This window comes from Kitasatospora sp. NPDC001095 (genome assembly GCF_053598615.1).
Genome location: NZ_JBSFKQ010000023.1, coordinates 55,453 through 105,346, shown reverse-complemented (window position 1 = coordinate 105,346; position 49,894 = coordinate 55,453). Strand labels below are relative to the sequence as shown.

Below are 49,894 nucleotides of genomic sequence, written 5' to 3'. Positions count from 1 at the left end.
CGACGCATCCAGAAACGACTCGGCTGGCTCAGCCCCGACGAATACGAGGCGAAGTACTACGCCGACCAGGCGACGGCCGAACCGGTGGCCGTCGACTGACCAGGTGATCAACGCCTCCCGCGCAGCGGGGGAAGCTCACCGCCCGAGTTCGAGAAGTGAAAGTGGAGTAGCAACCTGCCCGCCGGTTGCTTTCCTCGGGCTGGGGAGTCGTGTGGTCTTCAAGGCCGTCGTGGTCCGTGGTCAGCCCAGGTCGTAGTTGAAGGTGTAAGGGAAGGGCGACTCGCCGGGCTTGTAGGTGAAGCTGCCGGTTCCGTGCAGTCCGGTCAGCTCTCCGGTGCCTGTTCCCGGCACCACCTCGAAGGTGCAGTGCACGGTGCCGTCGGCGTCGAACGAGCCGCGTTCCTCGACGACGAAGGTGCCTTCGCGTCCGTCCAGGCGCCCGGCCAACACCTCCATGCCCGTGAACGTACCGGTCTTCTCAGTGACGTAGACGATGACGTACTCGCAGATCGTGCGGGCGGCCTCGATGCCGCCGGAGAAGGTGTTGGTGACGGAGGCATGGGCGAGTTTCGGGCTTGCTTCGCTCGAACCGACCGTACGTTCCTCCCAGTTGGCGTACGTGATGTTGCCGGTGGTCTGCACGGGCATGGATGTCCTCTCGATCGGCGCACGTCTCGTGCGCACGGTGTATGCCCAGCCTGGCTGCCGTACCTGACACCTCCTGTCAGGTACGCGGGACAATTGCCTCCATGCGTGCCGACCGCCTTCTCTCCCTGCTCTTGCTGCTCCAGAACCGTGGGCGGATGACCGCTACCGAGCTTGCCGCGGAGCTTGAAGTGTCGGTCCGTACGGTCTACCGGGACATCGAGGCACTCAACACTTCAGGTGTACCGGTCTGCGCCGACCGCGGGCCCGTCGGCGGATACCGCCTCATGGACGGATACCGCACGCGGCTGACCGGCCTCACCGCCGCCGAGGCCGGCGCGCTCTTCCTCGCCGGAGTACCCGGCCCGGCGCGGGATCTGGGCTTCGGGGCGGTGCTAGCGACCGCTCAGCTGAAGTTGCAGGCCGCCCTCCCGGTGGAACTGGCAGAGCGCACTCGGTGCATCCAGGACCGGTTCCACCTCGATGCACCGGCCTGGTTCCGGGACGCCGATCCGGTTCCGAATCTGATGCCGGTCGCGCAGGCGGTGTGGGAACAGCGAGTGCTGGTCGCGCACTACCGGCGTTGGCGCGGTGAGGTCCACCGGGAACTGCACCCCCTCGGCATCGTCCTCAAAAGTGGCATCTGGTATCTGGTGGCGCTTGCCGACGAGGCCGTGCGGACCTACCGGATATCACGGCTCCTGGCCGTGGACATCACGGACGAAGTCTTCGAACGACCAGCCGTATTCGATCTGGCCGCCTACTGGGAGGAGTCCTCTCGGCAGCTGGAGGACGCGCTTCACCAGGAAACCGCGCGACTGCGGATCTCTCCCCGGGCACAGCGCCTGCTGCCCATACAGTTCGGCGCGGTGGGCACGCGAGCCCTTGACAGCGCCGGGCCACCAGACCACGAAGGCTGGGTGCAGGTGGAGATGCCGGTTGAGGCACAGGCCGTTGCGGTCAGTGACCTGCTCAGACTCGGCACAGAGGCAGAGGTACTCGGCCCACCCGAACTGAGACAAGCCATCGCCAAGGCCGTAACCGTGCTCGCACACCGCTACGCGACAGCACCCTGAACTCCTCCAGCGCCGTCTCAATTGCTCTTCTCCCTGACAGGCACAACGGAGCGGTGATACGACTCCCCGCACAATGCAGCATGGGTCACGAAGTCAGACTGGAGTACTAGTGGCATGCGACTAGTTCGATTGACGCGGTCAGTCGCAAGTTCACGCGCGCGTTGCGGACTCACCGGACATCGGGAACCACCCCGGCCCAGAGGGCAGGGAAGGTACCGCAGAGCACTACTTCGCGGTGATCTCGACCTTGCTGTTGATGTGCGAATTGAGCGAGCTCTTGATGACCGCCCCGGAGTCGGTCCTGATCTCGATACCGATCGACTTGGTGGGTGGCTCTGGAGGGTAGGTACCGCAGGTCACCCCGAACTCGACCACTTGGGCTCCGGCGCCTTCCGCAGCCTGGAAGCCTGCGGATCGACCCAATCCGGAGCGTTCGCAAATACCGGGGTCAGCCCAGTAGCACCATCCACTTTCCCCGTCCCGGTGGAGCTCCGACTCGGTGACGTAGTCAATGAGCTTCGTACGCTCGATCAACACAGCGGAATCAACCGTGATCTCCTTGTTGTTTCCGTCGCGGGCCTGGACCGACACCACCACTCCGATCGGGTGACTCACTTCGATCTCCCCCTCCGACTTGCCGCTGCAAGTCACGATCGTGAGCTTCGATACGGACGTCCACGTCATAGCTGTCTCCTTGGTCGCGGGATTCACACGTGGTAGATCTTGGGCGGGCGCGACATTTTGGCGAATGCCAGGAGCTGCCTGTCGTGGCTGCTGTGGCAGAACGCCCAAACGAACGCGGTGTTGGGACGAGTCAGGATCCGCCTCAGTTTGTGATCCGTCATTTCGGCGCTGCCGAGGTCGTAGACCTTTACGCGAAGAGACGGCCCCTGATAGTGCGTCTTCACGAACTCGTCCTGTTCGAAAATGTCTCGGTCAAAGTGCTCGGCCGTTCTGATCCCATCCGGACTGCCATGGGTGCCGGACAGGACGACGACGTTCTTGCGTTCTTCCACCGCTGTTCCGACAACGTTCCTCACACCCACGGGCCCCACCGGGTCGGGGCTGGACCACACTGTGCGCCCGTTGCCGTAACGCGTGGCTTCGAAGCGGGACGGTGCGGCGTCGGGGGCGTTGGCCTCTCGCGACATCCCCGAGCCCCGCATGGGGCCCTCCGAGGCAACCACACCACGCCCGGTGTCCACTGACGAGGCCGTGCCACGTGCGGCTTCCACCGAGGAGACCGTGCCTCGTACACCAGCCTCGGCGATCTCGGGGGTGCGCCTGGCCAGTCGGGAGACGGCCCGGGCCGCGCCCGCGCCCGCTTCCCCGAGGCCGGTGCCGAGCGAGACCCATCCCAGGATCGAGGATGCCTTCGGCGAGGCTTCTTCGAGAGCACCACTGGTGATCGCGGTCACATCGGAGACGACGCCAGCGGCACCGACGACCAATGCCGTGGTCGATGTCGCACTGACCGCCGCCATGACACCGCCGGCTGCCGCGATCGACGCGCCGGCCGTCACGACCGTCAGCGCCAGCGCCGCGACGCCGAGGCCGATGCCCAGCCAGGCCTGCCAGCTCAGGTGTCCGGTCGGATCGGTGCGGTTGATCGGGTCGCCCAGGCAGTACGCGTAGGGGTTGACGCCGCCTGCGCCGAAGGGGCTCGCGCTGTCGGGCGTGGTGAAGCGCATCAGCGCGGGGTCGTACGCCCGGTAGCCGTCGCCCAGGTGCAACCAGCCCAACGCCGGATCGGCCCACTGCCCGTCATAGCCGAGGACACTGCTCGCTGCGCCTACCGGGCGGTAACCGTAGGCAGTGTAGGCGTACTCCTCGTGCTGCTGGGCCGTGGCCGCCGCCAGCACGGTCTGCTTGCCGTCGACCACGAGCAAACGGGTCTCAGGCGTGCCCCCTTCGCGGTGCTGGGCTACACAAGTCTGGCCCAGCCCGAGGAGGCGGGTGCGTTGTCCGCCCTCGGTGACGGAGGCGAGTGTCTGCTTCCGGTAGGTCAGCCGCCGGGTGGTCCCTTCGGCTTGCTGAGTAAGTAGCCGGTCCAGCGGGTCGTACCCGTAGCCGCTGCCCGGCTCGGCGGCGGTCAGGCGGCCCAGTGCGTCATAACCGAGTTTGCTTCCGGCCGCATCGACGACGAGCCTGCCGGACGCGTCGTACTGGAGTGTTCGGGCGGGATAGACCGAGTCCTGGTAGTCGATGCCGGTGAGTTGGCATGGGTCGTCCTTGGCGAAGCGGTAGTTCGCGGTGACGCTGGAGCCGGCGAGCAAGGTGCTCCGGCAGGTGGTGACGTTGCCGTACGAGTCGTAGGTGAACACCTGCTGGGTGATCGCGTTGCCGTGCTCGTCCCGCGGCAACGCGATGCCGCCACAGGTGTACTCGGCGAGCTGGTTGCGGCTGCTGTACGCGAACGTCTCCTCGCGCAGTTTCGCGCCGTCCCGGGTGAGGGTCCGCTGCTTGAGGAGGCCGTTGCCGAGCCAGGCCTGGGTGAGCGTCCAGACCACCTTCCGACTGTCGGTGACGGTACGCCGGACCTCCCGGCCGAAGTCGTCCAGAGCCAGCGTCGTGACCAGGGTGTGCCCCTGGCCATCGTCCGCCGTCCAACCGGCAATGCGGCCGGCACCGTCGTAGTCGACCGCGACCCTCATGGCCGGATCGGTGACCGTCTTGATACGGCCCCACGTGTCGCGCTCGATCGTCTGGGTGGCCTTCGGGTCGACCCAGGTGTAGCTCTGCTCCAGGCCGCCGACGGTGTAGGTCCACTGCATCGTGACCTTGTCCTGCCCCGAGGTCTGGCCGGTGTCCCTGGTCAGCCGTCCCACGGAGGAGTAGCTGCGGGCGATGGCGGCGGCCCCCTCTTGGGCACCCGTCAGCCAGCCCGTGGTCTTGTGTCGGGTGAACTGCTGGGTGGCTTCGCCCGCCGGGCCGTGAGCCTTGACCTCCGTGAGAGCGTTGCCGAGCTCGGGAACGTACTGGTAGCCGAGATCCTGCCCGTCGGGGCCCGTGGCCGAGGACGGGTGGGGGTCCCCGGGTCTGTTGTAGCCGTACGACCAGGTGCGTCCGCCGGAGGTGGCGGTGGTAAGCCGTCCCAGGCCGTCGAAGGACTGTGTGCCGTAGACGACCTTCTCGACGCCGATCTGTGTGATCAGCATGTCGGGCGAGGACGGCTCGTAGGTACGCGAGATTTGCGTGTGGTCCGGGTCCGGCAATGTGGTGAGGGTCAGCCGTCCCCGTGCGTCATATTCGTAGCTCGTCGCGCGCCCGAGCTCATCGGTCTCCTTGCGCAGCCTCCCCCAGCCATCGCGTTCGAGTGTGCGACGGCCGGCGGAGTTGCCTTGCAGGTCGAAGCGCTCCACGCGCACGGCCTCGCCCCGGAGGTTGTGGGTGGTCACTTCGGTTCCTGTCACCGGGGTGCTGCCTCCCAGCAACTGGGTTGTGGTCGTCAGTCGGACCGGGTCGGCCCGGGTCACCTCGATCGCGCCGCTGTTGTAGGAGGTCTTCTCCAGCTGGCCCCAGTCGTCGTAGGAGAGGGTCCGGGTCAGCTCGATCGGGCCGCTTTTCGCCTGGTCCAGGACCGAGACCTTCGAGGTGCGCCCCTGCTCGTCATAGGCGGTCTCCTGGACCGTGTGCCAGACTCCGTCGCCGTCCGCGTCCTTGCGTTCGCGCTTGATCGGCCGCCCGGCACCGTCGAGGGTCTCGCGGACCTGATTGCGCATCGCGTCGGTGGACGTCACGGTGAACGGGACGTCACCACTGCCGGCCGTGTACTCCCAGGAGTCTGTCGCCTCGTATTCGGTGCCCGGGTTCGCGGTGCGGCTCACCACGCGGCCCAGCTTGTCGTAGGCCATGGTCACGGTCGTGTCCTGGGCGTCGGTGGACGACCACAGGCGTCCGGTGAACCGGGAGCGCCGTTGTGTTCGGGTCACTGAGAGGTTGTCGTGGGACGTCAGCGTGTGCTTCTGGACCAGGGCCCCTGAGGAATCGACCGAGAACGCGAAGGTGTGGGTGGACGGCGAGCCACCATTGCTGTCACCCGGGTTCTCGGTGACGACCTGCTTGACGAGCCGACCGAACTCCGCAATGGCGGTGTCGTAGTTGTAGGTCTCCCGCTTGAGGAGCTTGCCATCGGCGGCCTGTGTCTCCTGCGTCTTCAGCATCGCGGTGCCCACCCGCGGATCCGCCGTGGGCGAGTACGCCTTGTACTCATACGCCGTGGTCAAGGTGGGCGCTTCGAACCCGGTGTCCGGCGCCGGCCGGCGGGTGACGGTCGTGAGCAGGCGGAAGAATCCGTCTCCGCCCTGCGGCTCGTACGCCCAGTCGGTGACAGCGCGGTCGGGCTCGGTGCGCGATGTCGGGTTGGCCCAGTCGTCGAACTCGGTCGTCGTGACCTCGGGGGGCCGGGTTCCCCCAGGGCCGGTCCAGGTGACCGTCCGCTTCCTCGGAAGCTGGAACTGGGCCGGCTGCTTGTCGAATTTCTGGCCTGTTTGCGCGTAGTACTCGGTCACCACCCGATGGGAGAAACCGTTCCGTTCCGTCTTCTCCTCGGTCAGCAGGTGGTATTGAGTGTAGGTACGGGTGATCGTCGTGACCTGGTTGTCGCAACTGCGGGACTCCGTCGACCCGTACGTGTAGTCGCTCAGGAAGTCGTCGAAGAGGTTGTCCCGATCCGGATCCCAGCTCACTTGGGAGTTCCCGCCGACGAAGTTCTTGTCGGTGTAGTCGTACTTCACCGTGATCTGCGGCTGCCCGCCCTTCGGATCCTGAACGAGCTGCGTCACGTACGGCAGCGCCGGCAGGTGGGCGGACTCCGGGAACTGGTGGCCGGTTCCGTCGTTGCGGTAGGTGGCGGTCTCGGTCATCCCGCCGGGGCAGGTCACCTTGGTGATCCACGATCCCCACTCCCCCTGCTGCCCCATGGGCTCGGTCTCGAACGTCCACACCAGTGCTTCGTCCTGGCCCGTCCCGAAGTGATGCACGCTGTCGAGTAGGCCGTTCATGAACTCCAGCTCGACCTTGTAACCCTCGGCCGGATCATCGGGCAGGAATGTCAGCGTGGTCACGGAGTCGGTGTACTCCACGGTCAGCAATGTGTCGTGGTACTCGTCCTCGATCTTCTGCAGGCGCGGTTGCGGGACGCTCAGGTCCCACGTCAGGTCCAGGCGGTGGCCGGCCGGCGTCAGGAGAGCGGTCGGCACCTTGAGGTCGGGTCCGATCCCAGGCCCCGTCAAAATCTCCACGTCACGGGACTTGTGAACGATCCGGTACCAGCCCTTGTCCTTGTCCTTGGTGACGCGGAGCGTATCGAGCTTCTTCTGCCGCAGGAAGACGTCCGTGCCGGTCTCAGGGTCGTCCACCTTGTACTGCTCACCCGTCGACAAGGTCAGCAGTCGCTCGGAGCTGTCGTAGGCGGTCAGCCCCAGCGAGACGCCCCGCCCGAACCCCACGTCGGTCCGGGTCAACGGCGAGTAGCTCAGGCTCAACGGCAGCGACGGGCCGAGGTTGCGGTTTCCGACGATATTACCCAGAGCGATCTGAATATTGAATAGGCCCGTCCGGGGATCGACGCCACCGGAGACCGCACTGGTGAAATTGGCAGCCTGCGTGAGAGGCGGAGAAATAATATCCATACCAGAGACTCCCTAGCGACACTTATTACGGCCGAGCGTGATTATTGATCCGAAACTCAAAGGCTTCTTGTCGGGCCGCTGACCTGCGGCGACGTGCCGCACGGCCGGAACCCGGAGCGTTTCGGGTCAATAGCATTTCGCCGCCGCGGCGCCGACCCACCAACAGCACCATTCGACAACGGGATGACGAGGCCGCCCCCACCCGTACGAGCCGGTCCGGCCAATTGACTCAAAACCCCAGAATCGCGCCCCTCAACGAGAGCCTCACCTCCCAGACGCCGCCCGCACCAATGTCCGGGGCGCAGCGCGGGGACACCCGTTTGCGTTCGGGAGCTCCCGCGCCGCACCTCACCGGCGCCTCGGCTACTGCGGCTTCTTCAGGATGCGCAGCTTGCTCTCGTCGTCGGGGCCGCTCATCCAGAACGCCCACCCGTTGAAGCCCGAGGGGTGGTCACCGTCGCCGTGACTCGTGGCGTTGAGGTAGCCGTTCCCTCGGACTTCATTCTTGAGGTAGATGATCGTGTCCTCCTCGACGAAGTCCCCGTGCTTTCCAGCGATCCTTCCATCCTTGGTGAAGGAGAAGACCGCCGACCCGTTTCTGATCACGAGGTTTCCGTCCGCGTCCTGACTGAGAAGCCAGTTCCCGATCTTGATGTCTTCTGACATTTCCCGTCACCCTTTCCCTTGGGGTTCGACAGCGCTTTCGGCCACACCGGCCAGCGCCCTGGGGACCACCTTATTGACATTTGTTCGAGTGCAGAGCATTTGGTCTGCGACACACGTGGAATTACTCCGACCGGCCTCGGGGACGGCTTCGTGGCCCGGGCCGCCAGGTACGGCGAGCCATCCGCCGACAAGGGCCACAGGAGGGACGATCCCCGCCGGATGTTCCTCGTCCATGAACCGACCTCGGCGGCGGGCGACGAGACAGGGCTGTCACGGCGTCACCGTGCATGTGTCGACGACATGCAACGCGGCACAAACCCATTGCCGGTTCCTGCGGGCACAGCGGAGCCGTCACGGCCTCATGCTGAGGAGGCAACCACTGGGCGGGCATCCCGACCGGGAGGCCCTGCAGACCACGAGCGCGCGGGGGGACAACCCTGGACGGCGCTGCCCGCACCCACCCAGCGCCGAGACGGGCCCATCCTTCGGCCAACGCGATCACCCCGCTCATACCTGCGCCAAAATGACGCTCAGCCAGGCAGTGCCGCGGTAGAGAGTGAAGGTACGGTTCCATGACCCGCTACAGCATCGACCCCGCACGACACGAGCTGATCGGCACCTGGGGAACGGGCGAAGGCGACCTCGCCACCCGCATCGCCGCCCTCCCCGCCGAGGTCGGCACCTCCGCGCTTCTGGGCCTGGCCCGAGCGCTCACCCAGCTGTCCGACGCCTTGTGGCGCACCTACACCCACCCGGCCAGCGCCGCCGGCTCCCTGGAGCCCAACACTGAGGGCTGGCGCCGCGAGCAAGAACGCCAAGCCTTCGGCGAGGTCGCGGGCGCGATCGCCGAGCCGAACCTCCCCAGCGGCGGCACGATGGTCGTCTCCTACAGCCGCCTGATCGAGTCCGCGAACCGCGTCGGCCGGGCCCTCCACGAACTCGACGACCCCGACCTCACCAAGGCCGTCCTCGCCGAGACCGCGACCGAGCTCGCCGCCGTGGAGAGCGCCGAACTCGGCGACCTGACCGAGCGAGCCCAGCAGGCCGTCCTCCTGTACCGTGTGGATGCCTCGCCCGTCCAGGTCGCCGCCGCAGACCGCCTCCTGGAGCAGGACCCGTTCGGTCCGGCCGAGCTCTCCTCCGCCGTCGACCCCACCGCCGCCGCCGTCGCCGCGGCCGAGGTCACAGCTGACGCCTCCGGATACGACCCCATCCAGGTCGTCCTGGAGGCCGACAACATCGAAGCCCTCCCCCACGAGACCCCAACCCTCGTGTCGAGGTCGTCGTCGATCATCTTCGGGCCCTTGCTCTGGACGTACGTGCTGTTGAGGCCGCTGCCATGGCCTTCCCGAGGTGCCCGTGCCGAGTACCGCGACCGCGGGCCTTCCCGACCCGGACGACGGGGTCCGGTTCGCTCCGCTCATCGTCACACCTCCATGCGCTCGACGGGCCGCACCCCGAGACGGCCTGCGCGCGGCCCCACGGTATCTGCGCGCGACACGGGGTGGGCGTCAAGGCAGCGGCCCTGCAGTTCTCCCTCGCTCACCCTGTCTCTGCCGCTGCCATCCCCGGCGCCACCAAACCGAGCCGGGTCGCGGAGGACCTCGCCGCTCTCGACGAGCAGATCCCGGCCGAATTCTGGCGCGACCTACGGGAAAACGGCATGGTCAGCCCGCAGGCGCCCCCCAGGGCGGCGTCGTTCAGAGGATCTGTCCGGGTTGATGCCGGTTCAGATGGCTGGGGTGGCTCATGAGCCAACCCCGTCGCTCGAACAGAGGCCACCCAGGGAAGCTATTGAACGCGTTCAAATATCCTGCGAGGATGATGCTCCTGTTGGAGCTGCCGAAGGGGTGGAGCGGCCATGGGTGCCGTGCTGAGAACCGAGAGCGCCCTGGCGTGGTTCATGCGGGCCGCCGTCCGCTATCTGTTCGCCCTCGGCTGTGTATGGAGTGCTGCGGCCGGTGGTTGCGCGCTCTGGCTGGCACATACCGGTGAGCTCTCCGGACCGGAGTTCCTGACCGGCTTCATCGACCTGGGGCTGTTCCTGTTCGGGTGGTTCGGCGTGCCGTCGCTGCTGCTGCTCCTCCTCTCCGCGCCGAAGAGGGAGAGCGAACTCCATCAGCCCGTCGTCACCGTCCTGTGGTGCGGACCGCCGATGTTCGTGCTGCTCGTCAGCGGGTGGGCGCTGATCGGCATTCTGTTCCAGATCGGCTGCGCCGCCTTCTTGCTGCCCTCACCGCGCCTGCGGATCGTCCACCGACCGGTCCGCTCCTGATGAGGAGCCCACGCCCGCCGACGGCCGAGGCAGCGCCAAACAGTGTCCTCGAGCCCCGTCGGGTTTCCGGTCGGGGTCAGGCATGCGCTGCCGAGGTGGGCGATCTTCGCTTCACTGTTCGCGGGATCAGGCTGAACGGAGGCACGATCACCCAGTCGGGGGCCTTCGCCCCTGGCCCGGCAGGGTGCCGTTGGCGATCAGGGCGAGGATGATGACGCTGACGCCCGTGGTCTTCTGCGCGTCGTTGGTGCCGGGGGCGAGCGACACCATGGAGGCCGAGCCGATCTGGCCCGTTCGGAAGCCGCGCCCGCGCGGGCGCGGACGGCTCCCCCTCAGGAGCGCCGAAGATCGCCGGCATCCGCTGAGCCGAAGTCAGGTCAGCGCGCTCCAGGGCTGTTTCGGCGGCGATCGGATGCTCCGACTCGAACTGCCGGCGGTACTCCTCCACCAGCGCGTTCTTCGTCGGGAAGTGGACGTAGGAGGTCCGGGGCGCCTGGCCGGCTCTGAAGCGCGTCCTCAGGGCTGCCGCTCCTCAGTGTTCTTCGGGGACGAGCGTCGTGATGGCTTCGACCTCTTCGGCGTCAAGCTGGATGTGTCCGGCGTCGGTGTTCTCCTGCAGGTGCCGGATGCTGGTGGTGCCGGGGATGGACAGTGTCCTGGGTCCGCGGTGCAGTTGCCAGGCGAGGGCGATCTGGCGCGGGGTGGCGTGGTGGGCGGCGGCGATCGGGGCGATCACCGCGTGGAAGAGGTCGCCTTCGCCTTCCCCGGGAAGCCCGCCCGGGTGCCAGGGCGAGAACACGATCCCGGCCTCTTCCGCCGACCGCCGTACGGCCGCGTTCTCCCGCACCGCCACGTTGTACTGCACGGTGACGGCCGCGATGTCGGTGACGGCCAGGGCCGTGCGGAGTTGGCCGGCGCTGACGTTGGACAGGCCGATGTGGCGGATGAGGCCGCTGCGCCGCATGTCCGCGAGGGTAGCGACGATGTCCTCGAAGGGGACGTCGGTCATGGCCGGCGTGTGGAGGTAGTAGAGGTCGATGTGGTCCTGGCCGAGCCTCCGTGCGCTCATGTGGGCGGCCTGCCGCAGGTAGTTGCGGTTGCCGACCGCGCCCAGGTCGGCGTAGTCGGGTCCGCCGCGCACGAAGCCGCCCTTGGTGGCGATCACCAGGTCGTCCGGGTAGGGGTGGAGGGCCTCCCGGATCAGTTCCTCGTTGGTGTGGGGTCCGTAGACGTCGGCGGTGTCGATGAGGTTCACGCCCCGCTCGACGGCGGCGCGCAGGACGCCCACGGCGCGGGCGCGGTCGGGGTAGTCGCCCCAGACCCTCGGGCCGGTCAGCCGCATCGCGCCGTAGCCGATGCGACGGACGGTGAGGTCCCCGCCGATCGTGACGGTCCCGGACCCTTGTGTCGCGGGTTCCCGTGTCGCGGTGGTCATCTCGTTCTCCTTCGGTCGCTGCGGGTGCTGGGGTCGGTTGCCCGGTCGGCGGGCGGGAGCAGCGGGCTGCTGGGGCCGGGGTCCGCCCGCCGCTGGGGAGGGAGGGAGGGAGGGAGCGTGCGGCTACGGGACGGTGTAGCCGCCGTCGACCGGGACGACCGCGCCGGTGACGAAGCTCGATCGCGTGGAGCTGAGCCAGAGGACGGCGTCGGCGATCTCCTCGGCGCGGGCGATGCGGCCCATGGGGTGCGCGGCGACGATCGACTTCATGGGCTCGGTGTCCGGGTCCATGGCCGCGATCATCGGGGTCTCGACCAGGCCGGGAGCGACGGCGTTGACGCGGATGCCGTGCGGCGCGGCCTCCAGCGCGGTGCTCCTGGTCATGGAGATCACGGCCGCCTTGGTGGCGGTGTAGCCGGAGAAGCCGGCGACGCCGACGAGACCGGCGCCGGAGGCCATGTTCACGATGACGCCGGAGCCCTGCTCGACCATGCGCTTCAGCTCGTGCTTCATCGACAGGAACGCGCCGCGTGTGTTGGTGGCGAGCATCCGGTCGAGCATGTCGGCGTCGTACTCCCAGGTGTGCTGGAACCCGCCGTCGTAGCCGGCGTTGTTGAGCGCGATGTCGAGCCGGCCGGTGCCCTCGGCCGCCGCCGCGACCGCCTGCTCCACGCTGTCCTCCCGGGTGACGTCGGCCAGGACGTACCGGGCGGTGCCGCCGATGGCCTCGGCGAGGCGCACGGTCTCCTTCAGGGCCTCCTCGGTGCGGCCTGCGACGGTCACCATCGCGCCTTCGGCCGCGAACGCCAGGGCACCGGCCCGGCCGATCCCGCTGCCTCCTCCCGTGATCAGTACGGTCTTCCCCACGAACTGCTGTGTCACGGTCCTGTGTCCCTTCCTGCGTGCCGGTATGGCGGTGGGTGGTGGGGCTCAGCCCTGGAGCGAGGCAGTGGAGCGGGCGACGAGCTCGTTGACGTCGACGCCGTCGGGCTGGTCGACCGCGTAGCTGATGGCGTCCGCGATGGCCGAGGCGTCGAGCCCGACCCCGTCGAGCGCGTCGCGGATGGCGTCCTGGTACCGGTCCGTGCCTCCGGAGTGGGTGAGCTCGGTGCGGGTGAGACCGGGGCAGACGACGGTGACGCGGATGTCCGGGGTCTCCTGGCGCAGCCCTTCGGAGACGGCGCGCACGGCGTACTTCGTCGCGGAGTACACGACGCCGGTGGGGTCGACCCGGTGGGCGGCGGTGGAGGCGACGTTGACGATCTGTCCGCGGCGGCGCTCGCGCATCGACGGCAGGACGGCCGCGATGCCGTGCAGCACACCGCGCAGGTTCACGTCGATCATCGCGTTCCACTCGTCGACGCGGAGTTCCTCGACCAGGGACAGCGGCATGACGCCGGCGTTGTTGACCAGGACGTCGAGTCGGCCGTGCCGGGCGAGGACGTCGTCGACGACGCCGCGCACGCTGTCGAGGTCGGTGACGTCCAGCTCCGCGTACTCCGCTTCGTGCCCGGCCTCCTTCAGCTCGGCCGTCAGCCGGGCGAGGCGTTCCACCCGGCGGGCGCCGAGGACGACGTGGTGGCCGGACGCGGCCAGTCGGCGGGCGGTGGCCTCGCCGATGCCGCTGGAGGCTCCGGTGATCAGGACGATCTTGGAGGTGCTCATGGCTCGTTCCCTTCGGGAGTCCGGGAGGGGTTGGTGTCTGTTGCGACACATCCAGATCACCACCCCCGCGAAGCCCGCGGCAGACGGGAACCGAACCCCCGGCACGGCGTACGGGGGGTACGGCTTACCCCCCTCAGGGCGCCCGGGGCGAAGACGCGCGGCCTGCCCCCGCCGGCCGGGCCGGTCCGCTAGTCTCGCCAGCCATGACCGACAGTGACCTGCGGAACTTCCTGCGCTCCCGCCGCGCCCGCGTCACCCCCGAGGCCGCGGGCCTGCCCCGCCCTCCCGGGGTCCGCCGCGTCCCCGGACTGCGCCGCGAGGAGGTCGCCCAGCTCGCCGGAGTGAGCGTCGACTACTACGTACGCCTCGAACGCGGCCGCAACCCGCACGCCTCCGCCGCCGTCCTGGACGCCGTGGCCCGCGCCCTGAAACTTGATCCCACCGAACGCGACCACCTCTTCGCCCTCGCCAAACCCGCTCGGCCGCGGCCCCGCCGAGCGCCCGAGGCGGTACGCCCCGGCCTGCTCCACGTCCTGGGCAACATCACCACCATCCCCGCGCTGGTCCTCGACCACCGCCTCGACGTCCTGGCCATGAACCGGCTGGCCCGCGCCTTCTACCCGACCTTCGACGAACTCCCGCCGGGCGAACGGAACATGGCCCGCTACATGTTCCTCGACCCCGCCGCCCGCGAGCTGTACGCCGACTGGGCCGAGACCGCCCGCGAGAACGTCGGCATGCTGCGCCTCCACGTCGGCCGCAACCCGCGGGACGAGCACCTCGCCCGCCTCGTCGACGACCTGACCGCCGACCCCGATTTCCACCGCCTCTGGAACGACCAGGACGTGTACCGGCCAACCTACGGCACCAAACGCTACCGCCACCCCGTCGCCGGCGAACTCACCCTCGGCTTCGAGGCGTTCACACCCGCCGGCGCCCCGCACCAGACCCTCGGCCTGTACCCCGTCGAGCCCGGATCACCCTCCGAAGTCGCACTGCGCATGCTCTGACGCGCCGTTCCGTTGCGACCACCGGATGCACGGTGCCCGAGACCCCGACCGCGGACCGGCCCACCATCCGCTCGGGGTTCGGGCACGGACCGGTCCGTTCGCTGATCGTTTCGGAATGGCTTGAGCCGTAGGGGACTTCGCCGTCCGGACGGCCACCACCCGCCTGACCGAACTCGGCTGGCCATCCACCCGCTGGTCCATCCGCAAACTGCCGGCCCACCTCCGCCGGGTCCACGGCCGGGTGGTCCGCATCAGCCGCGAGACCCTGCGCTGTCCACTCGCGCTCGGGTGACGGGGGGATGCCGGCCTCCACCACCGATCACGGGACAGAGCCTAATTCGTGATAGACCCCGAACGACGAGCGGCCGGCCGTCCCGGGGGGCGGCCGGCCGCGCGGGTACCGGCGGCCGGCGCCGCGCCGGTTACTGGGTGACCGTGCGGAAGAGCCAGTGGAGCCTGGCGGTCGCGGCTCCAGGGCGGGTGATGGTGACCGTGTCGACCAGGGTGCTGCGGGTCAGGTCGAGGTGGTCGTCGGGGCTGGCGAAGTTGGACAGTAGTGTCCCGTTCGGGCCGTCGTTGGTCTTGCACCACAGGTAGCCGTCGTCGTCGGGGCGGTAGTCGCCCATGGTGACGTAGTCGCCGTTCTGCGGGGCCCGGGGGTAGGCCGCCGTGGAGTTGACGTACTGGCGGCCGTAGACGAGGTAGACGCAGTTGTCGCCGCCGTCCGGTCCCGCGGAGATGGCGCTGAACCGCTGGTATGACCCGTGCGATTCCGGGGCCAGGAAAACCGGGTAGGGCGTGGTTTCCAGGTCGTCGACCGAGAGCGCCGGGGCCGGGCCGCCGGAGTCCGTCGCGACGATCTCGGTGAGCTGCGTGCTCTCCTGGGGGTCCTGGAGGAACCAGCGCTGGTTGGCCGTGCCGTCTTGGTCACGGGCCACGATGCCGAGGCCCGGGCCGAGGTCCGTGAGGAACTGGCGTGTGAGGTAGTTCTGCAGGGTCCAGGTGCCGTCGCCGTGGTGGACCGGTTGCCAGAGCTGGTCGAGCGCCGCGTTGGGCCACAGCACCGTCCGGGCGTCGCGGGCTCCGCCCTCCTGGCCGAGGTAGCGGCCGGCGTAGGGCGCGTTGGCGTGGAAGAGGCGGTAGTAGCCGCTGTACTCCGGGTCGGGCGACAGGTTGAACACCTGCCCCTGGATGGTCGCCCGGTTGATCGGCTGGTCACTGACTGCATGGGTGCTGCTGCCGGGGGCGGCCACGTTGGTGGTGGCGGCGTTGCGCAGCACGGAGGGGCCCGCCACCGGCACCGTCACCGCCCCGGACCGCGGCGGGTTCGGCAGGTTGCCGACCTCCATCACGACGGGGTAGTGGTCCGACAGCAGCACGTTGCCGGCCCGGTTCATTCCCAGGACGCTGGGATTCGTGTTGCCGACGGGAACGGCCGCGTAGTCGAGGACGCGGTCCGGGGTGTTCGAGTTCAGCCGCCGGACGGTCGGATGGGTCGGCACCGCGGGGGCGTGCACCGTGAACTCGCCGGCGACCGCGGTGGCCAGCGACCTGTCCGTCTCGTTCGGGTCGGCGGGGGGCAGCGGCGCTCGGTTGTAGTCGCCGAGGGCGATCCAGGGCAGCGGGCTCTGGTTGGGACCCGCGGTGGCCATCCGCTGCCGGATGTTGCGCAGCAGCCCGGGGTCGTCGTTGCCGCTGCCCGACAGGCCGTGGACCGTGAAGTACACGACGCCGTCGACGCTGATGCCGAGGGCGGGCCGGCCGGTGAAGCCGTTGTCCCGCCCCGCCTCGATGACGTACACGTCCTCCCGCTGGACCTGGTAGCGGCTCAGGATGGCCAGGTTGACCCGGCCCGTGTCGGTGTTGGGGTCGCTGTCCGTGTGCAGCCAGTACAGGTAGCCCTGCGGCCTGGCGCCCGTTCCCCCGTACCGGTACTCGCGGACCGGGGGCGTGCGGCCGGCCCAGTCGAAGAAGACCGGCGGGTTCTGCGGGATGTCCTGCTCGAACGCGGCGCCGCTGGGCGGGGCGCCGGCCTCCTGGAGGGCGATGATGTCGGCCTGGTTCTGCCGGGCCAGCTGGCTCACTCCCAGCGTGTACTTGCTCTCGTAGGCGGAGGAGTCCTCACCCGTCCCGCCGCCGGTGCCCGCGCCCTGCATGTTCCAGGTGGCGATCGTGCGGCGGTTGCCCGCCCGGGGGTCGAGGTCGCCGCCGGTGTCCCGCAGGAACAGCGAGGGCCGCTTGCCGACGTCGGTGGGCACGACGCCCTGGCCGGTGAAGTCGAGGGTCTCCCGGCCGGTCCAGTCCGGGATCGCCTGGCCGCCCTGGCTCAGCGGCTGGAACCTGCTCGGGGAGCCGTTGGCGGAGCCGAACTGGAAGGCGGTGCCGGACTGGGTGCCGTACGGCGCGTAGGGCTCGTACGGTCCGCCGGGTGTCGCCTGCTTGACCATCGTGTTGTTGTAGAAGACGTTCTGCGGGCCCGAGGAGCCGGACCACTTGACCGCCTTGGGACCGGCCGCCCACCAGATCGGGTACCACGTCCCCTCGTCGAGCTCGCCGCCCTCACCGCCGCAGTTGGTCGTGCAGTTGCCCGAGCGGTGCTCGTACGGGACCCTCAGCGTGTTCTGCTCGAAGAGGTTGTCGTGCTCCCAACCGCCGTGCAGGTTGAGGTCGGAGTCGAGGTCGTTGCGGAAGGCGACGTTGCCGCTGGCCGACCACTGGAAGGTGAAGTGGCGCAGGTTTCGGCTGAGGTTGTAGGCGTACAGGGAGTCCCAGACCCGGCTGCCGCGCAGGTAGCCGTTGCCGCCCTTGCCCTTGTTCCAGGCGCCGTCGAAGCTGTTTCGCTCGATCTGGAGGTTGCGGGCGTCCTCGGTGACGATCGGGTGCGAGCCGGTCATCTCGGCCTTCAGTCCGCGGGCCCAGTCGTTGGCGGCCCACTTGAAGACGATGCCGTGCATCGCGTACTCGGGCGCCATGTTGCCGTAGTTGTGCACGGCCTGGGCGGGGGTCAGGTCGTAGGTGCCGCCGCCGAGCTTGGGCAGGCCGTTCATGTCCTGGGTGAAGGCGAAGTCCTCGAAGCCGACGCCCTCGACCACCTTCAGCGGGGTGACCTTGCTGGCGTACGGCTTGTCGGCCAGCGCGGGGGAGCCGTCGGAGGTGGAGTCGACCGGCAGGTCCCACTCCAGCGGGCGGTCTAGGGTGACCGTCTTCGCGGCGGCGTCGATCGCGTTGACCCGGAACATCTGCTGCCGCATGTGGAGGTTGTCCATCTGGCTGCGGTCGGAGACGCCCTGCTGCTCGTAGAACTTGACGCTGTTGGCCGCGCCCACCCAGACGTAGCCGCCCAGGGAGAACTTCTTCATGTCGGCCTTGGGGTCCAACTGCACGACGTCCTGGCCCTGGCGGGCCGCCCAACCGGGATCGGAGGCCTGGGCCGCAACTTTGATGCCGGAGGCCCAGTGCTGGTTGACGCTGCCCTCGAAGATGTCCTTGCGGTTCGCCGGGGCGGCGGCCCAGTCGTCCTGGTAGCGGTCGGCGATGTCCCGGGTCTGGACCCGGAACAAGCCGCGGCCCGGCCAGATCCAGCCGCCGGTGCCGACGTCGTTGCCGCTGCCGGCCTTCATGCTGTCCTGGTCCCAGCGGCCGTTGACCAGAGTGTCGTAGCGGGTGTTGACGTCGGGCCGGAACACCAGGCGGGTGCCGCCGTCGCCGGAGCCCTGGCCGCGCAGGACGAGGTAGTCGGCGTCCACGTAGATCTGCCGGGAGACGTCGATCCGGCCGGCGGGCAGGGAGATCAGCGAGAGGCTGTTGAAGTTGGCGTTCGGCGAGCAGTTGGCCTTGACGTCGTCGATGGCCTTCTGCAGGCCGGTGGTGTCGTCGGTGCCGTCGTCTGCCCGTACGCCGTACTTGGCGGCGAGCACGTCGGGGGTGATCCGGCAGGCGGCGTTCGTGGTCAGGTCGCCGTCGCCGGGCAGGGGCCGGCCGCCGCGGAAGCCGACGCGGGACCAGTCGGGCATGCCGGCTGGCGGGCCGGTGCGGTTGGCGGAGCTCAGGTCCGGGCCCTCGGCGCCGGGGCCGGCCGTGACGGTGCCGACCGCGGCCGGGGCCGCGGTGGCCGGCGCCGCGACGGCGAGCGCCGGCAGAGCGAGGGAGAGCAGCAGGCCGGACAACAGCGCGGCCGTTGGTCGTAGACGTTTCACGGGACCTCATTCCGGGGGGTCACAGAAATGCCCCCGGCTCCTTCGACGAGACGGGGGCGGTGTGGTGAACGGTCCGGTCCGCCGGCAGTGGCGCCCACGGACCGGCCGCGGCTGCTAGTAGCAGCCGAACCGCAGGCTGGAGATTCGGTCGTTCTTGTAGTAGTCGGGGCCGCCTGCGTCGTAGTCGGCCTTCTTGCCCCAGCTCCAGGCCGGCGCGTAGTCGACCTGGGAGGGGTGGAGCTCGCCGTAGGGGTCGTCCCAGAACTCGACCGAGCACTGCGAGTTGTTGATCCAGGAGGACACCTGGTTGTCGGCCAGGGTCCCGTTCAGGAAGTGGACCTGCGTCAGCCGGACGATCAAGCTTCCGCTGCCGGCGGGTGGTGGGATCACGATCGCCTTCGAACCCGTGCCGCCGCTGTTCTGGTAGAGGCAGAGCGCCCAGTCCGGGCAGCCGTCGTACGGGGGGTTGGCGGCGGAGGCCGGCGTCGCCGAGAGGAACATCACCGCCCCGGTGATCGCACCCGCGACGGCGGTGGTCGCCAGCTTGAAGGATTTGAGGGCCACGGTGGAACTCGCTTTCCGGGTCTGCCTGCGGCTGCGACGCAGGCGGGTGACAGTGGTCGTGTGCGGCGGGCCCCGGGTCGGGCTCTTCGCACCACGAGGCTCCCGGCGAGGGGGAGTCGGTGGCAACGGTCAAATGACTCCGGGCCGCCACGCCCCCGGCGCAGGGAGAACACGCCCTCCTCGCGGATCTGCTCCGCGGCGCCCTCGATGATGCGCCGCCTGGTCGCGACGCCCTTGCGGGTCAACGGCACGTTCCCTCCTGGTGCGAGCTGTCGGCTCCCGATTCGGGTCCCGCTGAAGTGCGGACGCGAGGACATCGGGTCGGCCCGGTCACGGTAGGAGCAGCAGCTTGCCGGTGGTGCGCCGGGACTCGACGTCCGCGTGGGCCCGGGACGCCTCGGCGAGCGGGTAGCGGCCGGTGATCCGCGGGGTCAGTCGCCCCTGCAGGACCAGGTCGAATACCTCGCCGGCGCGCAGCATCTGCATTCCTTCCTCCTCACGCGCCCCGGCCGGCCCGCTCGTGCTCGGGGCCGGCCGGGGCGTACCCGAGTGTCGCGGGTGCTCAGACGGCCACGGCCTCGATGGTGACGGGGATGTTGCCGCGGGTCGCCTTCGAGTACGGGCAGATCAGGTGGGCGGCCTCGGCAAGTTCCTCGGCAGTGCGCTGGTCGACGCCGCCGAGGCGAGGGGACAGCGTTGCCAGGAGCGAGAACTCGCCGTCGTCGCCGTGGCGGAGGGTGACCTCGGCGGTGACCTCGGTGCTGGTCAGCCTGATCGTGCGCTGGGCGGCGGCGTGGCGCAGGGCTCCCAGGAAGCAGGCGGCCCAGCCCGCGGCGAGGAGCTGTTCCGGATTGGTTGCGTCGCCGGCTCCGCCCCACTCCTTGGGGATGGACAGGCGGTGGTCGAGCAGCCCGTCGGTGGAGCGGACGGTGCCGCCGTTGCGGCCCTCGCCGGTGACTTCGATCGTGGCGGTGTAGCTGACGGACATGGCGGGTCTTCCTTTCTCGGACTTTCTCGGAGTGACGCAACTGCCCACGAGGCATCAGTACGTGCGGGGCTGCTCCCAGTAGACGGCGCCCTGCTTGGGGGTGGCGAAGAGGAAGACCGTCGCGGCGTACGCGATCAGAGCGGGTGCGTACCGGGCGAGGAAACCGTCGCCTTCGAGGTTCCACCCCTGGAGCCAGCCCCCGTGGGAGTGGACCGATGTCAGCTGGATCCGCGTGGTCCCCTGCTCGCGAACAGCCACCTGCCCCCACCCGGTGCTCGCCATCGCGGATGGTCGGCTGACCATGGGTCAGCATGTTGGGCAGTCAAGGCATTTCCTCTCGTTGAATTCCTGCGGTTCAACAGTCGTGCACGGCTGCGGCCCGGAGCATCGGTCACTTGACCGAAGTCGTGATCCGCGTTCCGCGGCCGATTGTTTTCCCGGAACCCCAGTCATGTGACTGACGACCCGCACGCGGTCCGCGGGCCAGGGGGCACTGGCCGCCCCGGCCCGGGTACGGGCCAGGGTTCGACACGGGCTCGAAGGGCCCGCGTTCCCGGGATCGTGGTCGGCGGTCGGCGAATGCGGGAAGGGGCCGGGGCATGACTGGGTCGCAGCGGTGGGGTGTCACCACGAGGATGGTGGGCCGCGAGGAGGAGCGGGCGCAGCTCGCGGCGTTCCTCGGGTCCGTCACGGGCCGGGCGCTCGTCCTGCGGGGGGAGGCGGGGGTCGGCAAGAGTTCGCTGCTGGGCCACGCCGTCGCGCTGGCGGAGCAGGAGGGCCACGTGGTGGTCCGGGCCGCCGGCGTCGAGGCGGAGTCCGAGCTGCCCTATGCCGGGCTGCACCAGTTCCTCCATCCGCTGCTGGCCGACGTCGAGCCGCTGGACGACGGGACCCGGGCGGTCTTCGATGCCGTGTTCGGCGGGGCGCAGGGCGATCGGCCTTCGGTCATGACGCTCGGCATCGCCGCTCTCAACCTGCTGTCGCTCGCCGCCGCACAGCGGCCGCTGCTGCTGGTCCTCGACGACGGGCAGTGGCTGGACGACGCCAGCGCCGACGTCTGCGGCTTCGTGGGCCGACGCCTGGCCGGCGGCCCGGTGAAGCTCCTCGTCGCGGTCCGCACCGACCTCACCTCGCGCTTCGACACCGCCGCACTGCCCGAGCTGCCGGTCGACGCCCTCCCCGACGAGGAGGCGGCACTTCTGCTGGACCACCGGTATCCGGACCTGGGCCGACAGGCCCGCCGGATCGTCCTGGACCAGGCCCAGGGCAACCCGCTGGCCCTGGTGGAGCTGCCCGCCCACTTCGCGGGCCGGTCGAGCGACGCCCCGCTCGAAGACCTCATCGGTCCGCGCGGCGTGCCGCTGCCCCGGCAGCTGCAACGGCTGTTCGGCGCCCGCATCGCGGCCCTCGACGAGCAGGTCCGGGCCGAACTCCTGACGGGCGCGCTCGACGGAGCCGGAACCTCGGGCGGCACCGACGCCGTCCCCGGCACCCGCTACGCCATGCGCGACGCCGACACGGCCGTGGCCACCGGTCTGCTGGACATCGACGCGGTCACCGGTGATCTCGTCTTCCGCCACCCGCTCGTACGTTCTGCCGTCGTGCGGATGGCCACTCCCAACCAGCGCCGCGCCGCGCACCTGGCGCTGGCGCAGCTTCACCGGGAGAACCTCGAACGCCGGGCGACGCACCTGGCGGCGGCGACGGTCGATCCGGACGAGGAGGTCGCCGACGTCCTGGAGGCGGCAGCCGCGTCGGCGACCCGGCGCGGCGGCACGCTGGCGGCCGTGAGCTGGCTGACCCGGGCCGCCGAGCTCAGCGAGAACCACACCGACCGGTCCCGGCGCCTGACCGACGCGGCATTCGTCGCCGGTCACGCCGCCCGCCTCGGCCAGGCGCACCGGCTGGTCCAGGCGGACCTCGCGCCCGGCTCGACGGAGTCGCCGGCCTCGGTGCTGGCGGCCGCCTACCGGGCGCTCTACCAGGACGGGGACGTCCGCTCCACGCACCGCCAGGTCTCGGCCGCGATCGAGAAGCTCCGGGACCGCGGGACAGCCGCTGCGCCGTCTGTCGGCAGCACCACTGCGTCGACCGCCGGCAAAACCGAACCCGACGAGGTCCTCACCCGGCTGGTGGTCCTCCTCCTGGCGATCAGTCAGTTCGGCGGGGATCGCGCGGTCTGGGAGAGCACGCGCGAACTCCTGGCCTCCATGGGCGACCTCGTCACCGAACACTCGCGCCTCTTCAGCGACACCTGGAGCGATGTGACCAGGCACGGGGCAGGCTGGGCCGGGCCGGTGCGACAGGCCGCCGCCAACCTGTCGAATCTGGAGCCCTGGGACGTCACTCGGTTCGGCGCGGCCGCGTACCACCTCGACCTCCTGAGCCACTACCGCCCCCACCTGCAGCGCGTCGTGGACCGCGAGCTGGAGACCGGAGCCGTGGCCACCGGCATGGTCATGCTGCACCAGCTCGTGCTCGACCAGATGGCGGCCGGCGAATGGGCCCAGGCCGAGGAAACCGGACAGCGCGGCCTGGACCTGGCGACCGAGCACGGCCACCGGCTGTTCGCCACCCAGAGCCGCGCGTACCTGGCCCAGTTGGCGGCGCTGCGCGGACAGGTCGGGCGGGCGCGGGACCTCCAGGCCGAGGTGGACGCCTGGGCCCGCCCGCGCGGACTGGGGTTCCTGACCCAGATCGCCGACTCCGCCGGCGCGACCGCCGCGCTGGGCTCCGGCGACTACGAGGCCGCCTACCTCTACGCCATCGGGATCACGCGGCCGGGCACGTTCCGGCCCTACACGTATCAGGCCTCGCGCACCCTGCTCGATCTCGTCGAGGCCGCCCAGCACACCGGACGCGTCGAGCAGGCCCGGGCGCACGCCCTCGCCGCCCGCGACGCCGGTCTGCCGTCCGTGTCGCCCCGCCTGGCGCTGATCACCTACGGCGCGCTGGCGATGACCGCCGAGGACGAGCGGGAGGCCGCCGAGATGTTCGTCCGGGCCGAATCCCACCCGGACGCCGCCCGCTTCCCGTTCGAGCTGGCCCGGATCCGGCTGGCGCACGGCGTCCGGGTGTGCCACGTCCGGGGCCGGGCGGCGGCGCGGCCGTACCTGGTCCCGGCGGCCGAGGCGTTCGAGCGGCTGGGCGCGGCCGGCTGGACCGAGCGGGCCCGGGCCGAACTGCGCGCCACCGGGACCCCGCCCCGCGTCTCGACGCTGAACCTGGCCTCGCTGACCTGGCAGGAACGCCGCATCGCCGACCTGGCCGCCAGCGGTCTGACGAACAAGGAGATCGGCGAGCGGATGCACCTGTCGCCGCGCACCGTCAGCTCACACCTGTACCGCATCTTCCCCAAGCTGGGCATCACGGCCCGGGCGGCGCTGCGCGACGCGCTGAGCCGGACCGACACCCTGAGCCGGACCGACGCGGCGCAGGTCTGACGCCCGCGCTCAGCCCTGTGCGGCCACGGCCTCGATGCCGTTCGCGGCCGGCCCGGCGAGGACGTGGTCGGCGGCGGCACTGCCGAGGTCGGCTCCGAGGAGGTGCTGGACGATGAGGCCGCCGACCGAATGCCCGATGAGGACCGGCGGGTTGTCGAAGGCGCGCACGAGCCTCTCGTAGTGGGCCGTGAGCGCGGCGAGCCCGAGGTCGCGAAGCGGCCCGGGACCGCGGCGGACCTGGTCGGCGGTGGGGGCCTCGCCGGGCCAGCCCGGGACGCACACCGCGTAGCCGTACCCGGTGAACCGTTCGGCCCAGCCCTCCCGGGAGGACCTATGGAACCACGCACCGTGGATGAGGACGACGGGGGTTTGCTTCACGGCCGGACCTTCCGATTGCACACACCACGGCGCACGACGATCCGCCGGCATCGCGGCGCTCCTTCGAGGATCACCGAGCGGAAGCACGGCGGAAACAGTCGAATGACTGAAGGTGGCGGCCCGGCAGAGCCTTCACGCCCTTTCGGGTGTCGCGACGTCATGTGACTGATGCGTCAAGCCGGTTGCCGAAGAACAGTGGAGGCACCGGCGGGCCTCCAGGAAGGATCGGACATGATCAACAGGCGAACGTTCACCAAAGCAGTCGGCCTCGGCATGGGCGCCACGGCGGTGTCGGTCGGCGCGGAGTCGAACGCTCCGGCCGCCTTCGCGGCCGGCTCCGACCGGCCCGGCCGCCCGGCCCCGGTCATCCCGACCATCGCCCCGGGCACCCACACCGCGTTCACCGAGCTGAAGCGGGTCCGGGCCGGCGTGCTCGACATCGGCTACGCCGAGGCCGGGCCCAAGCACGGCCCGGTGGTCATCTGCCTGCACGGCTGGCCGTTCGACATCCACAGCTATGTCGACGTGGCGCCACTGCTGGCCGACGCCGGCTACCGGGTGATCGTGCCGTACCTGCGGGGCCACGGCACCACCACCTTCCTGTCCCCGACGACCGTCCGCAACGCGCAGCAGGCCGCGATCGCCGTCGACGTCATCGCTCTGATGGACGCCCTGAAGATCCACAAGGCGGTGCTGGCCGGCTTCGACTGGGGCTCGCGGGCCGCCGGCACCGTCGCGGCGCTGTGGCCGGAGCGGGTCAAGGCCCTGGTGGCGGTGAGCGGTTACCTCATCGTCAACCTCCCGTCACAGCGGAACCCGCTGCCGCCGAAGGCCGAGCACACCTGGTGGTACCAGTACTACTTCGCCACCGACCGCGGCCGCATCGCCATGGAGACCAGGCAGAACCGGCACGACCTGTGTCGGCTGGTGTGGGAGGAGACCTCCCCGACCTGGAAGTTCGACGACGCCACCTTCGAGCGCACCGCCACGGCCTTCGAGAACCCCGACTACGCCGCCGTCGTGATCCACAACTACCGCTGGCGCCTGGGCCTGGCCGACGGCGAGCCCCGCTACGAGCGCTACGAGCAGCTGCTCGCGGCCCGGCCCGCGGTCACCGTGCCGACCATCGCCGTGGACCCCGCCCTCGACCCGTTCCTGCCCACCACCGACGGCAGCGGGTACCGGAGGTTCTTCACCGGCCGGTACGAGCACCGCCTGCTCGAGGGCGTCGGCCACAACGCGCCGCAGGAGGCGCCGACGGCCTTCGCCCAGGCCGTGGTGGACGCCGACCACCTCTGACCCACGCGCATGCCGACCACAGGAGGTACGGACGTGAGTGATCCCGGTCCCAGCACGAACGGACAGGCGGCGGCAGTCCGCAAGGCCCGGTTCGGCACGCTCCCGGAGCGTGTCGCCTTCGAGGACATGGTCGAGGAGAAGGCGGTGCCGTCGGCGTACCGGGCGGTGGGCGCCCACGACCCCGACGCGCTGGCGGTCAGGTTCTCCTGTCTGGCGGCGGATCTGGGTCTCTGAGCGCAGCGGGTCGCGTACGACAGCGTTCGGGTCCGTCCCCGCCCGGGGGACGGACCCGAACGTGTTGTACCGCAGGTCTCAGCCGCGCGAGGGGCGGACGCAGCGGAAGCTGCTCGCGGCGTTCGGGTCACCGTGGCCGGTGTAGCCGAGATCGGAGCGGAGCTCTTCCCCAGTGCGCGGACGGTCGAGCGGCACCTGCGCAAGGTGTTCACCAAGCTCCGCACAAGCTCACGGCGGGAGTTGCGCACGGCGCTGCCGTAACCCGCGGCTACTGCCCGGCCAGGGCGCCGTCGAGCTCACGGCGGGAGGAGATCCCCAGCTTGGCGAAGACCTTGCGCAGGTGCCACTCGACCGTGCGGGGGCTGAGGAACAGCCGCGCTCCGATCTCCGCGTTCGGGTGCCCGCCGGCCGCGAGGCGGGCGATCTGCGCCTCCTGCGGAGTCAGGACCGGCGCGCCGGGGGCCCGCTTGCGGACGGTCTCGCCGGTGGCGAGCAGTTCGCGCCGGGCCCGCTCGGCGAACGCCTCCATGCCCGTCGCCGTCGCCGCCTCGTGCGCCGCCCGCAGTTCGGTACGGGCCTGGGCGCGCCGGTTCTGGCGGCGCAGCCACTCCCCGAACAACAGTTGGGCCCGGATCTCGAACACCCGGAGCCCGCCCCGGCCGAAGTGGTCGACGGCCTCGCGGTAGCGGTCCTCGGCATTCTCCGGTGCTCCGGTCAGGGCCTCGGCGACCGCGTGCGCACCGAGGGCCCAGGGTGTGCCGGCCCGGCTCCAGTCGGCGAGCCACTCGCATGCCCGGGCCGCCGCGGCCGGGTCGCCGGCCCGGGTCGCGGCCTCGACCAGCTCGCCGCAGGTCCACTGGCACACGACGAGGTCCCGGTGCTCCGCGCCCCGCAGCGCCGCCTCCAGGGCGAGCGCGTAGTTGCCCAGACCGTTGTGGAGCACGGCCCGGGCGCACGCCGCCACGCCGACGAGTCGTCCCAGGCCGCGCTGCGCGCCCTCGTGTTCCAGTGCCTCGATCGCTTCCAGGGCCGGTCGTTCCCCTCCCCGGTACGCGCTGATCAAAGCCGCTGTGGCCATGCGCGGCACCGTGCCGGTGGCCTTCTCGATGGCCGCGGCCTCGGCCAGCAGGTCCTCGGCCTCGGCGAAGCGCCCCGCGTAGCTCAGCGAGGCCGCCCGGTAGGGCAACGCCGTCGAGAGGACCGACAGTGTTCCCGTCCGCCGGGCGAAGCGGACCGCCCGGTCGCCGGTGTCCAGCCAGCCCGGGAGGTCGCCCAGTACCGGGGCGGCGTTCGCGGCCGCCCACAGGACCGACAGGTCCTCCTCCTCGGTGAGCGAGCGCTGCGCCCGCGCCAGCAGCGGGAAGGCGGCGACCGGCCCGTCCACGGTCCAGGTGACCAGGGCCCGAAGGAAGACACCCGCCGTCTCCTCGCCGGCCGGCAGGTCGCGAGCGGCCTCGGCAACCCGGCGCAGTGCGCCTTCGTCGTACCGGCCGACCCAGAGGGCCGCGTCGAACGCCGCGAGGTAGGTCTCCCGTGCGGCGGCCGGGTCAAGGTCCCTGAGCGGGCCCGCCGCGTCGAGCAGCGGCCGCACCGCGCCCAACCCCGAGTCGGTCATGGACGAGGCCCTGGCCCGCAGTCGGCCGGCCTGGGCCTGCTGCAGCCGGTCCAGCGGCCCCAGTTCGGCGGCGGCCAGCAGATCGGGCACCCGGGCCGGCAAGCCTGCGGCGACGTGGGCCGCGGCGGCCGCCAGCGCGCGCCGTGCCCGCTCCTTCGGGTCGGGGGTGAGCGCCGCGGCCCGTTCCAGGAAGGACGCGGCGGCCGCCCGGCCACCGCGCGCCAGGGCACGGTCGGCGGAGCTCTCCAGCGCCGCCGCCACCTCCTCGTCCGGCCCGACCGCTGCATGGGCCCGGTGCCACGCCTGCCGGTCGGGGTCGCGCTCGGCGTCGGTGGCCTCGGCCAGGGCGCCGTGCGCCGCGCGCAGCGCCGCGGCATCCGCGCCGCGCCACACGGCCGAACGCACCAGCGGGTGCCGGAACCGCACCGGGGCTCCCAGACTGATCAGGTCCGCGGCCTCGGCCGGTGCCGCGGCCTCCAGCCCGATGCCCAGCAGGCGCAGGGCGTGCCACAACAGCGGCCCGTCGCCGACCGGTTCGACCGCCGCGACCAGCAGCAGGGCACGGGTGTCGGCCGGCAAGGCGTCGACGCGCCGCCGGAAGCCGTCCTCGACCCGGGTCGCCAGCGGGCCGGCGCCGGGCCCGCCGAAGCCGAACGCCAGCTCCACCGGTGACAGGCCCCGGGGCAGCTCCAGCAGGGCGAGCGGGTTCCCGCCGGTCTCGGCCACGATCCGGTCCCGCACCCGGGCGTCGACCGGCCCCGGCAGCACGCCGTCCAGCAGCGCCCGGGCGTCGGCATCGGCCAGCCCGCGCAGGAGGAGGTCCGGCAGACCGGAGAAGCCCTCGTCCCCCTTCCCGTCGGTGATCCGCTCGGCAAACACCAACGCCACCGATTCCGCGTCCAGTCGGCGCCCGACGAACGCCAGGATCCGCTGGGACATCAGGTCCAGCCACTGCGCGTCGTCGACCAGGCACACCAGCGGGGACCGGGCCGCCGCCTCGGCGAAGAGGCCGAGGACCGCGATCCCGACCAGCAGCATCTCGGGCGGGTTCCCCGTGCTCAGGCCGAACGCGACACGCAGCGCGTCCTGCTGCACCGGCGGCAGTCGGTCGAGCTGCGACAACAGCGGGGCACACAGCCGTTGGAGGGCCGAGTAGGCGAACTCGGCCTCGGCCTCGACCCCCGCCGCGCGGACGACCTGCGCCTCCCCTGCCTCCCCGGCCAGATGATCGAGCAGCGCCGACTTGCCGACGCCCGCCTCACCCCGCAGCACCAGCACCCGGCTGCGCCCGTCGCGCACCTCCCGCAGCAGACGGTCCAGCACCGCCAACTCCCGGGCGCGCCCGAGCAGCTGGTGTTTCGCGTGTGGCGGCATGGCACCTCCGGCAGGAGTTCCTCCCGGAGGAGCTACGCCCCCATTCTACGAACCCGCCGGCACTGCTACGGGGCCCGGTCGAAGCCGGTCTTGAACAAGGCGTAGCCCTGGGCGAAGGTGGCGATGAGGAAGACGCTCCAGGCGGTTGCCGTCAGCCAGAGCTTGTTCCGGATGCCGGCCAGCGTGTTCTCGTGCTGGAAACCGCTCCAACTGCGCTCGGTCCAATGGCCCAGGTACGCCTGGTGGTTGCTGGTGGGCAAGGTGCCCAGGACGGCGATGAGGGCGTCGCCCGTGTCCTGGGTGAACGCGATGCTGGGGGTTCCGACGATCGGCAGGGCGCCGTCGAGCAGCTCCGGCTGGGACCAGCGGTTCTCGCCGTATTGCTGCGTCATGACGTACGCGTGCCCGTCCACTCCGCGGTGGCGAGGGCGATCTGGTTCCAGTAGGTGCTGTAGGGCCAAGGAGTCGGCCGTCTCGCTCCGGGTCCCGGGAACAACGGCCTCCCTCCAGTTCGCGCCGTCGAAGTAGGCGGTGTACTGGCCGAGGTCGTTCGCGCTCCCCCACGAGAGGAGCATCTGGTTGTTGCGGAGCTGGATGGCGGACGGCGAGAGGGTGGGGCCGGGTGACCACGTTCCCCGCGGGCGACCACCGGTCTCCGAGCTGACTCTGCGAGGGGATCCCGCCCAGGGTGAACCGCGGCTGCGTGGAGTGGATCCGCCCGTCGGTTCCGGTGTGGAAGACGTGGAAGCCGTTGATGGTGCACACCACCCGGGGCGCTACCAGCGTCTCGGTGCCCGGGAAGACCACCGGCCTACCGTTGTTCAGCGATATCCGGACGCGGTTGTCGTCGTTCCCGCGCCAGACCTGGACCTGGGCGCCGGGGGGACTGCGGGCCGCCGAAATGGTGTCACTGGACATCAGGAGGACGGCGGCGAGGACGGCCGTCAACAGACTGCCACCTCGGAAGAGTCTGGACCCGGACTCCCCCGTTCGAACAATGGATGGGAAACACCCGGGTCGCCGTCGGCACGGCGACCCGGGCACCTCTCTTGGCGCTGTCCTCGCCGGAGCTACCGCAACACCCGGAAGGCGGCGCGGAGTTCTTGGGCCAGGAGCTGCGGCTGCTCCCAGGCGGCGAAGTGGCCGCCCCTGTCGACCTCGTTCCAGTGGATGATGTTGCCGAAGGTCCGCTCGCCCCAGCTGCGCGGTGCGGGGTAGATCTCGGAGGGGAAGACCGTCACTGCGACCGGCACCTTCGGAATGGACACCGCGTTGAACGGTCCGCCGCCGGACTGGGCGCCCTCCCAGTACAGCCGGCACGAGGACGCGCCGGTGCCGGTCAGCCAGTACATCGAGATCGCGTCGAGCATCTCGTCGTAGGTGAGGACCTTCTCGGGCTCACCATCGGAGTCCGTCCACTCCGCGAACTTGTCGTAGTAGTAGGACGCCATGCCCACCGGGGAGTCGGTGAGGGAGTAGGCGATCGTCTGGGGGGTCTGGTTCATCATCGCCGCGTAGCCGAAGCCGTCGCGGTAGAAGTGCACCAGCCGGTCATACGCCCGCTTCTCCTCGGCCGACAGGTTCACCGGGGCTGGGTCGAAGTTGCGCACCCGGCGCAGGACGTCGTCCGGCACGGTCCCCGGCATGTTGATGTGGATGCCGAGCAGGCCCTTCGGCTGCTGGACGGCGAGCACCTCGGAGAGGATCGCGCCGTGGTCGCCGCCCTGCGAGACGTACTCCGGGTACCCGAGGCGCATCATCAGCTCGTGGAAGGCACGCGCCGTGCGGGGGAAGTTCCACCCGGGCTTGGTCGGCTTGCCCGAGAAGCCGTAGCCGGGCAGGGTCGGCAGGACCAGGTGGAAGGCGTCCTCTGCGCGCCCGCCGTGCGCCGTGGGGTCGGTCAACGGGCCGATGACCTTCAGCAGTTCGACGATCGAGCCGGGCCAGCCGTGCGTCATCAGCATCGGCATGGCGCCGGCGTGCCGGGAGCGGATGTGGGCGAACTGGATGTCCAGCCCGTCGATCTCGGTGATGTACTGCGGCAGGTCGTTGAGGCGCCCCTCGAGGGTGCGCCATTCGTACCGGGTGCCCCAGTACTCCATCAGCGGCCGCATCTTCGCCAGTTGAGCGCCCTGGGTGCGGCTGCCGACGGTCTCGCGGTCGGGCCACCGGGTCTCGCGGACGCGCCGCCGCAGGTCGTTGAGGTCCGCCTGCGGGACCTTGATGCGGAAAGGGCGGATGCCGGCGCCCGGCCGCAGTGCGCCGCCGGGCTCCGTCTCCCGGCCGGTGGCCGCCCGGGCCGGGGCGGACAGGCCGACCTGTCCGGCGACGACACCGGCCGCCGCGAGACCGAGGAAGCGGCGTCGACCGGTGTCGGGCCTGCTCATGGCTTCGTGCGCTGCCATCGAGGACTCCTTGTGTCGAAACGGAAGGTGAGGTGTTCCGCCCGCCGTCAGGCCGGGACCACCCGGTAACTCAGCACCGGCCACGGCAGGTTGGACTGGGCCAGCGAGCCGGTGGCCCACGAGTGGGCGCCGGTGCAGCCCGCGCCGGCGTACAGCACCACGGACGCGGAGCCGGAGACGACCTGGACCGAGCGGGCGGGCGCCGACAGCGTGTGGCAGGTGCCGATGTCGTCGAGGTCGACCGTGGTCACCTCGCCGCTCCCGCCAGTGCCCGAGTAGAGGTGGGCGCCCGGCTGCAACGGGGGCCAGCCGGCGGCGTTCGCCGATCCGGCGCCGATGCCCAGCACGGCGGCGGCGACGGTCGCCGCGGCGGCCGAGCCGCGGAGCACGGCCTTGGGTGTGAACATGTGAACCACCTTCTCTGTCTGTGTGACGGTGTTGCCGGAGGTACTGCCGTGGGAGGGCTCAGACCCGGTCTGGGTCCCTTCGGAGCGGGCGTGCGCTCTCCATCCTTGGTTCCGCACCGTCGTTCGGCATCGGTCATTTGACGGTGCTCGCAGGTACTGGGTGAACGGGTCTCCACCGATTCACGGGCCGCAGTCAGATGACCGATGTGCGGTCCCGTCGCCGACGGGCACTGTGGTGATCGCGGCCCGAACCCACCTGTTCGCGAGAGAGGTCCATCGTCATGAGCGTCTCCGGCGTCGCCCCGGTCACCGGGGCCACGACCGGCATCGGGAGGGAGACCAGCCTGGCCCTGGCCCGCGCCGGCCACGCCGCCGTCGTCTCCGGCCGCCGCAAGGAGGCGGGCGAGGCCGTCGCCTGCGAGGTCCGCGACAACGGCGGGGAGGCCGCCTGGCCGACGAGCCCACCAGCCGCTTCCAGCAGATGCTCACCACGAACGTGCTCGGCGTCTTCTGGGGCATGAAGTACCAGATCCAGCAGATGCTGGCCCAGGACACCCCCGGCGGCTCCATCGTCAACCTGGCCTCGATGACGGAGAGCAGGTCCTGGCGACGGCTCGGCGGCCGGAGCACTGACCGCACAGCTCTCAGAGCTGGGGCCGGTCGCGCTCCTGGCCGGTCGCGAGACCGGGGTGGAGCTCGCCGACGCCCTCTCCGAGCGGCTGGGGCTGGCCTCCAACGGCACCGCCCTGAGCAGCGCGCGACGCGACAAGTACGTGCAGATCGAAACGATCAAGGCGCAGGGCGTCCCAGGCATGCGGCAGCTGCGAACAGATGACGAAGCCGAACTGCTGGCCTGGCACGAGAAAGTGGGCGGGACCGTGGTCGTCAAACCCTGCGCGGCTACTGGGGTGACGGCGTGTCGTTCTGCGACCTGCCGCAGGACTCGGTCGCCGCGCTGCGCAGGCTGCGCAGCCGCCGTACGGTGCTCGGCGAGCCGATCACCGAGGTCGTCGCCCAGGAGTACCTGGTGGGCGCCGAGTACATCGTGAACACGGTCAGTTGCGCGGGTGTGCACCAGCTGACCGTCGACTTCCCCTATGCGGCGGGGTTCGTGGGCAGGAGTCGGGCGAGCCAGTCGGTGCGGGTTCGGCGGGCTGTGGCCGAGATGTGTGCCTGCGGGTACAGGGCGTCGAATCCGTGGAAGCCTCCTGCCCAGACGTGGAGTTCGGCCTGGCCGCCGGCCGCCCAGATGCGGGTGGCGTAGTCGGTGTCCTCGTCGCGGAAGACTTCGGCGGAGCCGGTGTCGATGTAGGTGGTCGGCAGGCCCGCGAGGTCGTCGGCCAGGGCGGGTGAGACGTATGCGGGTACCTCGTCGTCGGTGAGGTCGCCGAGGAGGCAGCGCCATCCGAATTCGTTCATCTCGCGGGTCCAGACGCCGGGCCCGTTCGAGTACTGGAGGCTGGAGGTGGTGGTGTTGCGGTGGTCGAGCATGGGGCCGATCAGGACTTGGGCGGCGATCGTCGGGGTGCCGAGGTCGCGGGCCAGCAGGGTGACGCCGGCGGCGAGGCCGCCGCCCGCGCTGGCGCCTGCGACGACGATCCGGGCGGGGTCGATGCCCAGTTCGGCGGCGTGGTCGGCGATCCAGAGCAGTCCCTGGTAGCAGTCGTCGACCGGGATGGTGCCGGTGGACTCGGGCGCGAGCCGGTAGTCGACGGAGACCACGACGGCGCCGAACGCGTCGAGCCACTCCAGCGGGATGTCGATCTGTGAGAAGCGGTCGCCCATGACCATCCCGCCGCCGTGCATCCAGTAGACGCAGGGTGCGGCGGTGGTTCGATCGCTGTTCGCGGGGCTGAAGACGGACAAGGGGATCCGGGTGCCGTCCGGACTCGCAGCGGTGACCTCGCGCCGGTCGATCGCGCGACCTTCGAGGAGGGGTTCGACGGGCATCGAGGAGAAGGGGCGTACCTGCGCCAGCACTTCCGGGCTGAGCTGGGACATCAGCGGCATGTCGGCCAGGAGTTCATGCAGTTCGGGGTCGAGGGAGGGGCGTGCTGTGGTCATGGTCGTTGCCCTTCATGGGTGGTGGCGGACGGTCGGGCGAGGACGGGGTCGCCTCGGCGGGCACCGCGGCGGCAGGGGCTGGGGTGTGGGGTGTTCGGCGGGTCAGAAGGCGGCCTTGCCGCGGACCGGCACGTAGTCGGTGTACTCGGACTCCTTGGCCAGCAGTCCGCCGATCTGCGCCACGATGCCCTGGGCGGCCTCGCCGGCGAAGATCCGGTGGTGGTCCTCCTCGCTGGTCCAGCCCTCGGTGACGTGGACGACGTCGGGGGCGGACGCGGAACGGGAGACGAGGTAGACCACGCAGGACTCGCTCGCGCCGGGGCTGCCCTCGTGCAGGCCGGTCAGCAGCAGGTCGACGAGCCGGTCGCCCATTCCGGGCCTGGCGGTCAGCGTGGCGTTGAAGCCGTACGTGACAATCATGGAGGCCTTCTTCTGCGTTGTGGAGTGCGGTGATTCCATCCAATCGCCGTGACCTGCGTAAACGTTAGAACGATGCTCGCTGGTACTTGCACGATCCTCGCGAGTACGGGAATTGCAACACAGAACAGTGCTGCAATGGACGCATGCACCTCGAAGAGCTCCGCACCCTGCTGGCCCGGCACGCCCGGCCCGACTGGACCACCGCCATCGACGGCGTCCTCATCTCCAAGGTCGACCGGCCGGATCCGCCGGCGCCCTCGATGTCCGGCACGGTGCTCGCAGTCATCGCCCAGGGCGCCAAACGCCTCGCGCTGGGCGACCGGGTCTACGCGTACGGCGCCGGGCAGTACCTAGTCGCATCCGTCGACCTGCCCGTCACCGGACAGTTCATCCAGGCCGCCCCCGAGCAGCCGGCCCTCGGCTTCGGCCTCACGCTGGAACCGTCCGCCGTCGCCGAACTGCTGCTGCAAGCCGGTCCCGGCGACATCCCCCGCCCCGCCGGAGGCACTCCGTCGGGGATCGCCGTAAGCGACGCCCCGCCCGCGCTGCTCGACGCGGTGGTCCGGCTGCTGCGCCTGCTCGACGAGCCCAGCGACCGCGCCGTACTGGCCCCGCTGGTCAAACGCGAGATCCTCTGGCGCCTGATCACCGGCGAGCAGGGCGCGACGGTGCGCCAGCTCGGCCTCGCCGACAGCGGCCTCAGCCATGTCGCCCGGGCCGTGCGCTGGATCCGCGAGCACTACGCCGAGCCCTTCCGGGTCGAGGACGTGGCACGGCTGTCCGGGATGAGCGTCTCCGCGTTCTACCGCAACTTCCAGGCGGTGACCGCGATGAGCCCCATCCAGTTCCAGAAACAGATCCGGCTCCAGGAGGCCCGGCTGCTGCTCGCCACCCACCCGGGCGACGTCACCGGAGTCGGCCGCCGCGTCGGCTACGACAACCCGTCGCAGTTCAGCCGCGAGTACCGCCGCCAGTTCGGCGCACCCCCGAGCCAGGACGCGGCCCGCCTGCGAGGCACTGCAGGCGTCCTTCCTTGAGCGGCCGGACCATGAGGGAGGATCGTGCAAGACGAAGCGACGATAGTTCTACTGTTCCAGCAGGTCAGAGCGATTCAATGGGATCACCCGTGCTTCCGCGGGCAGGAAAGTGCCTGTCCATCCGCGGATCCCACCACATCGCAAGGATCACCGCATGAAGACAGTTCTGATCACTGGTGCCTCATCCGGATACGGACGGGAGACCGCCCTGTACTTCCACTCGCAGGGGTGGAACGTCATCGCCACGATGCGGACGCCGCGTGCGGGCGTCCTGCCCGAGTCGGACCGGCTCCGCGTCGTCGAGCTCGACGTGACCAAGCCCCGGAGCATCACCGCCGCGTTCGAGGCGGCCGGGCCCATCGACGTCCTGGTCAACAACGCGGGCGTCCCGTCGATCAGCGTGTTCGAGGGCACCCCCATGGCCCGAGTGCGGGAAGTCTTCGAAACCAACACGTTCGGCGTGATGGCGACGACGCAGGCGGTGCTGCCCCAGTTCCGCGAGCGCGGCTCCGGCGTGGTGGTCAACGTGACCTCCAGCGTGGTGCTGGGCCACATGCCGCTCTCGGCCGTCTACAAGGCAAGCAAGATGGCCATCGAGGGGTTCACCGCATCCCTCGCGCTCGAGCTCGCGCCCTTCGGTGTACAGGCGAAGACGGTCCAGCCGGGCGCCTGCCTGACGACGAACTTCGCGGCCAACGCGACGAAGGGCGCCTCGCTGGACGAGCTGGTCCCGGCGCCCTACGCACCATGGGCGAAGAAGGCCATGGGCGACTTCACGGGCCAGGACCTGTTCACCAAGGAGAGCGACGTCGCCGAGACAGTGTGGCGAGCCGTGCACGACACGACCGGCCAGCTGCGATTCCCCGCCGGCCCCGACGCGGTCTCACTCTCCCAGGCGAAGTGATCAGCCAGCAGGCAAGGTCACGCCGCACTGATCGCCAGGAGCCGGCCCCGCGCCCACGCACCGGGTCGGCTCGCCGTCGGGCGCTCACCCCGATGAACGGGAACCTGACCAACGACGAGAAGCCGGACCGGTTCGCCCTGAGCCACGGTCACCGCCGGGGACGCCGTCTACGCCCTGGGGCACAGCGGTACAGCGTCTGCCCGTAGCTACACGAGTGCCGACCGACAAGGAGCGGTCAGTGGTGCTGGTCGGTGCCGGGATCGCGCAACGGCCGCAGCCCGCCCGGAAGCTCCGGCAGCTGGAAGGAGTACCTGGCGTGCCTCGCTCGCGGATGAAGGGGTGCTCCTCGGTGGGCACGGCCAAGCGCTTGTCGTGCGGGTCACCGGACGGCCCCTTGGGAACCGACCAGGACTTGAGCACACCGTCGACCTCCAGGCGGAAGTCGACGGGCATTGGTGCCGGCGCTGGGGGCACCCGGCCGGGGGCTGGGGGGATCTGCACCACGAAGCCGGGCTCCCGGCCGGCACCGGTGCCGCCCTCGCCGCTGGGCTCGCGGGTCCTTCGGAAGTCCCGCTTCCGGCGGTCCTCCGCCAGCGTCTCCGTTCCGGGCATCACCGCTCCTCCTCCGATCCGTCGCCGCGCCTACCTTGCCGACATCGCCCGACACGTTCGGCTTGGGGGCGCGGATTCGGGGCAGCCGCAGCACTGCGGGGCTTCACGGAAGGCGAGGTACCAGGGCGATGACAGTCGACACGATCACCTCCCGGCTGCTGTCCGAACACGGCCGGACGTACGCCGAGGAGGCCAGCATCACGCTGCGCGACAAGCCCGCGCCGTTGTACCAACTGCTGGTGCTCACGGTGCTCTGCTCGATCCGCATCAAGGCCGACACGGCCACCGCCGCCGCCCGGGAGCTGTTCCGGGCGGGCCTGCGGACACCCCGGGCGATGGCCGACTCCGACTGGCAGGACCGCGTGGACGCGCTGGGCCGCGCCCACTACGTGCGGTACGACGAGAGCACCGCCACCGCTCTCGGCGAAGGGGCTCAGCTGGTGCTCGACCGCTGGCACGGCGACCTGCGCCGGATGCGGGAGGAGGCCGACGGCGACCCGGACGCCCTGCGCGACCTGCTGCGGGAGGTTCCGAGGATCGGCCCGGTCGGCGCGGACATCTTCTGCCGGGAGGCCCAGACGGTCTGGCCGCAGCTGCGCCCGTTCTTCGACGACCGGGCGTGCGGCACGGCGAAGGACCTCGGTCTGCCGCACACGCCCCGCGGTCTCGGCGACCTGGTGCCGCCGGAGGACCTCGCGAGACTGGCCGCCGCTCTGGTGAGGGTCAGCCTCTCGAAGGACGCGGCGAAGGACCTCCAGGCCGCGTGACGCCGCCGTCCCCCGGAGGAAACGCTGACCGCCTTCCGTGACGCGCGGACCACCACACCGCCGAGGGTCCCGTACTCCCCGAGACCGTGATCGATATGTGACGGTCGGGCCTCGGTGCCGAAGCCGGTGCCGAAGTGGTACCGGCGAAGAGTCAGTGGAACACGATGGCATGGCCGCCGGCGATGCTCGTCAGGCATGCCCGGTGGAGCTGGTGCCAGGCGAAACGCTCGGTCTCGAACGGTTCGTCCGTCGTGGGATCCGCGGTCACCCCGGCCTCCCCCGTCACGAAGGGAACGCCCTTGTCGTCAAGGTGGATGCCGATCGACGACGCCATGCCCGAAAGTTCAGCCAGCAGGCGCTGACTGGAGCCGACGATTCCGGCGCCCTCGACTTCCGCCTCGTCGGGAAGGAAGAGCGGGTCCTCGAAGTCGACCGGCACGTAGTAGCCGGCACTGTCGGAATGGCAGAGCAGATGAGAATCGAACCTCGTCATCTCGTCCCGAACCTTCTCGCAGTCGAGCTCGTACTGGCGCTCACTGACCTCCAGAGCCGACGTGACGGGTTCACCGAGGTCCGTGAGCACCAGAATGCGGCGCAGCTGGGTCAGGTACCCGTAGGGGAAGCCGCCGGAGAAGGTGCGGGTTCGAGGCGGATCGGTCATCTCCGGCTCCTGCCAGCTGATCTCCTCCGCCTTGAGCGCCCGGCCGAGGCGGGCGAAGGCCGAGCGGTGGTATTCGAGCCCCTCGGCGTCATTGCGAGCCTGGTCGTAGAGGAGTCCCACGGATATCGAAAGTCCCATGGGCCTCACTGTAGGAGCGGCCTCTGACAGCGGCGGCCCCGCCCCCGCGGTGACACCGAGCGGCTGCGCCAGGACCCGCTGCCACCACTCCCGCGCACAGCAGGCATGACACGGCGTCGAGCGCCGGGCAGACCGTGGCAGCGCGCGTACGCGCCGCGCCCTTCCGGTGGGGCGGGGCCCTGCGGGACCCGGATTCGGTGCCCTGGCGCTGCTCCGGTCCGTGCTCACCCATGCCCCCGCACCCATGGCTCGACGGGGCGCGTGAACCGGTGTCAGGCCCGGCCGGCCGTGGACGCCCGGACGTTCAGCGTCCAGTCCTGGCGACGGACGGTGCCGGGCTCGGCCGTTCCGGCCAACAGGTCAGCGAGAAGGGCCGCACAGGCCCGACCGTAGTCCGCGGGCCGCAGGTCGACCGCCGTCACCTGCGGGCTGGATCCGCGTGCGGCGGCGCCGTCGACACACGCCGCCACCAGCAGATCGGTTCCTGGGCGCAGGCCGGCCCGCGCCGCGGCCGCGAGCACCCCGACCACCGCGCCGTCGGGGGCGCTGACCACCGCGTCCAGGCCCGGCATGCCGGCGACCAGGTCCGCGGTGACGGCCTCGACTTCGGCCGGCGTCGCCGCGAACGGCACCGTCCGCACGATCACCTCGGCGCCCTCCCGGCGGCTCCAGGTCCGCGCGGCACGCCGCAGCGCCGCCGCCCAGTCCGAAGCCGGGCCGGGCACCAGCAGCGCCGGGCGGCGGGCGCCGCGCTCGGCGAGGTGGTCCAGCAGGGCGAGCAGCGAGGCCGCGTTGTCGCACACCACCGCGCCGCTCGGCGCGGCTCCCCCGCCGAGGTGGCGCTCGCCGGTGACGACCGGCACCCCCGCGTTCAGCAGGTCCGGCACGGTCTGGTCGTCGACCTCGGGGTCGATCACCAGCAGGCCGTCGACCCGGGAGGCGAGCCTGCCGCCGGATGCCGTGCCGGGGGCCAGCAGGACGAGGTCCAGACCGTCCTCCCTGGCCCGCTCGACCGCGCCGAACGCCAGGTTCATGTAGTAGTCCAGGCGGGTCGCGGTGCGCGGCAGGTGCAGCCCGATCGCGCCCGTGCTGGAACGACGCAGGCTGCGCGCCGCGGTGTTCGGCCGGTAGCCGAGCTCCCGGGCCACCTCCCGGATCCGCTCCCGCGTGGTTCCGGAGACACGGCCGGAGCCGCCCAGCGCGTTGGAGGCGGTGCTCTTGGACACCCCGGCCGCCCGGGCCACGTCGATCAGGGTCACGGAGCGGCTGGTCACAGCCCGGAAGTCTAGACCCAGCCCCGCACCGATCCCCATCCCGGCTCCCGCGCCTTGCTGGAACGTTCCAGCAGTACGTAAGGTGCAAGCGCTGGAACGTTCCAGCACCAGCTGCCGATCTCTGCACCCGGCCGTACGACCGGACGCATCCCGACCGCGAACCGCCCGACCGGCGGTTCGTCACCCCGACCCGACCATCCAGGAGACACCCGCATGACGCGCGGATTCGATGTTGTGGAGACCGGTATCGCCGAGCTGCGCACGGCGCTGGAGAAGGGCGAGACCACCGCGGTCGGCCTGCTCGACGCCTACCTCGCGCGGATCGAGGCGTACGACCGGCCGGGCACCGCCACCGCGCTCAACGCGATGGTCGTGATGAACCCGGACGCCCGTGCCGAGGCCGAGGCCTCCGACGCCCGCCGCGCGCGCGGCGAGACCCTCGGCCCGCTGGACGGCATCCCGTACACCGCCAAGGACAGCTACCTCGCCAAGGGTCTGACCGCCGCGGCCGGCTCGCCGGCCTTCGAGCACCTCGTCGCCCAGCGCGACGCCTTCGCCATCGAGCGGCTGCGCGCCGGCGGGGCCGTCCTCATCGGCCTGACCAACATGCCGCCGATGGCCAACGGCGGCATGCAGCGCGGCGTGTACGGCCGCGCGGAGAGCCCGTACAGCGCCGACTGGCTCACCAGCGCCTACGGCTCCGGCTCCTCCAACGGCTCCGGCACCGCGACGGCCGCGTCCTTCGGCGCCTTCGGCCTCGGCGAGGAGACCTGGTCCTCGGGCCGGGCGCCCGCCTCCAACAACGCGCTGTGCGCCTACACCCCCAGCCGCGGCGTCATCTCGGTGCGCGGCAACTGGCCGCTCGTACCGACCATGGACGTCGTCGTCCCGCACACCCGCACCATGGCCGACCTGCTCGAACTGCTCGACGTCGTGGTCGGCGACGACCCGGAGACCCGCGGCGACCTCTGGCGCTCCCAGCCGTGGGTGCCGATCCCCGCCGCGTCGCAGGTGCGCCCCGCCTCGTACCCGGCGCTCGCACCCGCCGACCCGGCGGCGGCGCGCGCCACGCTGGCCGGCAAGCGCGTCGGTGTTCCCCGGATGTACATCAACGCCGATCCCGACGCCGGCACCAACCCCGAGGGCGGCATCGGCGGGCCGACCGGCCTGCGGATCGACACCCGCCCCTCGGTGATCGACCTGTGGGACGCCGCCCGCCACGACCTGGAGGCGGCCGGCGCCGAGGTCGTCGAGGTCGACTTCCCGGTCGTGACCAACTACGAGTCCGACCGCCCCGGCGCGCCCTCGCTGTTCACCCGCGGCCTGGTCGGCCGTGACTACCTCGCCGTGGAGATCGAGGACCTCTCCGCCTGGGCCTGGGACGACTTCCTGCGCGCCAACGGCGACCCTGCGCTCGCCACCCTGGCCGAGGTCGACGGCGACCGCATCTTCCCCAAGCACGAGGGTGAACTCCCCGACCGCTACGACAACTTCGACGACTCGATCGGCGACTACCCGCGCTTCGTGCGGGAGCGCCCGTACGCGTCCTTCACCGACATGCCGCACCTGGAGCAGGGGCTGCGCGGGCTGGAGGAGACCCGCCGGGTCGACCTGGAGCTGTGGATGGACGGACTGGGCCTGGACGCGGTGGTGTTCCCCGCCGTCGCCGACGTGGCGCCCGCCGACATGGACGTCTCCGAGGCGTCCGCCGACCTCGGCTGGCGCAACGGCGTCTGGGTCGCCAACGGCAACCTGGTCCCCCGCCATCTCGGCATCCCGACGGTCACCGTCCCCATGGGCACCATGGCGGACACCGGCATGCCGGTCGGCCTGACCTTCGCGGGCCGCGCCTATGACGACAACGCCCTGCTGGCCCTCGGCGCCGCCTTCGAGGCGACCGGCAGCCGCCGGACGGAACCGCCGCGCACCCCGCGCCTGTCGGCGCGCTGAGGACACCCCGGGGCCCGGGTCGGCAGAACCGCTGCCGGCCCGGGCCCCGGTCGCGCGCCCGGCCGCGGCTCCGCAGCTCCCTCAGCCCCCGCCCCCGGGTCCCGCGGTCAGGAGGAGTCGCGGGCGACCAGCTCGCCGGTCATCAGGTCCCGGCTGACCGGCGGCGCGTCCGGCTCGGCGACCACCCGGTCGACCAGCTCGGCCGGCTCCTCGCCGGACGGCAGCCGCATCCGGACCGAGCTCGGCCGGGGCCGGAGCAGCCGGGCCGGCAGTAGGTCGTCCGCGCCGAGCAGGGCCACTCCCCGGGGACGTCCCGCTCCCGGCTCGTGGAGTCCCCGCGGCGTCCGCCTGCAGAGACTCCAGCACCGGACGGTCGGTCAGGACCGCAGTTCCTTCTTGCCGCCCTTGATTTCGATCTTGTGAGGCTTGGCCTGCTCGGCTACCGGGATGTGCAGCTTCAGCACACCCGCCTCATAGGCGGCCTCGATGTGTTCGGTGTCGAGTGCCTCCCCGAGGGAGAGCTGGCGGGTGAACGTGCCGACCGGTCGCTCGGAGATCAGGACCTGGGCGTCGTCCCCGTACGCCGGCTTGCGCTCGGCGGTCACGGTCAGTGCCCCGTTGTCGACCTGCACGTCGACGGAGTCGGGATCGACACCGGGCAGGTCGAAGGTGACCCACACCTCGCCGTCCTCCCGCCAGGCGTCCATCGGCACCGCCGGCAGGCGCCGCCCGGCGTCGAAGAGCTCCTGGGTGACACGGTCCAGTGCACGGAAGGGATCACTCTGCAGCAGCATCGTGCTTCGCCTCCTCGGATCTCGACTGCTGCTGTCGGGTGGTATTGCCCGACATTTCTGATATACCTCGGCGCAGGAGACTTGACAAGACCAGGCTCAGGTCAACCTGCCGCCCTTCCGCGCCGGTTCGGCGGAGCGGACCGGTTTGGGTGGGTATCGCAGGGAAAGGCGCAGTGCAAGGCTCCCGGCGGGACGTGCCGTGCAGTCGGTCCACCACGCCGGGGTGGCGGTCCAACGCGGAGGCAGGGCGATGGCGAAGGCTGTGGGCATCGATCTGGGAACGACGAACTCGGTGATCGCCGTGTACGAGGGCGGGCAGCCGAGGGTGATCACCAACGCGGAGGGCGGGCGGACGACGCCGTCGGTGGTGGCGTTCACCGACACCGGGGAGCGCCTGGTGGGGCAGATGGCGCGCCGGCAGGCGGTGCTGAACCCTCAGGGCACGGTGTACTCCGCGAAGCGGTTCGTCGGCCGCCGCTTCGCCGAGGTGGGCACGGAGGCGGAACAGGTCTCGTACGAGGTGGTGGCGGGTCCGGAGGACGCGGCACGGTTCTCGGTGCGGGGCAAGTCGTACGCCCCGGAGGAGGTGTCGGCCGCGGTGCTGCGCAAGCTCGCGGAGGACGCGTCGAAGCAGCTGGGCGAGAAGGTCTCGCAGGCCGTGATCACGGTGCCCGCGTACTTCAACGACGCGCAGCGGCAGGCGACGAAGGACGCCGGCCGGATCGCGGGGCTGGAGGTGCTGCGGATCGTGAACGAGCCGACCGCGGCAGCGCTCGCGTACGGGCTGGACAAGAAGCGGCACGAGACGGTGCTGGTCTTCGACCTGGGCGGCGGCACGTTCGATGTCAGCATTCTGGACGTGGGCGACGGCGTGGTGGAGGTGCGGTCGACCGCCGGTGACACACACCTGGGCGGTGACGATTTCGACCGGCGCCTGGTGGACCATCTGGCGGACGACTTCAAGCGGCTGAACGGCATCGATCTGCGGCGTGACCCGCAGGCGCTGCAGCGGCTCTACGAGGCGGCCGAGAAGGCGAAGGTGGAGCTGTCGGCCACCGCGCAGACGCAGATCAACCTGCCGTTCGTCACGGCGGACGCCTCCGGGCCCAAGCACCTGACGACCACGGTCTCCCGGGCCGCCTTCGAACAGCTCACCGCCGATCTGGTGGAGCGGTGCATGGGCCCGGTGCGGCAGGCGATGGCGGACGGCAAGGTGAGCGCTGATGACCTGGACGAGGTCATCCTGGTCGGCGGGTCGACCCGGATCCCGGCGGTGCAGGCGCTGGTGCGCCGCCTGACCGGCGGCAAGGACCCGAACATGTCCGTCAATCCGGACGAGGTCGTGGCTCTCGGCGCGGCCGTGCAGGCCGCGGTGCTCCAGGGCGAGGTCAAGGACGTCCTGCTGCTGGACGTCACGCCGCTGTCCCTGGGCGTGGAGACGCTCGGCGGGCTGATGACCAGACTGATCGAGCGCAACACCACCATTCCGACCCGGCGCAGCGAAACGTTCACCACCGCCGAGGACAACCAGCCGGCCGTGGACGTGGTCGTGCTGCAGGGCGAGCGCGAGCGGGCCGCCGACAACCGGGTGCTGGGCCGGGTGCGGCTGGAGAACATCCGGGCCGCGCCCCGCGGCGTGCCCCAGATCGAGGTGACGTTCGACATCGACGCCAACGGCATCCTGAACGTGTCCGCGAAGGACAAGGACACCGGCGCCCAGCAGAGCATCACCGTCTCCGGCAGCGGGACGCTGGAGGAGTCCGAGGTGCAGAAGATGGTCGAGGAGGCCGAGCGCAACCGGGCCGAGGACTCCCGCATCCGGGAGCTGGTGGAGGCGCGCAACGAACTCGACAGCGTCGCCTACCAGGTGGAGCGGCGGCTCGCCGAGCTGGGGGACGTGGTCGCGGTGCACGACAAGGCCAGGGCCGAGGCGCTGGTGGCGGACGCGCGGCAGGCCGTCAAGGAGGAGGCGCCGCTGGAGCGGGTGCGTTCCCTGACCGGAGACCTGCAGCAGGTGCTGCACGGCCTCGCAGCCTCCGGTGGCGGGCCGGACGGCGGTTCGGCGCAGGGCGGGCCCGCGGGCGGGCGCCCGCCGGGCGGCGATGACGACGTGATCGACGCCGAGTTCAGGCCCGGCTGATCCAGGTGGGAAGCGACCCGATGAGGCGGGCTGTGGGGTGATGTCCCGATGAGCGACGAGGCACGAGAGCCCGCGCGGCGGGCTGAGGACCCGGTCGGCGCCGAGCCGGCCGGACAGGGCGGGCCGGCGGACGACGCCACGCCCGGTGGCGTCGAGGCGCCCGCCACCGGAGGGCCGACCGAGCGACCCGCGGGTGTTCCGGTGCTGCCGGAACTGGACGTCGAGGAGTTGCGGGACCGCTGGCAGCGGGCCGTGGCGGAGACGCAGAACCTCCGCAAGCGCTACGAGCGCGAGCTGGCGCAGGCAGGCCAAGTCGAACGCGACCGGGTGACCGCCGCGTGGCTGCCGGTCCTGGACCACCTGGAGCTCGCGCTGCACCATGCCGCGGCCGATCCGCACAGCATCGTCGCCGGGGTCCAGGCCGTGTGCCGCCAGGCGTACGCGGTGCTCGAGCAGCTCGGGTACCGGCGGATCGCCGAACCCGGTGAGCCCTTCGATCCGGCCCGGCACGAGGCCGCCCAGGTCCGCCCCGACTCGAGCGCCCCACCGGGCAGCATCCTCGAGGTGCTGCGCGCCGGTTACGACAGCGACAACGGACTGCTGCGCCCGGCGGTGGTGTCGGTGGCCGCGAAAGCGCAGGAGTGAGCGGGCTCCATGGCATCGAACCGTGACTACTACGACGTGCTGGGGGTCTCCCGGCAGGCCGGCGGCGAGGAGATCCAGAACGCGTACCGCCGTCTGGCGCGCCGCTGGCATCCGGACCTCAACAAGGAGCCGGGGGCCGAGGAGCGGTTCAAGGAGATCAGCGAGGCGTACCAGGTCCTCTCCGACCCGGGCAGCAGGGCCCGCTACGACCGGTTCGGACCGGCGTGGCAGCAGGTGGGCGAGGGTGCGACGGCCGGTCCGGGCGGTCCGTTCTGGGCGGGCGGGGCGGGCGGGGGCCGCCGGGTGTACGTGAACACCGGCGGTGGCCAGGGCTTCGGTGCGGGCGGCTTCGGTGCGGGCGACTTCGGTGCGGGCGGTTTCGGTGCGGGCGGTTTCGGTGCGGGCGGTTTCGCCGGGGCCGACTTCGAGGACCTGTTCGGCGGCGCAGGCCGCGGCCCGGGCGGCTTCGGCCGGATGCCGGGCGCCGACCAGGAGGCCGAGATCACCCTCCCGGTGGAAGACGCCTACACCGGCGGCAGGCGCCGCATCACGCTCGACACCGCAGCCGGAGAACGCAGTTACGAGGTCAACATTCCGCGTGGAGTCACCGACGGGCAGCGCATCCGCCTGGCCGGGCAGGGCGGGGCGGCCAGCGGCGGTGGACAGGCCGGCGACCTGTACCTGGTCGTGCGCCTGGCCCCGCATCCGCGCTACCGCGTCCAGGGCAGGGACATCACCGTCGACCTGCCGGTCGCCCCGTGGGAAGCCGCCCTGGGAGCCTCGGTGCCGGTCGAGACCCCCGGCGGGCCGGCCAAAGTGGACCTGCCGCCGGGTTCGTCCAGCGGGCGCAGGCTGCGGCTGCGCGGACGCGGCATGCCCAACCCGCGCGGCCCGGCCGGCGACCTGTACGCCGAAGTGAAGATCATGGTTCCGCCGGAGCCGGCCCCGGCCGAACGCGACCTGTACCGGCGCCTGGCCGAGGAATCCGGCTTCGATCCCCGAGCGCACCACAGCAGCAGGAGAAGGGGCTGATCGGACATGACGCACACCCCGGACCGTTACCCGCTGGTGCGCGTGGTCGGCGTCCGCCGGATCGGCGTCACCCTGGGCGAGTTCGCCGCCGCCACCGGACTGCACCCCGACCTGGTGCGCCGCTACGTCGCACTCGGCCTGCTGGAACCCGGCACCGGTCCGGCCGGTCAGCCGTACTTCGACGCCACCCACCTGGGGCGGGTGGCCCGCATCCAGCGCCTGCGCTCCGGCCTGGGCCTCAACTACGCCGCCCTCGGAGTCGTCCTCGACCTGCTGGACCGCATCGACCGACTCGAAGCCGCACTCGCCCGACGCCCCACCACCGGGAGATGACTCCGCCGTGGACATGAACCGGCTGACGCAGAAATCCCAGGAAGCCCTGCAGGACGCCCAGACCAAGGCCCTGCGCTTCGGCCACGTCGAGGTCGACGGTGAACACCTGCTGCTGGCCCTGCTCGACCAGGCCGACGGGCTGATCCCCCGGCTGCTCACCTCCGCCGGAGCCGACGCCGACCAGGTGCGCGCCGCAGTGGAGGCCGCACTCGCCCGCCGCCCGAGCGTGTCCGGCCCCGGCGCCCAGCCGGGGCAGGTGTTCCTCACCCAGCGCCTGGCCCGCCTGCTGGACACCGCCGAACAGGAGGCCGAACGGCTCAAGGACGAGTACGTGTCCGTCGAGCACCTCCTGCTCGCCCTGCTGCAGGAAGGCACCGACAGCGCCGCCGGGCGCATCCTGCACGACCAGGGCCTGAACCGGGAGCGCTTCCTGAACGCGCTGACCGGCGTGCGCGGCAACCAGCGCGTCACCTCCGCCATGCCCGAGGTCACGTACGAGGCGCTGGAGAAGTACGGGCGCGACCTCGTCGCCGAGGCCCGCGCCGGCAAGCTCGATCCGGTCATCGGCCGTGACGCGGAGATCCGTCGCGTCGTGCAGATCCTCTCCCGCAAGACGAAGAACAACCCCGTGCTGATCGGCGACCCGGGCGTGGGCAAGACCGCCATCGCCGAAGGACTGGCCCAGCGCATCGCCCACGGCGACGTCCCCGAGGGCCTGCGCGACAAGACCGTCTTCGCCCTCGACCTCGCCTCCCTGGTCGCCGGCGCCAAGTACCGCGGCGAGTTCGAGGAACGCCTCAAGGCCGTCCTCCACGAAGTCACCGCCGCCGCCGGGCGCATCCTGCTGTTCGTCGACGAGATGCACACCGTCGTCGGCGCCGGCGCGGCCGAAGGCTCCATGGACGCCGGCAACATGCTCAAGCCCATGCTCGCCCGCGGCGAACTGCACATGATCGGCGCCACCACCCTGGACGAGTACCGCAAACACGTCGAGAAGGACGCCGCTCTCGAACGCCGCTTCCAACCCGTGATGATCGACGAACCCAGCGAGGAGGACGCCGTCTCCATCCTGCGGGGCCTTCGCGAACGCCTCGAGGTCTTCCACGGCGTCAAGATCCAGGACAGCGCCCTGGTCGCCGCCGTCACCCTCTCCCACCGCTACATCTCCGACCGCTTCCTACCCGACAAGGCCATCGACCTCGTCGACGAAGCGTGCGCCATGCTGCGTACCGAGATCGACTCCATGCCCGCCGAACTCGACGAACTCACCCGCCGGGTACGCCGCCTGGAGATCGAGGAAGCCGCCCTCGCCAAGGAGGACGACCCCGCCGGCCGCAACCGCCTGTCCGAACTGCGCAGCGAACTGGCCGACGCCCGCGCCGCGGCCGACGCCCTGCGCGCCCAGTGGGAATCGGAACGCCAAGCCCTGCGCAAGGTCCAGGCCCTGCGCGAGGAGATCGAACAGGTCCGCACCCAGGCGGAGGACGCCGAACGCTCCTACGACCTCAACCGCGCCGCCGAACTGCGCCACGGCCGCCTGCCCGACCTCGAACGCCGCCTGCGCGCGGAAGAGGACCAGCTGGCCGTCAAGCAGGGCGGGCGACGGCTGCTGCGGGAGGTCGTCACCGACGACGAGATCGCCGCCATCGTCGCCCGCTGGACCGGCATCCCCGTCAGCCGCCTGCTGGAGGGCGAGCGGCACAAGCTCCTGCGGCTGGACGAGATCCTCCACGAACGCGTCATCGGCCAGGACGAAGCCGTCCAACTCGTCGCCGACGCCGTCATCCGCGCCCGCTCCGGCGTCAAGGACCCCCGCAGGCCCATCGGCTCCTTCCTCTTCCTCGGCCCCACCGGCGTCGGCAAGACCGAACTCGCCCGCACACTGGCCGCAGCCCTGTTCGACACCGAGGACAACATGGTCCGCCTCGACATGAGCGAGTACCAGGAGCGGCACACGGTCTCCCGCCTCGTCGGCGCCCCACCCGGCTACGTCGGCTACGAAGAGGGCGGCCAGCTCACCGAAGCGGTGCGCCGCAAGCCCTACAGCGTCGTGCTGCTGGACGAGGTGGAGAAGGCCCACCCGGACGTCTTCAACACACTGCTACAGCTGCTCGACGACGGCCGGCTCACTGACGCCCAGGGCCACACCGTCGACTTCCGCAACACCGTGGTCATCATGACCAGCAACATCGGCTCCCACCACCTCCTCGACGGAGTCACCCCCGACGGCGAGATCAAAGAAGGCGCCCGCGCCGCCGTCATGGACGAACTGCGCCGCCACTTCCGGCCCGAGTTCCTCAACCGCATCGACGACGTCGTCCTCTTCAAGCCACTCACCCTGCCCGAGATCGAACGCGTCGTCGACCTGCTGACCGAGGACCTGCGCCACCGCCTCGCCGACCGCCGCCTGGACCTGCGCCTGACCGAAGCGGCCCGCCGCCACATCGCCGACCAGGGATTCGACCCCGTCTACGGGGCCCGGCCCCTGCGGCGCTTCATCCAGCGCGAAGTCGAAACCCGCATCGGCCGGGCCCTGCTCGCCGGCGACATCGCCGACGGCTCGACCGTCACCGCCGACGCCGAAGCAGGACACCTCACCATCCACATCGCCGAGCCTGCCGCAGCCGCACCGCACGCCCCTCGATGATCCGGCCGACCGCCCGCCACAGCCCGGATGCACCCCTGGCCCGCCTCCGCTCAAGGATCGTGATGTTGGAGACAACCTGGACGCCCGCTTCAAGGAAACCTCGTTCTGCGGTTGTGTCGACGACCGGTTTGGAGGTATACGGACTGGTGGGGCGGTCCACAGGACGGCCCGGCTGGATGCCGTGCCGCCGCAGCGACTGCGTGAGCCGGACAGCGAACCGCGTCGACGAAGGAGGTGTCGACAGTGATCACGGAACTGGCACTGGAACGCGTGGAGTTCACCTGCGGCCACTGCTGGCGCCAGTGGAGCATGGACTACGACGTCCAGCACTACCGCGATGACGACGAACGGGACTGGGAGTACTTCTCCCGCGACGGCGTAGTGGTGGACTCGCCGTACACTCCCCAGGGTGCACCGCCCTGCCCCGAGTGCGGGCGCCGCTGGGTGGGACGCGTTCTCGCCCGCCGGCTCATTCCGACGCCGCCGGGCCCGGTCGGTACACCGCGTCTGTCGATCGGGGACGCCGCGGGTCACCGGCCGGAGCGGCACGGTGCGCCGCCGCTCGGTGCGGGGGATCACGCCCAGCCGGCGCAGGCCGGTGCGCCTGACCCGGACGGTGACCGGGCGAAGGTCGACACCGACGCCGGAGAGGGGGTGTGAGGCGGTGGCGAGGCTGACGGTCGAAGGCGCGGACCTGGTGGTCCGGCTGCGCTGGTGGGAGCGGCTCGTGGCGCGGTCTGGGCCGGTGCGGGTGCCGCTGACGGCGGTGGAGCAGGTCACGGTCACCAGGCAGCCGTGGAGGGTTGTCCGCGGAGTTCGCGAGAGCGGCCTGCTGGTCCCCGGCCGGCTGTGCCTGGGGGTGTGGCGGCATCCCGGCGGCCGGGACTTCGTGGCCCTGCGTCCGTCCAAGGACGTCGTGGTGAGCGTCGACCTGAACCGGCCCTCGCCGTTCACGCGCGTCGCGGTCCATTCGACCGAGGCGCCGCGAACGGTGGCCGAACTGCGCGCGGCGATGAGCGGGGCCGCCGTCGCGGCGCAGGAGCACGATGAGGGAGCCCCCGGAGCGGTGCCGGAGCCCGAGAGGCCGCCCGTGTGCCTGGCTCCGTCCCGGCCCGGCGCCAGGGGCCGACCGGTGCGCGTTCCGGTCCACGCCTGAGCACCGGCCGGC

At 71.0% G+C, this 49,894-nt stretch carries 45 protein-coding genes and 2 pseudogenes; 20 read left to right on the top strand and 27 right to left on the bottom strand.

The window, feature by feature from the left end:
• Positions 1-240: 240 nt before the first annotated feature.
• Positions 241-648: a DUF3224 domain-containing protein gene (locus tag ACWDBB_RS20530; RefSeq protein WP_449790969.1), complete on the bottom strand. Its 408-nt coding sequence runs from the start codon at positions 646-648 to the stop codon at positions 241-243.
• 101 nt (positions 649-749) lie between these two features.
• Here ACWDBB_RS20530 and ACWDBB_RS20525 point away from each other — a divergent pair, with 101 nt between their 5' ends.
• Complete coding sequence (locus tag ACWDBB_RS20525) at positions 750-1,721, top strand: helix-turn-helix transcriptional regulator (protein WP_449790968.1); 972 nt, start codon at positions 750-752, stop codon at positions 1,719-1,721.
• Positions 1,722-1,946: 225 nt separating this feature from the next.
• On the opposite strand, the gene ACWDBB_RS20520 is transcribed toward ACWDBB_RS20525, so the two are convergent.
• The 4 genes from ACWDBB_RS20520 to ACWDBB_RS20505 form a co-directional block, all read right to left on the bottom strand.
• Complete coding sequence (locus ACWDBB_RS20520) at positions 1,947-2,405, bottom strand: hypothetical protein (protein ID WP_449790967.1); 459 nt, start codon at positions 2,403-2,405, stop codon at positions 1,947-1,949.
• Positions 2,406-2,428: 23 nt separating this feature from the next.
• Positions 2,429-7,354, bottom strand: coding sequence for an RHS repeat-associated core domain-containing protein (locus tag ACWDBB_RS20515; RefSeq protein ID WP_449790966.1), 4,926 nt, complete (start codon positions 7,352-7,354; stop codon positions 2,429-2,431).
• 363 nt (positions 7,355-7,717) lie between these two features.
• Positions 7,718-8,020 (bottom strand): hypothetical protein, encoded by a 303-nt coding sequence (locus tag ACWDBB_RS20510; RefSeq protein ID WP_449790965.1) that lies wholly within the window; start codon positions 8,018-8,020, stop codon positions 7,718-7,720.
• Positions 8,021-8,550: 530 nt separating this feature from the next.
• Entirely contained in the window at positions 8,551-9,276 is a 726-nt protein-coding gene (locus tag ACWDBB_RS20505; protein WP_449790964.1) for a hypothetical protein, read from the bottom strand.
• A 236-nt stretch (positions 9,277-9,512) separates the two neighbouring features.
• Here ACWDBB_RS20505 and ACWDBB_RS20500 point away from each other — a divergent pair.
• Both ACWDBB_RS20500 and ACWDBB_RS20495 read left to right on the top strand, forming a co-directional pair.
• Positions 9,513-9,773: pseudogene (locus ACWDBB_RS20500) on the top strand (aldo/keto reductase); the annotation flags it as partial.
• 108 nt (positions 9,774-9,881) lie between these two features.
• Positions 9,882-10,295, top strand: coding sequence for a hypothetical protein (locus tag ACWDBB_RS20495; RefSeq protein ID WP_449790963.1), 414 nt, complete (start codon positions 9,882-9,884; stop codon positions 10,293-10,295).
• A 147-nt stretch (positions 10,296-10,442) separates the two neighbouring features.
• Here the strand turns inward: ACWDBB_RS20495 and ACWDBB_RS20490 are convergent, their stop codons facing one another.
• The 4 genes from ACWDBB_RS20490 to ACWDBB_RS20475 form a co-directional block, all read right to left on the bottom strand.
• Positions 10,443-10,565 carry a hypothetical protein gene (locus ACWDBB_RS20490; RefSeq protein ID WP_449790962.1) on the bottom strand — a complete coding sequence of 41 codons (123 nt, stop codon included), beginning with the start codon at positions 10,563-10,565 and terminating at the stop codon, positions 10,443-10,445.
• 262 nt (positions 10,566-10,827) lie between these two features.
• Positions 10,828-11,730, bottom strand: a complete 903-nt coding sequence (locus tag ACWDBB_RS20485; RefSeq protein WP_449790961.1) for an aldo/keto reductase — start codon at positions 11,728-11,730, stop codon at positions 10,828-10,830.
• Positions 11,731-11,853: 123 nt separating this feature from the next.
• Positions 11,854-12,612 (bottom strand): SDR family NAD(P)-dependent oxidoreductase, encoded by a 759-nt coding sequence (locus ACWDBB_RS20480; protein WP_449790960.1) that lies wholly within the window; start codon positions 12,610-12,612, stop codon positions 11,854-11,856.
• A gap of 48 nt (positions 12,613-12,660) precedes the next feature.
• Positions 12,661-13,395 (bottom strand): SDR family oxidoreductase, encoded by a 735-nt coding sequence (locus ACWDBB_RS20475; RefSeq protein ID WP_449790959.1) that lies wholly within the window; start codon positions 13,393-13,395, stop codon positions 12,661-12,663.
• Positions 13,396-13,598: 203 nt separating this feature from the next.
• Here ACWDBB_RS20475 and ACWDBB_RS20470 point away from each other — a divergent pair, with 203 nt between their 5' ends.
• Positions 13,599-14,405, top strand: a complete 807-nt coding sequence (locus tag ACWDBB_RS20470) for a helix-turn-helix transcriptional regulator (RefSeq protein WP_449790958.1) — start codon at positions 13,599-13,601, stop codon at positions 14,403-14,405.
• A 422-nt stretch (positions 14,406-14,827) separates the two neighbouring features.
• Here the strand turns inward: ACWDBB_RS20470 and ACWDBB_RS20465 are convergent, their stop codons facing one another.
• From ACWDBB_RS20465 to ACWDBB_RS20445, 5 genes are all read right to left on the bottom strand, one after another.
• Positions 14,828-18,601, bottom strand: coding sequence for an endonuclease/exonuclease/phosphatase family protein (locus ACWDBB_RS20465; protein ID WP_449790957.1), 3,774 nt, complete (start codon positions 18,599-18,601; stop codon positions 14,828-14,830).
• A gap of 114 nt (positions 18,602-18,715) precedes the next feature.
• Positions 18,716-19,165 carry a peptidase inhibitor family I36 protein gene (locus tag ACWDBB_RS20460; protein WP_449790956.1) on the bottom strand — a complete coding sequence of 150 codons (450 nt, stop codon included), beginning with the start codon at positions 19,163-19,165 and terminating at the stop codon, positions 18,716-18,718.
• Between the two features lie 330 nt (positions 19,166-19,495).
• The gene (locus tag ACWDBB_RS20455) at positions 19,496-19,651 is read right to left on the bottom strand and encodes a zinc-binding dehydrogenase (protein WP_449790955.1); all 156 of its coding nucleotides are present in this window, start codon (positions 19,649-19,651) and stop codon (positions 19,496-19,498) included.
• Positions 19,652-19,727: 76 nt separating this feature from the next.
• Positions 19,728-20,153, bottom strand: coding sequence for an organic hydroperoxide resistance protein (locus tag ACWDBB_RS20450; RefSeq protein WP_449790954.1), 426 nt, complete (start codon positions 20,151-20,153; stop codon positions 19,728-19,730).
• Positions 20,154-20,207: 54 nt separating this feature from the next.
• Positions 20,208-20,456 (bottom strand): hypothetical protein, encoded by a 249-nt coding sequence (locus ACWDBB_RS20445; protein ID WP_449790953.1) that lies wholly within the window; start codon positions 20,454-20,456, stop codon positions 20,208-20,210.
• Between the two features lie 296 nt (positions 20,457-20,752).
• On the opposite strand from ACWDBB_RS20445, the gene ACWDBB_RS20440 reads away from it, so the two are divergent.
• Positions 20,753-23,596, top strand: coding sequence for a helix-turn-helix transcriptional regulator (locus ACWDBB_RS20440; protein WP_449790952.1), 2,844 nt, complete (start codon positions 20,753-20,755; stop codon positions 23,594-23,596).
• Positions 23,597-23,605: 9 nt separating this feature from the next.
• On the opposite strand, the gene ACWDBB_RS20435 is transcribed toward ACWDBB_RS20440, so the two are convergent.
• Entirely contained in the window at positions 23,606-23,974 is a 369-nt protein-coding gene (locus ACWDBB_RS20435; RefSeq protein ID WP_449790951.1) for an esterase/lipase family protein, read from the bottom strand.
• Positions 23,975-24,205: 231 nt separating this feature from the next.
• On the opposite strand from ACWDBB_RS20435, the gene ACWDBB_RS20430 reads away from it, so the two are divergent.
• The 3 genes from ACWDBB_RS20430 to ACWDBB_RS20420 all read left to right on the top strand — a co-directional run bounded on the left by ACWDBB_RS20430 (position 24,206) and on the right by ACWDBB_RS20420 (position 25,768).
• The gene (locus ACWDBB_RS20430; protein WP_449790950.1) at positions 24,206-25,273 is read left to right on the top strand and encodes an alpha/beta fold hydrolase; all 1,068 of its coding nucleotides are present in this window, start codon (positions 24,206-24,208) and stop codon (positions 25,271-25,273) included.
• Between the two features lie 33 nt (positions 25,274-25,306).
• Positions 25,307-25,507: a hypothetical protein gene (locus ACWDBB_RS20425; RefSeq protein WP_449790949.1), complete on the top strand. Its 201-nt coding sequence runs from the start codon at positions 25,307-25,309 to the stop codon at positions 25,505-25,507.
• Between the two features lie 132 nt (positions 25,508-25,639).
• Positions 25,640-25,768, top strand: coding sequence for a LuxR C-terminal-related transcriptional regulator (locus ACWDBB_RS20420; RefSeq protein ID WP_449790948.1), 129 nt, complete (start codon positions 25,640-25,642; stop codon positions 25,766-25,768).
• Positions 25,769-25,775: 7 nt separating this feature from the next.
• Here ACWDBB_RS20420 and ACWDBB_RS20415 read toward each other — a convergent pair whose 3' ends face one another.
• From ACWDBB_RS20415 to ACWDBB_RS20400, 4 genes are all read right to left on the bottom strand, one after another.
• The gene (locus tag ACWDBB_RS20415; protein WP_449790947.1) at positions 25,776-28,496 is read right to left on the bottom strand and encodes an AAA family ATPase; all 2,721 of its coding nucleotides are present in this window, start codon (positions 28,494-28,496) and stop codon (positions 25,776-25,778) included.
• Positions 28,497-28,561: 65 nt separating this feature from the next.
• Entirely contained in the window at positions 28,562-28,888 is a 327-nt protein-coding gene (locus tag ACWDBB_RS20410; protein ID WP_449790946.1) for a hypothetical protein, read from the bottom strand.
• Positions 28,889-29,566: 678 nt separating this feature from the next.
• The gene (locus ACWDBB_RS20405) at positions 29,567-30,901 is read right to left on the bottom strand and encodes an alpha/beta fold hydrolase (RefSeq protein WP_449790945.1); all 1,335 of its coding nucleotides are present in this window, start codon (positions 30,899-30,901) and stop codon (positions 29,567-29,569) included.
• Between the two features lie 47 nt (positions 30,902-30,948).
• The gene (locus ACWDBB_RS20400; RefSeq protein ID WP_449790944.1) at positions 30,949-31,308 is read right to left on the bottom strand and encodes a hypothetical protein; all 360 of its coding nucleotides are present in this window, start codon (positions 31,306-31,308) and stop codon (positions 30,949-30,951) included.
• A gap of 281 nt (positions 31,309-31,589) precedes the next feature.
• On the opposite strand from ACWDBB_RS20400, the gene ACWDBB_RS20395 reads away from it, so the two are divergent.
• On the top strand, positions 31,590-31,829 hold the full coding sequence (locus ACWDBB_RS20395; protein WP_449790943.1) for an SDR family NAD(P)-dependent oxidoreductase: 240 nt from the start codon (positions 31,590-31,592) through the stop codon (positions 31,827-31,829).
• A gap of 379 nt (positions 31,830-32,208) precedes the next feature.
• On the opposite strand, the gene ACWDBB_RS20390 is transcribed toward ACWDBB_RS20395, so the two are convergent.
• The 3 genes from ACWDBB_RS20390 to ACWDBB_RS20380 form a co-directional block, all read right to left on the bottom strand.
• Positions 32,209-32,352 carry a hypothetical protein gene (locus ACWDBB_RS20390; RefSeq protein WP_449790942.1) on the bottom strand — a complete coding sequence of 48 codons (144 nt, stop codon included), beginning with the start codon at positions 32,350-32,352 and terminating at the stop codon, positions 32,209-32,211.
• 51 nt (positions 32,353-32,403) lie between these two features.
• Positions 32,404-33,372, bottom strand: coding sequence for an alpha/beta hydrolase (locus tag ACWDBB_RS20385; RefSeq protein ID WP_449790941.1), 969 nt, complete (start codon positions 33,370-33,372; stop codon positions 32,404-32,406).
• A gap of 102 nt (positions 33,373-33,474) precedes the next feature.
• A complete protein-coding gene (locus ACWDBB_RS20380) occupies positions 33,475-33,792 on the bottom strand; it encodes a putative quinol monooxygenase (protein WP_449790940.1) in 318 nt (105 codons plus the stop codon).
• Positions 33,793-33,935: 143 nt separating this feature from the next.
• Here ACWDBB_RS20380 and ACWDBB_RS20375 point away from each other — a divergent pair, with 143 nt between their 5' ends.
• Together ACWDBB_RS20375 and ACWDBB_RS20370 are read left to right on the top strand one after the other, a co-directional pair.
• Positions 33,936-34,829 carry an AraC family transcriptional regulator gene (locus ACWDBB_RS20375; RefSeq protein WP_449790939.1) on the top strand — a complete coding sequence of 298 codons (894 nt, stop codon included), beginning with the start codon at positions 33,936-33,938 and terminating at the stop codon, positions 34,827-34,829.
• Between the two features lie 154 nt (positions 34,830-34,983).
• Positions 34,984-35,733 (top strand): SDR family oxidoreductase, encoded by a 750-nt coding sequence (locus ACWDBB_RS20370; protein WP_449790938.1) that lies wholly within the window; start codon positions 34,984-34,986, stop codon positions 35,731-35,733.
• Between the two features lie 336 nt (positions 35,734-36,069).
• Here ACWDBB_RS20370 and ACWDBB_RS20365 read toward each other — a convergent pair.
• A pseudogene (locus ACWDBB_RS20365) lies at positions 36,070-36,345 on the bottom strand (DNA polymerase ligase N-terminal domain-containing protein); the annotation flags it as partial.
• 128 nt (positions 36,346-36,473) lie between these two features.
• On the opposite strand from ACWDBB_RS20365, the gene ACWDBB_RS20360 reads away from it, so the two are divergent.
• Complete coding sequence (locus tag ACWDBB_RS20360) at positions 36,474-37,112, top strand: endonuclease (protein ID WP_449790937.1); 639 nt, start codon at positions 36,474-36,476, stop codon at positions 37,110-37,112.
• 151 nt (positions 37,113-37,263) lie between these two features.
• On the opposite strand, the gene ACWDBB_RS20355 is transcribed toward ACWDBB_RS20360, so the two are convergent.
• Together ACWDBB_RS20355 and ACWDBB_RS20350 are read right to left on the bottom strand one after the other, a co-directional pair.
• Positions 37,264-37,911, bottom strand: a complete 648-nt coding sequence (locus tag ACWDBB_RS20355; RefSeq protein ID WP_449790936.1) for a hypothetical protein — start codon at positions 37,909-37,911, stop codon at positions 37,264-37,266.
• Between the two features lie 272 nt (positions 37,912-38,183).
• On the bottom strand, positions 38,184-39,185 hold the full coding sequence (locus ACWDBB_RS20350) for a LacI family DNA-binding transcriptional regulator (RefSeq protein ID WP_449790935.1): 1,002 nt from the start codon (positions 39,183-39,185) through the stop codon (positions 38,184-38,186).
• Positions 39,186-39,398: 213 nt separating this feature from the next.
• On the opposite strand from ACWDBB_RS20350, the gene ACWDBB_RS20345 reads away from it, so the two are divergent.
• Complete coding sequence (locus ACWDBB_RS20345; RefSeq protein WP_449790934.1) at positions 39,399-41,135, top strand: amidase; 1,737 nt, start codon at positions 39,399-39,401, stop codon at positions 41,133-41,135.
• Positions 41,136-41,242: 107 nt separating this feature from the next.
• On the opposite strand, the gene ACWDBB_RS20340 is transcribed toward ACWDBB_RS20345, so the two are convergent.
• Together ACWDBB_RS20340 and ACWDBB_RS20335 are read right to left on the bottom strand one after the other, a co-directional pair.
• Positions 41,243-41,434, bottom strand: a complete 192-nt coding sequence (locus ACWDBB_RS20340) for a hypothetical protein (protein ID WP_449790933.1) — start codon at positions 41,432-41,434, stop codon at positions 41,243-41,245.
• Positions 41,435-41,512: 78 nt separating this feature from the next.
• The gene (locus tag ACWDBB_RS20335) at positions 41,513-41,929 is read right to left on the bottom strand and encodes an Hsp20/alpha crystallin family protein (protein WP_449790932.1); all 417 of its coding nucleotides are present in this window, start codon (positions 41,927-41,929) and stop codon (positions 41,513-41,515) included.
• 250 nt (positions 41,930-42,179) lie between these two features.
• Here ACWDBB_RS20335 and dnaK point away from each other — a divergent pair, with 250 nt between their 5' ends.
• From dnaK to ACWDBB_RS20300, 7 genes are all read left to right on the top strand, one after another.
• Positions 42,180-44,069 carry a molecular chaperone DnaK gene (gene dnaK / locus ACWDBB_RS20330; protein WP_449790931.1) on the top strand — a complete coding sequence of 630 codons (1,890 nt, stop codon included), beginning with the start codon at positions 42,180-42,182 and terminating at the stop codon, positions 44,067-44,069.
• A 48-nt stretch (positions 44,070-44,117) separates the two neighbouring features.
• Positions 44,118-44,714, top strand: a complete 597-nt coding sequence (locus ACWDBB_RS20325) for a nucleotide exchange factor GrpE (protein WP_449790930.1) — start codon at positions 44,118-44,120, stop codon at positions 44,712-44,714.
• A 9-nt stretch (positions 44,715-44,723) separates the two neighbouring features.
• The gene (locus tag ACWDBB_RS20320; protein ID WP_449790929.1) at positions 44,724-45,746 is read left to right on the top strand and encodes a DnaJ C-terminal domain-containing protein; all 1,023 of its coding nucleotides are present in this window, start codon (positions 44,724-44,726) and stop codon (positions 45,744-45,746) included.
• A 6-nt stretch (positions 45,747-45,752) separates the two neighbouring features.
• The gene (locus ACWDBB_RS20315; protein ID WP_449790928.1) at positions 45,753-46,079 is read left to right on the top strand and encodes a chaperone modulator CbpM; all 327 of its coding nucleotides are present in this window, start codon (positions 45,753-45,755) and stop codon (positions 46,077-46,079) included.
• Between the two features lie 7 nt (positions 46,080-46,086).
• Positions 46,087-48,726, top strand: a complete 2,640-nt coding sequence (gene clpB / locus ACWDBB_RS20310; RefSeq protein ID WP_449790927.1) for an ATP-dependent chaperone ClpB — start codon at positions 46,087-46,089, stop codon at positions 48,724-48,726.
• 243 nt (positions 48,727-48,969) lie between these two features.
• A complete protein-coding gene (locus ACWDBB_RS20305; RefSeq protein WP_449790926.1) occupies positions 48,970-49,386 on the top strand; it encodes a hypothetical protein in 417 nt (138 codons plus the stop codon).
• A gap of 4 nt (positions 49,387-49,390) precedes the next feature.
• A complete protein-coding gene (locus ACWDBB_RS20300) occupies positions 49,391-49,882 on the top strand; it encodes a hypothetical protein (protein WP_449790925.1) in 492 nt (163 codons plus the stop codon).
• Positions 49,883-49,894 lie beyond the last annotated feature (12 nt).

Coding starts and splice junctions, on each gene's coding strand:
- ACWDBB_RS20530 (WP_449790969.1), bottom strand. CDS start 648: ATGCCCGTGCAGACCACCGGCAACATCACGTACGCCAACTGGGAGGAA.
- ACWDBB_RS20525 (WP_449790968.1), top strand. CDS start 750: ATGCGTGCCGACCGCCTTCTCTCCCTGCTCTTGCTGCTCCAGAACCGT.
- ACWDBB_RS20520 (WP_449790967.1), bottom strand. CDS start 2,405: ATGACGTGGACGTCCGTATCGAAGCTCACGATCGTGACTTGCAGCGGC.
- ACWDBB_RS20515 (WP_449790966.1), bottom strand. CDS start 7,354: ATGGATATTATTTCTCCGCCTCTCACGCAGGCTGCCAATTTCACCAGT.
- ACWDBB_RS20510 (WP_449790965.1), bottom strand. CDS start 8,020: ATGTCAGAAGACATCAAGATCGGGAACTGGCTTCTCAGTCAGGACGCG.
- ACWDBB_RS20495 (WP_449790963.1), top strand. CDS start 9,882: ATGGGTGCCGTGCTGAGAACCGAGAGCGCCCTGGCGTGGTTCATGCGG.
- ACWDBB_RS20490 (WP_449790962.1), bottom strand. CDS start 10,565: ATGGTGTCGCTCGCCCCCGGCACCAACGACGCGCAGAAGACCACGGGC.
- ACWDBB_RS20485 (WP_449790961.1), bottom strand. CDS start 11,730: ATGACCACCGCGACACGGGAACCCGCGACACAAGGGTCCGGGACCGTC.
- ACWDBB_RS20475 (WP_449790959.1), bottom strand. CDS start 13,395: ATGAGCACCTCCAAGATCGTCCTGATCACCGGAGCCTCCAGCGGCATC.
- ACWDBB_RS20470 (WP_449790958.1), top strand. CDS start 13,599: ATGACCGACAGTGACCTGCGGAACTTCCTGCGCTCCCGCCGCGCCCGC.
- ACWDBB_RS20455 (WP_449790955.1), bottom strand. CDS start 19,651: ATGCAGATGCTGCGCGCCGGCGAGGTATTCGACCTGGTCCTGCAGGGG.
- ACWDBB_RS20450 (WP_449790954.1), bottom strand. CDS start 20,153: ATGTCCGTCAGCTACACCGCCACGATCGAAGTCACCGGCGAGGGCCGC.
- ACWDBB_RS20445 (WP_449790953.1), bottom strand. CDS start 20,456: ATGGTCAGCCGACCATCCGCGATGGCGAGCACCGGGTGGGGGCAGGTG.
- ACWDBB_RS20440 (WP_449790952.1), top strand. CDS start 20,753: ATGACTGGGTCGCAGCGGTGGGGTGTCACCACGAGGATGGTGGGCCGC.
- ACWDBB_RS20430 (WP_449790950.1), top strand. CDS start 24,206: ATGATCAACAGGCGAACGTTCACCAAAGCAGTCGGCCTCGGCATGGGC.
- ACWDBB_RS20415 (WP_449790947.1), bottom strand. CDS start 28,496: ATGCCGCCACACGCGAAACACCAGCTGCTCGGGCGCGCCCGGGAGTTG.
- ACWDBB_RS20410 (WP_449790946.1), bottom strand. CDS start 28,888: ATGACGCAGCAATACGGCGAGAACCGCTGGTCCCAGCCGGAGCTGCTC.
- ACWDBB_RS20405 (WP_449790945.1), bottom strand. CDS start 30,901: ATGGCAGCGCACGAAGCCATGAGCAGGCCCGACACCGGTCGACGCCGC.
- ACWDBB_RS20400 (WP_449790944.1), bottom strand. CDS start 31,308: ATGTTCACACCCAAGGCCGTGCTCCGCGGCTCGGCCGCCGCGGCGACC.
- ACWDBB_RS20395 (WP_449790943.1), top strand. CDS start 31,590: ATGAGCGTCTCCGGCGTCGCCCCGGTCACCGGGGCCACGACCGGCATC.
- ACWDBB_RS20390 (WP_449790942.1), bottom strand. CDS start 32,352: ATGTACTCGGCGCCCACCAGGTACTCCTGGGCGACGACCTCGGTGATC.
- ACWDBB_RS20385 (WP_449790941.1), bottom strand. CDS start 33,372: ATGACCACAGCACGCCCCTCCCTCGACCCCGAACTGCATGAACTCCTG.
- ACWDBB_RS20380 (WP_449790940.1), bottom strand. CDS start 33,792: ATGATTGTCACGTACGGCTTCAACGCCACGCTGACCGCCAGGCCCGGA.
- ACWDBB_RS20375 (WP_449790939.1), top strand. CDS start 33,936: ATGCACCTCGAAGAGCTCCGCACCCTGCTGGCCCGGCACGCCCGGCCC.
- ACWDBB_RS20370 (WP_449790938.1), top strand. CDS start 34,984: ATGAAGACAGTTCTGATCACTGGTGCCTCATCCGGATACGGACGGGAG.
- ACWDBB_RS20360 (WP_449790937.1), top strand. CDS start 36,474: ATGACAGTCGACACGATCACCTCCCGGCTGCTGTCCGAACACGGCCGG.
- ACWDBB_RS20355 (WP_449790936.1), bottom strand. CDS start 37,911: ATGGGACTTTCGATATCCGTGGGACTCCTCTACGACCAGGCTCGCAAT.
- ACWDBB_RS20345 (WP_449790934.1), top strand. CDS start 39,399: ATGACGCGCGGATTCGATGTTGTGGAGACCGGTATCGCCGAGCTGCGC.
- ACWDBB_RS20335 (WP_449790932.1), bottom strand. CDS start 41,929: ATGCTGCTGCAGAGTGATCCCTTCCGTGCACTGGACCGTGTCACCCAG.
- dnaK (WP_449790931.1), top strand. CDS start 42,180: ATGGCGAAGGCTGTGGGCATCGATCTGGGAACGACGAACTCGGTGATC.
- ACWDBB_RS20325 (WP_449790930.1), top strand. CDS start 44,118: ATGAGCGACGAGGCACGAGAGCCCGCGCGGCGGGCTGAGGACCCGGTC.
- ACWDBB_RS20320 (WP_449790929.1), top strand. CDS start 44,724: ATGGCATCGAACCGTGACTACTACGACGTGCTGGGGGTCTCCCGGCAG.
- ACWDBB_RS20315 (WP_449790928.1), top strand. CDS start 45,753: ATGACGCACACCCCGGACCGTTACCCGCTGGTGCGCGTGGTCGGCGTC.